This is a genomic window from Arcobacter caeni (genome assembly GCF_003063245.1).
In the GTDB taxonomy this organism is placed as follows: Bacteria; Campylobacterota; Campylobacteria; order Campylobacterales; family Arcobacteraceae; genus Aliarcobacter; species Aliarcobacter caeni.
This window is the reverse complement of record NZ_MUXE01000005.1, coordinates 57,672-115,342: the sequence shown is the minus strand read 5'-3', so window position 1 is coordinate 115,342 and position 57,671 is coordinate 57,672. Positions and strand designations below refer to the sequence as shown.

Here is a 57,671-nt window from a genome sequence, read left to right as displayed (position 1 = left end):
AAAATACTCTTTTTTCAGCAAGTGGATTTTTATCAATTTATAGAATTTTAGGTTATGGAATCTTAATATTTGGTTTTTTTGCTTTAAATAATAATAAGATTTTTTTACCAATTGCATTTATTATAGGATTAGGAATAGTTCCAATTGGAATTTTATTTTCAAAGCTTCTTGAGAAAAAGCTTTGAAAATTTAAAGAATTAAAGGTAAATCAATAGTTACTTTAGAATCATCATAAGTTAGAATAAAAGAATTAGTCTCTCTTATATTTAATGATGAAAAATCACTTTTTTCATTTGCTACAATTTCAACACTTATTAAAGAATATTTTATGTTATCAATTTTAATGTACTCTCCAATTTTTAATAAAATTGAGCAAGTTACATTATTTTTATTTTTAAAAACTTCAAAAACACTATTTAATGTCTTTATGAATGAACTTGCATCCAATTTAAACTCAGGAATAGACGGATCATAATTTTTTATGAAATTAATTTCATTTTTTATTTTGCTTGTAGAAATCGCTAAATCAACTAAAGTAAAGATATTTGTTGTATTGATGTTTTTAATATTAAGTTTAGATTCTTTTTTTACCATAGCACTTTTATAAAGTTTCATATGAATTTCATCTTCATTCTCATAGCTAACTGTTATTGCGTAAAATATATAGTTTTTAATTGTTAAATCAATATAAGAGGTTAATGCTCCAAAAGTTTTTGGAGCATATGTTAACGCTAAATCAAAAAGCTCTTTTTGTTTAATTCTATTTAACAAAAATTGAGCTTCTGAATTTGAATAAATTATTTTTGAGCTAGATGAAAAAGATAAAATAGGATTTAAATCTAATTCGACCCACTCTTCAAAAAAACTCATTTAATTAACTTTCTACATAATTTTTAAGATTTTTACCTACTTTTGGATGCTTAAGTTTTTTAATAGCACTTGATTCGATTTGTCTAACTCTTTCTCTTGTTACAGAAAGTTCTTTTCCAATCTCTTCTAGTGTTCTATCACTTGCATCTTCCATAAGACCAAATCTCATTCTAATAACTGCTTGTTCTCTTTCGTTTAGTTGTCCTAGTATTTGATCAATTTGATTTTGTAAATCTTCTTTCATAATATTATCAACAGGTGTTGGAGCTTTTTCATCAGGAACAAAATCTCCAAATTTACCATCATCGTCGCTTCCAATAGGAGCTTCAAGAGATACAGGTTCTTTTGTAATTTTAATTACTTGTTTAACTTTATCAACAGGTAATCCAACTTCTTTTGCGATTTCATCAACATCAGGCTCTTTACCATTTTCTTGAATACCTTTTCTAATGATTTTATTGATTCTATTAATAGTTTCAATCATATGAATAGGAATTCTAATAGTTCTTGCTTGATCGGCAATTGCTCTAGAAATTGCTTGTCTAATCCACCATGTTGCATAAGTAGAGAATTTATAACCTTTTTTATACTCAAATTTATCAACAGCCTTCATAAGACCAATATTTCCTTCTTGAATTAAGTCAAGGAATGGTAAACCTCTATTTGTGTATCTTTTTGCAATAGATACAACAAGTCTAAGATTTGATTTTGCCATTCTTGTTTTAGAAGTATCAGTTATTTGTTTACCTCTTTTAATTTGTTCAAGAACATCTTTTAATTCCTCAGGTGCTAAGTCAAATCCACCTTTAGAAGCTTCTTTTGTTTGGAAAAGTTTTTTAATTTCCATATAAGAAGAAACCATAGTTGCTTCTGGAACCATAGATGTAATTTGTGCTTTTGTTAAATTCACAATATTATCTAAAATCTTTTTATGATTTTTTAATAAAGTTTCATTAAATAAAGGTAATTTGTACTCTAATCTTTTTAATTCACCATCAAAACCTGTATCAGATTTTAAAGCTGTTTCCATTGCTTTTACAATTTCTGTAATTAATTTAGAAGTAGGTCCTAGATCTAAAAGAGCCTCTTTTAAAATTCTTTTTTTGAATGCAACTGCTAAATTAAAAGTCATTTGATCTGTTTCATCATCTGATTTTGCAGTTTCTTTTGCAGCAAATTTAAGCCAATCTTTTTTTGCTTTTTCTAATATTTTAAATGCTTCAATAATAGTTTGCGCTCTTTTATCAAGTTTTTTTAACTTTTTAGCACTAGTTTTTTCACTATCTTCATCATCATTTGAAGATTCAGAATCTTCTTCTTCAATAATTTCGTCTTCGATTTCTTCTTCTTCATTTTCATTTTCAGAATCATCATCAAAATTTCTAAATAGTTCTTTTACTTTTCTTTCTCTATTTACTAATGGTTCTTTATATTCTAAAATGAAATCTATTAAGTAAGGTACATAACAAATAGCATCAAGAATAATATCTTCACCCATTTCAATTCTTTTAGAGATTTCTATCTCTTCTTCTTTAGTAAGTAATGGAATTTGTCCCATTTCTCTTAAATACATTCTAACAGGAGAATCTGATCTTGACCATTCAAGTAACTCTTTATTCTTCAATAAATCGTATACATCGTCTTCATTTTCTATTAATTTTTCTCTTAATTCTTTTCTTTTTTTAGCTTCTTCAGCATTCATTCTTTTTGCTTGTTCTTGAGAACTAATTACAGTTACATTATATAACTGAATCAATGCTAAAAGTTTTTTAATGTTTGGACCAGAAGGTGCTTTAGGAAAGATTTTAATGATTTTTTCGTAAGTAAGTACTGATTCTTTGTACTCTTTTACTAATTGCTCAATAGTTTTATTTATATCTTTTACACTCATGATTTTAGGGAATCCTCTCTCTAAGATGGTTGGATATTATACCCAAAGTAGTTAAATAATTGATTAAAAAAGAAATATTTAAACAAAAATTACTAAAAAATTAGCTAAAATGCATTTTTTTTGAAAATATTTATTTAATGAATTTTAAAATTTATTAAATTCAAGGACATATAATATGAATAAAATTACTGGAAAAGTATGGAATTTTGGCGCTAACATAGATACAGATGTTATTATTGCAGCGAGATATTTAAATAGTTCAGATCCTGAACATTTAGCAAAATATGTTATGGAAGATGCAGATCCTGACTTTCCTAAAAAGTTACAAAGAGGCGATATTATAGTTGCGGGTGAAAATTTTGGATGTGGTTCAAGTAGAGAACACGCTCCTATTGCTCTAAAAGCTGCTGGAGTGGCTGCCGTTGTTGCTCCATCATTTGCTAGAATTTTTTATAGAAATGCTTTTAATATGGGTTTACCAATTTTTGAATTACCAGAATCTTTGGAAATAAAAGAAGGTGAAGAAATTTCTATTGATTTAGATAATGGAAAAATTACTAATAATACTACAAATAAAACTTATGATTTTATTGCAATTCCTCCATTTATGCAAGAATTAATTGCTGCTGGTGGATTAATAAATTATGCAAAAGCTGAAATGGGAAGAGGAGATAAATAATGAACAACTACAAAATATCAGTAATCAAAGGTGATGGAATAGGTCCAGAAATCGTAGATGAAGCAATAAAAGTATTAAATGCAGTTTCTAAAAAATGTGATTTTACTTTAAGTTATAAAGAATATTTAATGGGTGGAATTGCTATTGATACAACAGGTGTTCCTCTTCCACAAGAAACAATAACAGGTGTTTTAGATTCTGATGCTTGTTTATTTGGTTCAATTGGTGGAGAAAAATGGGATACACTTCCAAGAGAATTAAGACCTGAAACTGGACTTTTAAAGTTTAGAGAAGAGATGGGTGTTTATGCAAATCTTAGACCTGCTATTGTTTATGATGAATTAGTTAATGCATCAACACTAAAACCTGAGGTAATCAAAGGTTGTGATATTATGGTTGTAAGAGAATTAATTGGTGGAATTTACTTTGGACAACCTCGTGCAAATGATGGATTTAAAGCTTATAATACAATGGTTTATACAAAACCAGAAATTGTAAGAATTGGTAAACAAGCATTTGAATTAGCAAGAAAAAGAGATAAAAGAGTTTGTTCAGTTGATAAAGCAAATGTATTAGAAGTTTCTCAACTTTGGAGAGATACTATGAATGAATTATCAAAAGATTATCCAGATGTAACTCTTTCACATATGTATGTTGATAATGCAGCTATGCAACTTGTAAGAAACCCAAAACAATTTGATGTTATTGTAACTGGAAATATCTTTGGAGATATTCTTTCTGATACAGCTTCAATGGTAGTAGGTTCAATTGGATTATTGCCATCAGCTTCAACAGGAGATAAAACAGCGATTTATGAACCAATTCATGGATCAGCACCTGATATAGCAGGAATGGGAATAGCAAATCCAATAGCAACAATTTTAAGTGCTGCTATGATGCTAAGATATTCTTTAAATGAAATTAAAGCAGCAGATTTAATTGAAGATTCAATAAAAGCTGTTTTAAAAGATGGATATAGAACAAAAGATTTAGCTTCTTTTGATGCTAAAGAAGTTTTAAATACTACTGCTATGGGTGATTTAATCACTAAATATATAAATAAATAATAAAGGAAGCATCGCTTCCTTTATCTCTTTTTAACAAAATAATAATTATTAAAATACAATTAACTTTTTCTATGCTAATATAAATCCAAAAAATTGGATGATAATATGAATAAAAAATATAGATTAATCACAAGAAGTGATATGGATGGTTTAGTATGCGGAACTTTACTTACATATTTAGACATTATTGATGAGATTATATTTGTTCATCCAAAAGATATGCAAGATGGAAAAATAGCTGTTACTCCAAATGATATTACTACAAATCTTCCTTATGTTAATGGTGTTTATTTAGCTTTTGATCACCATTATTCTGAAACATTAAGAAATGAAAAAAAAGACAATCACATAATAAATTCAGATGCACCAAGTGCTGCACAAGTTGTTTATGATTATTATGATGGTGATAGTGTATTTCCCGGATATTTTACAAGTATGATGAATGGAGCAAATAAAGCAGATAGTGCTGATTTTATTGAAGATGATATTTTAAATCCAAGAGCTTGGGCATTGTTGAGTTTCTTAATGGATTCAAGAACAGGACTTGGACGATTTAAAGAGTTTAGAATCTCAAATTATCAGCTTATGATGGATTTAATTAAATATTGTGCAAAACATAATATTGACCAAATACTTGAACTTCCTGATATAAAAGAAAGAGTTGAATTATATTTTAAATATGAAAATGAATTTAAAGAACAATTAAATAAAGTAACAACAATAAAAGATAATATATTAATAATAGATTATAGATATGAAGAAATAATTTATCCTGGAAATAGATTTATGATTTATGCCATGAATCCAAAACAAAATATTTCAATACATATAATGTGGGCAAAAGATAAAGAAAAAGTGGCTTTTAGTGTTGGAAAATCAATAATAAATAAAACTTCAAAAACAAATGTTGGTGAACTAATGCTTAAATATGGCGGTGGTGGTCACGAAGCAGCAGGTGGATGTCAAATAGATGTAAAAGAGTCTTTAAGTGTTTTAGAAGAGTTAATAAAACAAATAAATAAAGATGGTTAAAAGAAGCTTTTTATAGCTTCTTTTTTAAACTTTCATAAAACTCATCAAAAGAGGGTAATTTTAAATCAGCTTCTCTTTGTTTTTTACCCCACATAGGTTCTGGAAAATATGAATCTTCTTCAAATCTCGCCATTATATGAAAATGTACATGGGGAACATAATTCCCAAAAGATGCAATATTTATCTTTTTAGGATTAAAATAATTCAACATTTCTTTTTCTATAATATCTAGGTATTTAAATATTTCTTGTTTAGTTTCATTATTACATTGTGAAAATTCTTTTATATTTTCTATCGTAAATATTTTAAGCCAAGGTATTTCTGAACTTTCAATTTCAATTTTTATTAAATCATTTTTGTAAATAAGAGACAAAGTTAATCCTTTTAATAAATGCAATTTCTAGAATATTACAATAATTAGGATTAAATTAGATGCTTATACTATATTCAACTAGCTTTAAGTAAAAATTAATTATAATCCAACTCCATTTTTTCAACCACAGAAGAAGTTTTTATAAAATATTCTTATTTTATAAAGAGTTGGTTAAAGCTTAAGTAAAATATTTTTATTTACTAATGCTTTTTCCTGTTGATTAATTGGCAATAACACAAATGAAAGAGGAGACAGGCTTATGAAAGTAAGAGCTTCAGTAAAGAAAATGTGTGACAAATGCAAAATTGTCAAAAGAAGCGGAATCGTTAGAGTAATCTGCGAAACTAAAAAACACAAACAAAGACAAGGATAAGACACATGGCAAGAATCGCAGGTGTTGATTTACCAAATAAAAAGAGAATGGAATATGCGTTAACGTATATTTTCGGAATCGGATTACATAATTCTAGATTAATTTTAAATGCTGTTGGAATTGATTTCAATAAAAGAGCTTTTGAATTAACAGAAGATGAAGCGGCAATTATCAGAAAAGAAATCCAAGACAACTATATGGTTGAGGGTGATTTAAGAAAAAAAGTTGCTATGGATATTAAAGCTTTAATGGATTTAGGTTCATATAGAGGGTTAAGACATAGAAAAGGTTTACCTTGTAGAGGGCAAAAGACTAAAACTAATGCTAGAACAAGAAAAGGTAAAAAGAAAACTGTTGGTGCAGCAACTAAATAAGGGATTGTAGATGGCAAAAAGAAAAGTTACTAGAAAAAAAATTGTAAGAAAAAATATTGCTGACGGTATCGTACATATTGCTGCAAGTTTTAATAATACAATGGTTACAGTTACAGATAATGCAGGAAACGCAATCGCATGGTCAAGTGCTGGAAACTTAGGATTTAAAGGTTCTAAAAAATCAACTCCATTTGCAGCGCAAGCAGCTGTTGAAGATGCAATGGCAAAAGCAATGGAACACGGAATCAAAAATGTTGGGATTAAAATCCAAGGACCAGGTTCAGGTAGAGATACAGCTGTTAAAGCAGTTGGCGCTATGGACGGAGTTAGAGTTACTTGGTTAAAAGATGTTACACCATTACCACATAATGGTTGTAGACCTCCTAAAAGAAGAAGAGTGTAAGGAGTAAATAATGGCAAGATATAGAGGACCAGTAGAAAAAATCGAAAGAAGACTTGATGCGGATCTTGGACTTAAAGGTGAGAGAAGATTATCAGGTAAAAGTGCTTTAGAAAAAAGACCATTTGCTCCAGGACAACATGGACAAAGAAGAGCTAAAATTTCTGAGTATGGTTTACAATTAAGAGAAAAGCAAAAAGCTAAATTTATGTATGGTGTTTCTGAAAAACAATTTAGAAAATACTTTACTGAAGCAGCAAGAAGAGAAGGTAATACAGGGGCTAACCTTATTACTTTAATTGAACAAAGATTAGATAATGTTGTATTTAGAATGGGATTTGCTACAACTAGAGCAAATGCTAGACAATTTACAACACATGGACATGTTTTAGTTGATGGAAAAAAAGTTGATATTCCTTCATTTTTAGTAAAAGCTGGACAAAAAATCGAAATCAAAGAAAAATCAAAAACTAATCCTCAAGTTGTAAGAGCATTAGAATTAACAAATCAAACTGGAATGGTTGATTGGGTTAATGTTGATAAAGAAAAAGTATTTGGAATTTTCACAAGAATCCCAGCTAGAGAAGAAGTTGTTATCCCTGTTGAAGAGAGATTAATCGTAGAGTTATATTCTAAATAATAAAAAAGGTAGTTAATGAAAAAATTTGCAGAAACACCGTTTTTACCAACTGAAGTTGAAATAGAGGCTATCAGTGATAATGAAGCTAAAATATCAGCATATCCATTTGAAGATGGTTTTGCAATTACTTTAGCACACCCTTTAAGAAGACTTTTATTAAGTTCTTCAGTTGGTTACGCACCAATTGCAGTTAAAATAGAAGGTGCTTCACATGAGTTTGACTCATTAAGAGGTATGTTAGAAGATATAGCTATTTTTGTTATAAATTTAAAGAATATTAAGTTTAAAATAAATGGTGATAAAGAACAAGTTGTAGTTGAGTATTCTTTCAATGGACCAAGAGAAATTAAAGGTGAAGACCTTATTAACTCAGATGTTGAAATTGTATCTAAAGATGCTCACTTAGCAACAATTAATAGTGATTGTAATTTAACTTTCTCTGTAATTATTCAAAGAGGTATAGGTTATATGCCATCTGAAGATATTAGAGATATGATTGGTTCTGATTATATTCCTATTGATGCATTTTTTACACCAGTTAAAAAAGTGGTTTATGATATTGAAAAAATGTTAGTTGAAGATAATCCTAACTTTGAAAAAGCCGTATTTACTATACAAACAAATGGACAAATTTCTCCAATCACAGCTTTTAAAGAAGCGGTATCAGTTATGTATGCGCAAATGTCAGTTTTTAATAAAGTTTTTGATTTATCAGAAGTAACAGTAAGTGAAAGTGGTGAAGAGCCATTAGAACTTAAAGAATTAGTTCAAAAAATTGATGATTTAAATTTAAGTGCTAGAAGTTTTAACTCTTTAGATAGAGCTGGACTGAAATTCTTAGGTGAATTAGTACTTATGAGTGAAGTTGAAGTTAAAAATATTAAAAATCTTGGGAAAAAATCTTATGATGAAATCGCAGAGAAATTAGAATCTCTAGGTTACCCAGTTGAAAATACACTTCCAGAAAATGTTGCTTCTACATTAAGAAGAAAATTAGAGCAACTAAAAGCATAATTAAGGGTTTAATATGAGACATAAGCATGGATATAGAAAGTTAAGTAGAACTTCTTCTCATAGAAAAGCATTGTTAAAAAATATGGCAATTGCGATTATCGAAAGAGAAAAAATCGAAACAACTGTACCTAAAGCAAAAGAATTAAAAAGATATATTGAGAAATTAGTAACTGTTGCTAGAGACGCTGATTTAAATACACATAGATATGTATTTGCAGCTTTACAAAGTAAAGAAGCTACTAAAAAATTAATTAACGAAATTGCACCAAAATACCTAGGTAGAAATGGTGGATATACTTCAATAATTAAAACAAGAATCAGAAGAGGTGATGCTACTCCAATGGCATTCATTTCTTTTGTATAATAAGAAATAAGTAATTATTTCAGGGGATAGAAGATTTTCTTCTATCCCTTTTTTTATTTAAATTTTTTATTTTAAAATAAAAAAACAACTCTTAAAAATCTTCGTTTATAACCTAATTTTAATCATAATTTAGATAAAATCCAGCGTAATACTACAATTGTAAAATCATAGGAGAACCGATTGATAACTCTAAAAGAAGCACTAACTTTAGCTAGTGATGATATAAAAAAACTAAGAAATAATTTAAATCAAAAAATAAAAGAAAATAATATAGGTGCTTATATTGAACAATTAACTTCAACAGATATCTCAACATCTGGAATAGGTATCCCAATAGCAATAAAAGATAATATAAATGTTAAAAATTGGGAAGTTACTTGTTCTAGTAATATTTTAAAAGGTTATATTTCACCATATAATGCAACTGTAATTAATAATTTAGAAAAAGCTGGTTTATCTGCATTTGGTAGAACAAATATGGATGAATTTGCAATGGGAAGTTCAACAGAATCTTCTTGTTATGGAAAAACTTTAAATCCAATAGATAATGAAAAAGTTCCAGGTGGAAGTAGTGGAGGAAGTGCAGCTGCTGTTGCTGCTGGAATTGCTATTGCTGCACTTGGAACAGATACTGGGGGAAGTATAAGACAACCTGCTGCTTATTGTGGTGTTGTTGGAATGAAACCAACTTATGGAAGAGTTTCTAGATATGGAATTACAGCATATTCGTCTTCATTAGATCAATGTGGACCAATAACTCAAAATGTAGAAGATGCAGCAATTTTATATGACATTATTTCAGGATATGATCCTATGGATTCTACATCTGCCAATATTGATTATGAAGCTGTGACTCCAAAACTTAACCCGAATAAAAAATTAACAATTGCTGTTATTGATAACTTTGTATCACAAGCTAGTCCTGCAATTCAAAAAGGTTTTGAAAAAGCAGTAATTGCTTTAGAAGAAGCAGGGCATAAAATTATCCATAAAAATATGTTAGATACTGATAAAATTGTATCAACTTATTATATCGTAGCAACTGCTGAAGCATCTGCGAATCTTGCAAGATTTGATGGTGTTAGATTCGGAAATAGAAAAGGTGAATCTGGACTTAAAGATATGTATCTTCAAACAAAATCACAAGGTTTTGGAGCTGAAGTACAAAAAAGAATTATGTTAGGTTCTTTTGTATTAAGTTCTGGATATTATGATGCATATTATATAAAAGCTCAAAAAGTTAGACATTTAATAAAAAATGAATATTCTGCTATCTTTGCTGAAGCTGATTTGATTTTATCTCCAGTTGCACCAACAACTGCTCCAAAATTTGGTTCGTTTAAAACTTCATTGGAAATGTATTTAAGTGATATTTATACAATTTCAATAAATTTAGCTGGACTTCCTGCTATTTCATTACCAGTTGATAAAGACGAAGATGGAATGCCAGTTGGTCTTCAATTTATTGCGAATGCATACAATGAACAAACATTATTTGACGGTGCTTTATCTTTAGAAAAAGCTATTAACTATATTAAATAAATATTAACTAGGATTAAAAAATGAAAATAAGAAAAAGAGCATTGACTTTTGAGGATGTATTATTAGTACCCGCAAAATCAGAAATTTTACCAAGAGAAGTTTGTACTAAAACTAAACTTACTAAAAAAATTGATTTAAATATTCCTTTTGTAAGTGCAGCTATGGATACAGTTACAGAATACGAAGCAGCTATTGCAATGGCAAGACTTGGTGGAATTGGAATAATTCATAAAAATATGGATATTGAAGCTCAAGTTTTACAATGCAAAAAAGTAAAAAAATCAGAATCTGGAATGATTATTGACCCAATTACAATTAAACCAGAACAAACACTTCAAGATGCTGAAGATATTATGGCTTCTTATAAAATTTCTGGTGTTCCAGTTGTTGATGATAATAATATTTTAGTTGGAATTTTAACAAATAGAGATATGAGATTTACAAAAGATTTTACTCAAAGAGCTATTGATAAAATGACAGTTATGCCTTTAGTTACTGCAAAAGAGGGAACAACTTTAGAAGAAGCTGCTGATATTATGCATGCAAATAAAATTGAAAAATTACCAATTGTAAATAGTGATAATAAACTTATTGGATTAATTACAATCAAAGATATAAATAAAAAAAGAGAATATCCAAATGCAAATAAAGATGAATTTGGAAGATTAAGAGTTGGAGCTGCTATTGGTGTTGGTCAACTTGATAGAGCAAGAGCTTTAGTTGCAGTTGGTGTTGATGTTTTAGTTTTAGATTCAGCTCATGGTCACTCAAAAGGTATTTTAGATACTGTTAAAAATATTAAAGCTGAAATGGATGTTCAAATAATTGCTGGAAATGTAGCAACGGCAGAAGCTACTGCTGATTTAATTGCTTGTGGAGCTGATGCTGTTAAAGTTGGAATTGGACCTGGAAGTATTTGTACAACAAGAATTGTTGCAGGTGTTGGTGTTCCTCAAATAAGTGCAATTGATGAATGTGCAGCTGAGGGTGCTAAAACTGGAACACCAATTATTGCAGATGGTGGAATTAAATATTCAGGTGATGTTGCAAAAGCTTTAGCTGTTGGTGCTAGTTGTGTTATGATGGGAAGTGCGTTAGCTGGAACAGAAGAATCTCCAGGTGAAGTTGTATTATCACATGGAAGAAAATTTAAAACATATAGAGGTATGGGTTCTATTGGAGCTATGACTAAAGGAAGTACTGATAGATATTTCCAAGAAGGAACAGCTGCTGATAAACTTGTACCTGAGGGAATTGAGGGAATGGTTCCATATAGAGGAACAATCTCAGATATTATTCATCAAATGGTTGGAGGATTAAGATCATCTATGGGATATTTAGGTTCAAAAGATATTCCAACTTTCCAAGAAAGAGCAGAATTTGTGGAAATTACAAGTGCAGGATTAAGAGAATCTCATGTTCACGATGTAACTATTACAAACGAAGCACCAAATTATCATATCTAAAAGAATAAAGATGGTGTTTTAAACATCATCTTTTCTAAAATAAAAGGTAAGTTTAGATGTTATTATCAGATATATTTTTTTATTTAATATTACTATTATTTCATCTATTACCATTTCTAATTATTCTTAAATCTAATAAAATAAGAGAAAAACAAATTCTATTTATAATCTCTTCAATTGTAACATTAGCTCCATTTTGTGGGTTTTTATATATGATTTTTTATTTTATGACTTGTGGAACAGGGTGTTTTAGTGGGATTTTCTTTCTCTTTACTTTAATTCCTGCATTTGTATTAACTATTATTTGTTTTGTATTAAAGTTAATAATAGAGAGAAGAAGTTAATTCTCTTCTCTTTTATTAAATAATTATTTCACCTTTTGCTGTATTTCTAACTTCATCTATTTTAAAACAATCATTAGCAATATTTCTTGAACTTATATCTTGATATTGACTTACTATTTTATAGATAGTTTTTAGTTCATCTTTAGAAAATATTGATTCATCATATTCTTCTTCCATTTTTATAAAATTTAATTCTATAAATTTTTCTTTTTCAATAACTTCAATATCTAAATAATCTAATAATTCTTGCATTAAAAAGATTCTTTCGTCATCTTCTTCTAAATCCTCTTCATTTGCAACTATATCAAAAAGTTCGCTGATTATTACAGGCTCGGGATGGCGTGAGCCTTTTATATATGTTTCATTAAATATTTTTTGACCACAAAATTTTTGATGATTAAAATCCATTAAAAAAAGCATAATTGCTACTTTTTTATCATTTAAGTGTTTTACTTGTTTATGTAACATATATAAAATTACATTTGCTACTTTTGTCATATCTATGTTCAAGGTTTTCCTTTGTTTTATTGTTTGAAGTATACTGTATCTATTTTAAACTCAGCTAACAGTTTTCATTAAAATATCTCTATAATGATTTAACTCTTTCATTTTTGTATCTTCACCATTGTTTATATCTGGATGATATTTATGGGCTAGTTCTTTATATCTTTTTTTTATCTCTTCTTTTGTTGGTGTATGAGTAAATCCAAAAAAGTCTTTTGCTTTTGCAACTTCATCAACCCTTGGAGCATTTGCAAAACCTTTAAAATCTGATTGATTAAAATTTCTAAACTCATTAAAATTGAAATTTTGTCCATTTTGAAATTGAGAACTATCAAATTTAAAACTAAAACTATTTGCTCTCATTTTTTTCTTAAAGTTATAAATTAAAAAACCAATAACTACAAAGAAAATTCCTACAATCATTAAAAAAGTCCCAAAATTAGTAAATATTAAATAAAAAATAAAAAATAAAAAAGCTAATCTAACTAATCTATTAAAAATATAAATAATCGTATTGTTGTACATAAAATATTATCCTTTTAAATAAAGGGTTCATTATATAATTGTTTAGTCAATAAGTAAATTAAGGAGGTATATAAACATAAATGTAATTTTACACATAAAACTATTATTAAAAAAATAAAAAGTATAAATAATTTATTTAATTTTAATAATATATCTCTATAAATTTGAATATAATGCAAAAAAATTAAAACTTTAATTATTAAAGGAAATTATATTGAATTTCACAAAAATATTATTTTATCTTATTGCTTTTATTAATATGCAACTTTTTGCTCAATATAATTCTTTAGAAGAAATTATTAAAGAGAAAGAATTAAGAGTTTGTGTCTGGCCACAGTATTATGGAATTTCATATTTTGATATGCGAACGCAACAATTTATGGGAATAGATAGTGATTTAGCAAAAGAATTTGCTAAAGATTTAGGAGTTAATCTTAAATTTATAAATAGCTCTTTTACGACTTTAATAGATGATATAACAAATTCAAAATGTCATATAGCGATGTTTGCTATTGGAAATACTCCTCAAAGAAGAGAAAAAATTAGATTCACAACTGCACATTTATCAAGTGATGTTTATGCAATAACAACAAAAAATAATAGAAGAGTACATAATTGGGATGATATTGATAAAAAAGGAAATGTAGTTGTTGTTGAAAAAGGAACTTATCATGAGCCAATTATGCAAGAAAGATTAAAAAATGCACAACTTTTAGTGGTTGATAAAATCCACCAAAGAGAACAAGAAGTTCAATCTGGAAGAGCAGATGTTTTTATGACTGATTATCCTTTTGGGAAAAAGATGCTTGCGGATACTTCTTGGGCTGTATTAATTGAACCAAAAGAGACTTTTTATAAAACTCCTTATTCTTGGGCAATGAAATATGATGATGAAGCCTTTTACAATAGAGTTGAGGAATTTTTGAGTGATATAAAAAAAGATGGAAGGCTTTTACAATTTGCTAAAAAAAATGGTTTAGAACCAATTGTAAATTTAAAGTAATTGTGTATTTATGAGTTTTCAATTATTTTCTAAATTATTATTGACTAGTATTTTTATTGTTTTTTTTGTTATTTCAGGTGTCTTTTTTTCTATTTCTATCCTTAAAGATGAAGCTATAAAAACCCATTTAAAGCTAGTGCAGTTATATTCAAGTATTTTTGTTGATAACTTTTCAAGAACAATAAGTGGAATGGATTTTCTTGTAAATAATATAAATTCGTATTTAACTTATGAAAATAGTGACTTTTCTATTTTAGATAATAAATTACAAGAATTACTTAAAAATAATCCAGAAGTTAGGTCTATAAATATTGTGGATGAAAATAATCAGATTATTAGTAGTTCAAATTTTTTAAATAAAAATTTAAATGTAAATTTAGATTCATTTTATCCAAAACTTAAATTTAAAACTGATATGTTTTTGGTTGGTGATGTATTAGAAGGTAGAGATTTTAATGAAGCACATGAGATTAAATATGATACCAATCAACTTGATATAAATTTTTTTCCAATTCTCAAAGAGATAGATTTTCAAGATAAAAATTACAAAGTTTTAATAGCTGTAAATGGTGACTTTTTAATGCATAGATATAATGAATTTTTGAATATTGAATTTTGTTATATTGATTTAATAAGATTAGATGGAAAAGTTTTAGTTTCAAATGATTTTACACAAAAAAATAAGATGATAATTAATGATGAAGAGTTTTTTAAAACAATAAAAGATAAAAATGCTTTTTCTGCTATTACAGATTTTAATAATGAAAAAAATATTATTTCTTTTGATAAAACGCCAAATTCTCCTTTTGGAGTAATTGTTAGATTAAATTATGACAAAAGTTTACAATCATGGGAAGAAAAAAGCTATATCTTTTTAATGATTATTTTTACTCTTTTGATTTTATCAATATTCTTGGTTTTATCAATATTGTATATTTATAATAAAAAAAGAAATAAAGAGTTATTACTTCATAAAAAATTTAAAATATTGTTTGAACAAAGTAATTCTTTTGCTTTAGTTGTTGATTCAAATGGAAAAATAATAGAGATGAATCAATCTTTTTCTTCTTTATTATCAAAAGAAGATACTCAATCTAATGAAAAAAGGATTTGGGAATATAGTTGTTGGATGCAAGAAGAGAAAAAATGGTTAAAAAATATTATTGAAAATCTGAATAAACAAGATCATATTCAAAAAGAGTTGTCTATTGTCGATTCTTTAGGCAATAAAAGGGTTTTAGAGTTTATGTTATCATCTTTTGAAGCAGAAGATAATAATATAGAATATGTTGCTATTGCTTTAGATATAACCTTAAAAAAGAAAAAAGAACTGGAGTTAAAACAGGCTTATAAAGTTTTTGAAAATGCGCATGATGGAATTATTATTACAGATGCACATGTAAATATTGTAAATGTTAATAAAGCTTTTGAAAAAAATACTGGTTATCTTTTGTCTGAGGTTATTGGAAAAAATCCAAAATTATTAAAATCAGATATTCAAAATGAAGATTTTTACAAAAATATGTGGGAAGAAATCAAATTAAGTAATTATTGGGAAGGTGAAATTATAAACAAAAGAAAAAATGGAAAACTTTATATCGAAAGATTAAAAATTAGTACAGTTTATAATGAAGAAAAAAAACTTATAAATTATATTGCTTTATTTTCTGATATTACTTTACAAAAAGAGCAACAAAAATTAATAAATGAAAAAGAAAAGCTTTTATATCAACAATCAAAAATGGCAGCAATGGGTGAAATGATTGGAAATATCGCCCATCAATGGCGACAACCTTTGGGTGTAATTAGTATGTCTGCAAGTGGTATTAAATTGTGGCAAGAAGATGGTTTATATTCACAAGAAGAAGTAAAAACATTTGTTGAATCAATATTAAGTTCAACACAATATTTGTCAGATACGATAGATGATTTTAGAAGTTTTTATCAAGAAGATTTAGAAAAAAGTGATTTTGAAGTAAAAAAAACAATAGATAAATCAATAAATCTTTTAAAAACTGAGTTTATAAAAGAAGAAATCAATGTTATTTTTTTAAGAAATACAAAACTTTTTATAAATGGAATTGAAAATCAATTTCTACAAGTATCAATGAATATTTTAAATAATGCAAAAGATGCCTTATTGGAAAAAAATATTGAAAATAAATATATTTTTATAGATATTTATAAAGAAGATGAAAATATTTGTATTGAAATCCAAGATAATGCAGGTGGAGTTAATGAAAATATAATTGAACATATTTTTGAACCATATTTTACTACTAAACACAAATCTTTAGGAACAGGAATTGGTTTGTATATGAGTGAAGAGATTGTTACAAAACAGTTAAAGGGAGAACTTACTGTTTCCAATAAAATAATAAATTATCAAGATGCAAATTATTTTGGAGCTTCTTTTAAAATAAAAATATAATTTTATATTACAAATAGTTACAAAAAATATCATTAAGTATAATTTATCAAGACTTTAATTAGTAAGCTTTTTTATCATAAGAATATCATACATCCTAACTATTCTTTCTATAATTTTTTATAGGAGGGAATTATATGAGTTTAGGTCTTCAAGCATTTTTTGCAGTGTTACCTATAGTTTTTGCTGGTATTTTACTAGTAGGACTTAGAGTTTCTGCAAAAAAAGCAATGCCTTTGGTTTATATATTAGCAGTTGCTATCGCATTTTTAGTTTGGGAAGTTTCATTTAATAGAGTATTAGCTTCTACAATTGAAGGTGTATTAATTACAATATCTGTTTTATGGATTATTTTTGGAGCTATATTACTTTTAAATACTTTAAAACATTCAGGTGCAATTATTGTAATTAGACAAGGATTTAATAATATCAGTCCAGATAGAAGAATTCAAGCAATTATCGTAGCTTGGTTATTTGGATGTTTTATTGAGGGTGCTTCAGGATTTGGAACACCTGCTGCTATTGCGGCACCATTACTTGTTGCTATTGGTTTTCCAGCAATGGCCGCTGTAATGCTTGGAATGATGGTTCAAAGTACACCTGTTTCTTTTGGTGCTGTTGGAACTCCTATTTTAATTGGTGTAACTAAAGGTTTAGATTCAGCAGGAATTAGTGCAACTTTACAAAGTACGGGTTCTTCTTGGGATACTTATTTACAAATAATTACTTCAGAAGTTGCAATTACTCATGCAATTACAGGAACACTAATTCCCTTATTTATGTGTATTATGCTTACTAGATTTTTTGGACAAAATAAATCTTGGACTGAAGGTTTAGCAATTTTACCTTTTGCTATTTTTGCAGGAATCGCTTTTACTATTCCTTATGCCTTAACAGGAATTTTTTTAGGACCTGAATTTCCATCTTTAGTTGGAGCTTTAGTTGGTCTTCCAATAGTTATTCTTGCTGCAAAAAGTGGTTTTTTAGTACCTAAAAAAACTTGGGATTTTGCTCCTAGAGAAAAATGGCCTGTTTCTTGGGTTTCTAAATTTGAAATGAAATTTGATGCAATGACTTCAAAAATTCCTATGTCTTTAACAAAAGCTTGGATTCCTTATGTTTTAGTTGCTGTTATTTTGGTAATTACAAGAGTAAGTCCAGATGTGAAAAAAATTATTTCTTCATTTGCATTTTCATATAAAAATATTTTAGGTGAGGGATTAACCTTCTCTATGGCTCCTTTATATTTACCAGGTGGGATTTTAGTATTTGTGGTTTTACTTACTTATTTCTTACATAAAATGGAATTTAAAGAGTTAAAAGAAGCTGTTGGTGAATCTTCAAAAGTTATGATTGGTGCTGGATTTGTCCTTATATTTACAGTTCCACTTGTTCGAATTTTGATTAATTCAGGTGTAAATGGTTCTGGATTTGATTCTATGCCAATTGCAATGGCAAATTTTGTTGCACATTCTGTTGGAGATATTTATCCATTTTTTGCACCAATGGTTGGAGCTTTAGGAGCATTTATTGCAGGAAGTAATACTGTTTCTAATATGATGTTATCTCAATTTCAATTTGGTGTTGCAGATGCCTTAGGAATTTCAACTGCATTTATGGTAGCACTTCAAGCTGTTGGTGCTGCTGCTGGAAATATGATTGCTATTCATAATGTTGTTGCAGCATCTGCAACTGTTGGATTACTTGATCAAGAGGGAGAGACTCTTCGAAAAACAGTTATTCCAACTATTTATTATTGTGTAATTGTGGGAATCATTGGTCTTATTGGAATGTATTTCTTAGGACTTGCAGATCCACTTATGAAATAAAAAAAGAGAAGTTTTAAACTTCTCTTTTTAAAAATAGGTATTTTCAGTCATATTTGTTATTTGAGTTAACATAGCTTCATAATCATTATATTTTATGTTTATAGGATATAACTCTTTTTTATATTTCAAAATCAAAGATGGAAAACTTCTCACATTTAGTGAACGCCTAAAGTTTAATTCAGCTTGTAAATCATCTTCAATTTTTTGAGATTTTAAATCCTCTTCAAACTTTTTTTCATCCATTCCTATTTGTTTTGCTAAGTTTATAAGTGTTGATGAATCACTTGGATTTAAGGCTTTTAAATAATAAGCTTCTTGAATAGCATTTATCATTTCATCTTCTTTATTTTCATATCTTGCAAGTATTGTTGCTTCACAAGCTAGATAGGTTGAACGCCTTGGTTGACAGTTTTTCCAAAAATTATGATTAAATTTTGCACCCGTATTCTCTTCTATTTCATACCAAATATTTTCTATTTTTTCTTGCATATCTTTTGGCATAATTTCATCACTATGTGCTGCTAAACCACCAACTACATTTATGATTTTTATGTTTGAATTTAGATGTTTTTTAAGATTATCCAATGTAGATTTAAAAGCGTAACACCAAGAACACATTGGGTCATGTACATAATATAAAGTATAAATCATTATTTTCCTTTTCTTTTATTTGTATTGTATTTAAATAATATTAATTTGCTTTAAAACTTTTTGAGTACAATATGAAACAGTTAAAAAGGATTTTTATGGAATATGAAGAGTTTGAAAAAGCTGTTGATATGTTTGGAATATTAACAAGGGTTTCAAAAAAAGATTTAAAAAAAAAGTATTTAAAACTCTCAAAAATATATCATCCAGATATGGAAACAGGAGATCCTGAGAAATTTTTAGAGTTGAAAAAAAATTATGATATGCTTTGTGCATATATGGATTCGTACTATTTTTCATTTGATAAAGATGAATTTAAACACCAATTTCCATCATTTACAAACTACAAAAATTGGAATAAATAGGAGATAAAATGTTTGAAGAAAAAATAAAAGATTTAGTAATAAGCTCGTTAGTTGTTGATTCATATTGTTTAGGAACACATTGGGTTTATGATGAAGAACAATTAATTAATAACTCAATAAATTGGAATGGCTTAAATGCACCAATTGCTTTATGGCATAAAGGAAAACTTGCAGGTGATTTTACTCATTATGGAGATCAAACCTTATGGTTATATGAGTTTTTGAAAGACAAAAATAGTTTTGATGCTAAAGCTTATGAAGATTTTTGGTTTGAAAAAATGCAAACTTATTCAGGTTATGTGGATGCTTCTTCAAGAAATACAATTGAAAATATTCAAAATAAAACAAAACCTTGTGGTTCAAGCTCTACAGATTTATCAATAGTTGGAAGAATCGCTGCACTTTTAAAAGTTTCAAAAACAAAAGAAGAGTTTTATAAAAATGTAGAAAACTTTGTAAGTATTACGCATAATAGTGAAAAAGCAAAACAATGTGCAGATTTTTTTGCAAAATTATTGATTTTAGTTTTAGAAAAAAATGATATAAAAAAATCAATTATAAAATTAAAAGATACTTGTGATAAATATTTTCAAAATATGATAGAAAATGCTCTAAATTCAAAAGAGGAAGATAGCTTTAAAGCTATTAGAGATTTTGGACCAGCTTGTGGTATTGATGATGGATTTAGTGGAGTTATTTATCTTTTAACAAAATATAATAACTTAAAACAGATGATAATAGCAAACTCAAAAGCTGGTGGAGATACAAGTGCTAGAGCGATGATTGCTACTTTAATATTTATGGCAAATAATGAAATTGGGCAATTACCAAAAGAGTGGATGAATATAAATGCAAAAATTTAAGGAGTATTTATGAGAAAAACTTTGCTAAATTTTTTTTCAGATAAGTTATATATAGAATTATCAATTACAGCTGTGTTATTTTTGATTGCATTAGCTCTTGATAAACTTATGGATTTTATTATTTATATGCTTTATTTTGTGATTTTTTTGGAAATTGTAAGAGCAGTTGTAAATTATGTAAGAGAACAAAGAGTATCAATGACTTTGCTTGTAGATGCTTTTATTATTTTGGCTTTAAGAGAGTTTATTGTGAATGTTGTAAAGGTAAATAAAGAGGATTTAAATACTTTTGAGGCTTTGTTTTCTAGTCCTATAAATTTTAATCTTATGATTTTATCAGGTGTTATTTTATTTTTGATGTTGATTCGATATTTATCAGTAAAAACATCACAAAGATACCTTCTAAATGGAAAAATAGAAGATAAATTTTTAAATTAAGTGAGTTAATATGCAAAAAAGTTTTTTAGTTATAGTTATTTTATTGTTTACTATTTGTAATAGTTTATTAGCAAATGAAAGTTATACAAAAGAAGAAATTGAAAAAATGATTTCAAAAATGGTAATTCTAGGTTTTAATGGTGAAAATATAAATCAAAATGATGAAATATATAAAGATATAAAAGCAGGGCTCGGTGGAGTTATTTTATTTGATAAAGACCCAAATGATAAGAAAAAAGTAAAAAATGTTAGAAATAAAGAACAATTAAAAAAACTAACATCACAACTTCAAAGTATTTCAAAACAAAAACTTTTGATTTCTATTGACCAAGAAGGTGGAATTGTTCAAAGATTAAAAGTTGAAGATGGTTTTGTAAATACTTTAAAAGCTAGTGATGTGGCTTTAAAAGGTGAAGATTTTGCGAGACAAACATATAAATTATTAGCAAAAGATTTAAGAGAATCTGGAATAAATACAGATTTCGCACCAGTTGTTGATTTGGCAATTAATAAAGATAATAAAGTAATTGTAACGCGTGGGAGATCATTTGGACAAACATCAAATGAAGTTATAAAATACTCTTCAATATTTGTTGATGAACTAAAAAAACAAAATATAATTTCAGTTTTAAAACACTTTCCAGGACATGGTTCATCTTTAGGAGATTCGCATTTAGGATTTGTTGATATTACAAATACTTGGAATGAAAAAGAGTTAGAACCTTATAAATATTTTATTAAAAACAATAAAGTTGATATGATAATGACAGCTCATGTTTATAATAAAAATCTTGATGCAATAAATCCAGCAACTTTATCTTATAACATAAACACAAAATTATTAAGAAATAAGTTAGGATTTGAAGGAGTTTTAGTAAGTGATGATTTACAAATGTACGCTATTTCAAAACATTATGATTTAAAACAAACTTTAACTTTGTCTATTAATTCAGGTGTAAATATGCTTTTATTCGCAAATCAATTAGCAAAACCAATAACATTAAAAGAAATAGTTGATACAGTTTATTCTCAAATACTAAATAAACAAATTTCATTAGAGCAAATCATCAAATCAAATCAAAGAATTGATTTGATGATGGGTATTTAAATATTTTTATAAAGAGCTAATAATTGCTTATTTTAAGGTTTCAATTATAGAATTTTCAAATCTTTTGAAACCTTTTATTATCTCTTTTTTTGTGATATTTAAAGGTGGTAAAAATCTAATTATATTTTTCCCTGATTTTAAAATTAGTAAACCATTTTTTAAAGAAGAATTGATTAGTTCATTTAATTTTGTATCATCTTTTAAAACAAGTCCTTGCATAAATCCATGACCATTTTTTTGTTTAAATAAATTTGGATATTTATTCATAAAATAAAGAAGATAACTATCAAAAAATTTGATATTTTCTTGCAATATTCCACTATTTGAATATTCTTCTAAAATATTTAAAACTTTACAAGAAACAGTAGTACTTAGATGATTCCCTCCAAAAGTTGAACCATGATCTCCAAAAGTAAAAATATTTTTTTTACTAGTCATCATAACGCCAATTGGAATACCTGTTGCTAATCCTTTGGCTAAAGTTACAATATCTGGCTTAATTTCAAAATATTGAGAGATTAAAAAGTTTCCACTTCTGTAAACTCCAGTTTGAATTTCATCTACAATCAAAAGTAATTTCTTCTCTTTTAATGTTTTTTCTAGCTTTTTTATTTGAGAAATATCTTGCATAAAAATGCCACCTTCTCCTTGAATTAATTCAAGCATAACAGCAACAGTAGAATCGTCTATTAAAGAAATGGCTTGATTTATATCTTCTGCATAAACAAATCCATCAGGATAAGGTCCAAAAAATTTATGCTTATCTTCTTGAGCCGTTGCTTTTAAAGTAGCAATTGTTCTTCCATGAAAAGAATTTTTTATTGTTATGATTTTATATTTTGGTTTATCAAATGATATATTTCCATATTTTCTTGCAAGTTTTATTGCACTCTCATTTGCTTCAGAACCACTATTACAAAAAAAACATTGCATATCATAATTACTTAGTTCAACTATTTTTTTTGCACATTTTTCTTGTGGTTTTATATGATAGATATTTGAAGTATGTAAAACTCTTTTTGCTTGTTTTTTTATAGTTTTTACAATTTTTTTATTTGCGTAACCTAAACTATTAACTCCAACTCCTGAAGCAAAATCTATATAATCTTTGCCATTTTCATCGTAAAGAATAGATTTTTTACCTTTTACAAATGCTACATTTAATCTATTATATAAAGGTAATAAGTATTTATCTTCTTCCATTTTTACTCCTTATTTTCTTCCTAAGAGTATAAAAGAATAAAATTAATATTACAATCCATTAATTGCTATATTTAAATTTATCTTAGTATTTAATCTATTATCAAAAATATAGTCAATAATTCTTTATATATTTTTGTGTTATACTCAAACTTAATTTATTTTTTGAAAGGTCTTATTTTGAACAAAATTATATGGGTTTTTGTGGCTCTTATTGGAGCTGTTTGTTTTGGCTATCTAGCCTTACAAAATGGAGAAACAGTTTCAGCTATGTATTTAGTTGTTGCTGCTGTTTGTATTTATGCTATTGGATATAGATTTTATGGAAGGTTTATTGCTTATAAAGTTTTAGAATTAGATAAAAACAGAGCAACTCCTGCTATGGTTCATGATGATGGAAGAGATTTTGTTCCTACGAATAAATCTGTTTTATTTGGTCATCACTTCGCTGCAATTGCGGGAGCTGGTCCTTTAGTTGGTCCTATTTTAGCTGCACAAATGGGATATTTACCATCAATGTTATGGATTTTAGTTGGTGGAGTTTTTGCAGGTGCGGTTCATGACTTTGTTGTTTTATTTATATCTTCAAGAAGAGATGGAAGATCTCTTGGTGAAATAATAAAAGATGAATTAGGAACTTTTACAGGTTCAGTTGCTATGATTGCTATTTTTGGGATTATGCTTATTATTATTGCTATTTTATCAATGGTTGTTGTAAAAGCTCTTGCTCATTCTCCTTGGGGTTTATTTACTATTTCTATGACTATTCCTATTGCTATTTTTATGGGAATTTATATGAGATACATAAGACCTGGTAAAGTTGGCGAAGCTTCTATTATAGGTTTTGTACTTTTAATTTTAGCTATTCATTATGGAAGCGTAGTGGCACTTGATCCTATTTGGGCAGCTAGATTTACTTTTGAAGCTACAACTTTAGCAATTATTATGATGGCTTATGGATTTATTGCTGCTATTTTACCTGTTTGGTTTTTATTAGCACCTAGAGATTATTTATCGACATTCTTAAAAATTGGTGTTATTTTACTTATGGCAATTGCTATAATTGTTGTAGCTCCTGATCTTCAAATGCCAAAAATGAACAGTCAATATTTTGATGGTTCAGGTCCTGTTTTTGCTGGTGGATTATTTCCATTTTTATTTATTACAATTGCTTGTGGTGCTATTAGTGGATTCCATGCTTTAATTTCAAGTGGAACAACACCAAAAATGCTTGAAAATGAAACTCATGCTCTTCCTGTTGGATATGGTTCTATGTTAATGGAAAGTGCTGTTGCTATTATGGCTTTAATCACGGCTACTATTTTACATCCAGGACTTTATTTCGCAATTAACTCATCACCTGCAATTATAGGTACAGATGTAGTTACTGTTGCTCAAACTATTTCAACTTGGGGATTTACTATTTCTCCTGATGAAATTCTCAATCTTACTAAAAATATCGGTGAACAAACAATTTTATCAAGAACAGGAGGAGCTCCAACATTTGCTATTGGAGTTGCTTTAATTCTACATGAACTTTTTGGTGGAATTGAAATGATGGGATTTTGGTATCACTTTGCTATTTTATTTGAAGCTTTATTTATTTTAACTGCTGTTGATGCAGGAACAAGAGCTTGTCGATTTATGGTTCAAGATATTTTGGGAAATGTTTATAAACCTTTAGGAAATACCAACAATTATTTAGCAGGAATTATTGCAACAGCAATTAGTGTTATTGGTTGGGGATATTTCTTGTATCAAGGAACAATAGATCCACGAGGTGGAATTTATTCTCTTTGGCCACTATTTGGTGTAAGTAATCAAATGTTAGCTGGTATGGCACTATTATTAGGTACTGCTGTATTATTTAAAATGGGAAAACAAAAATACGCTTGGGTTACAGTTGTACCTGCTGTATTTGTTTTAACAGCAACACTTTATGGTGGAATTTTAAAAATCTTACCATTTAAAGAAGGTGATAGAGTTCACAATGCTGTAAGTCATGTGGCAATTGCACAAATTCAAGCTAAAAAAATAGTTGAACTTGAAGCAAAAATTCTAACACTTACACAAGAAGATGAAATCGCAAAAGCAAATAAAGATATAAGTCTTGCACAACAAATTAAATTCTCAAATATCTTGAATGCAATTTTATGTATATTCTTTATGATTAGTACAATTTTAGTAATTATTGCAACGATTGGAATTTGTATTGGAAGAATAAAAATTCCATTAAAAGAATCTCCTTATATTCATATTGATAGTCTAAAAAAGGCTTAATATGTTTAGTAAAATCAAAGCTTTTTATGAAAAATCCGAAAGGTTCTTTCATCCCCTTGTGGGACTATCTAGCTATGATAAATATCTTGAACATATGCAAAGAAATCATCCTGATAAACAAGTACAAAGTAGGGGTGATTTTTTTAAAGAGTGTATAGATAGAAAATATAATAGCGGTGGTTTAAATAAATGTTGTTAGGTCTATTAGAATAAAGGTTTTTATTACACATCTTGACTTATCTTAACTGAGGGTTTTACCTCAGTTTTAAATTAATTGTTTTTTCACAAACTCCAAATAGTGTCCCTCTTTTTCTTCTAATTCTTTATGATTTCCTCTTTGTACAACTTTGCCATCATCTATTACATAAATCATCTGAGCATTTTTTACAGTGCTTAATCTATGAGCTATAGTAATTACAGTTTTATCTTTTAAAAACTCTTCCAACTCACTAAATAATTTTACTTCTGTGTGAACATCTAAAGCAGATGTTGACTCATCAAATATTACAACAGCAGGATTTGCAATAATCATTCTAGCTATTGATAATCTTTGTCTTTGACCTCCACTTAATCTAATTCCTTGTTTTCCAACAATTGTATCAAGACCATTTGTCATATTTTCTACAGTTTCAAAAAGTTGTGCGATTTTTAGAGCTTTAAAAATCTCTTCATTACTTATATTTTCATTTCCCATTGTTATATTAAATCTCAAAGTATTATTAAATAAAATAGGCATTTGTAAAACTAAAAAGATATTTTCCCTAAGGCTTTGTTTATTTAAGTTTTCAATACTAATATTATTATAAAAAATATCTCCAGAACTTTTAGCATAAAAACCAGAAATAATATTTGCAATAGTAGTTTTTCCACTTCCACTTGCACCAATTATTGCTATTTTTTCGCCTGATTTTATATCAAAAGAGATGTTTTTTAAAACTTCTTTATCTTCATTATAATAAAAACTTAGATTTTGTAGAGAGATATCTACTTTTTTAGATTTTGAATCTAGTTTTAAAGTTCCATTTTTTTCTTTTTTTAACTCTAATATTTTATTTATTCGAGTCATTGCACCTTTTGCACTCGCATATGCGTATTGAATTGTTAATATATCTTGAACAGGAGTCATAATAAACCAAATATATCCAAACATAGCAAACATTAATCCTATTGATAAATCACTATAAGCCACAAGTAAAAGTCCTGCTGCTCTGAAAATTTCAAAAGCAATGAGAAAAATGGTAAAAGAAAATCTCTCATAAGCTACACTTTTATAGTTAAATTCATTTGAAGTTTTTTGGATATTTTTAGCTTTATTTATAGAATCTTTAAAAAAGAAATTTTCTTTATTACTAGCTTTTATTTGTCCAAATAAATCCAAAGTTTCATTTATATTATTTTGAAATTCTTCAATTGCTCTGTTCTCTTCTTTTTTTAGTAAACCAGTTTTATTGGCTATTTTTTTTGAAAGAATCATAATAATTGGCTGAATAAATAAAATCATAAGTCCTAAAATTGGGTCTATTGTGATAATGACAATTGCAACTGCAATTAAAGTCAAAATTGAAGTTATAAATTTACTAGCAACCGTAACTATAAAATTATCCAAAGTATTTACATCAGTTACTAAATTTGCACCAATTGAACCAGAACCTAAACTTTCATATTCATTCATATTTACAAGTTCAAGATGATTTAAAAGCTTTTCTCTTATTCTAAAAGTTACATATTTTGAGATTTTTGTAAATATTTTAGTAACAACTACACTAACAAAAAAATAAATTACACGAAGAAATAAAACAATAAAAGTAACAATTGCAATATAATAAAAAGCAGTTGTAGTTCCAAAAAGTTCATTAATATTATTTACAAAAAAATCAGGTTTTTTTAATAAAACTTCATCAACTAGAAGTGGTAAAAGTAGGGGGATTGGAACACTTATTATAATTGCAATTATTGTAATAATTTGCCCAATAATAAGAGATTTTTTATTATCAAGAAGTAGTTTAAATATATATTTTAAGGATATTTTATTATTCATTATTGAGCTTGAATATCTATTCTATATCCTGAACCTGATACATTTTTAATAAGTTCTTTATATACTTTTTTCCTTAATTCTTTAACTAATGATCTTAATGAATCTTGTGTCATTACTCCATTCCATACACTTTGATTTATCTCTTCATAACTTAAAAAACAATTATGATTTTTTATTAAGAAATCAAAAAATAAAATCTCTTTTTTAGTTAATGGAACAATTGAATTATTTTTAAATAAAGATTTATTATATTTGTCATAAATAAAACCATTTTCTAAATTTAAAACATTAGATTTATTTGTATCAAGAGTTTTTACACAATCTTTTAAAATATCAATTAATACATTTATACAATCTAAATTTTGAATAAATTTTACATATTGAAGCTCTAAACCTTCTAATAAATGAGTATGATTTACCTCGTCTAAAACAGCAATAATCTGTATTTGTTTATTCAAAACTCTAATCTTTTTTAAAAGTTCAAAATTATATTTTGTAATTACAAAATGAATTTCATTTGTATTTATTAGTTCAATTAATTCATCATGATGATCATATTCAAATAAACTATTTGTAAAAGAAGAGATATAATTATTGAATTCATCAGCAAGGTTTTTTTTGTAACAAATGTTTAAAGATTTTAATGTTTTCATACAAATTCCTAGAAGCAAAATTTATTATTTATGATTTTATAATAACATTATTTTAATAATTAAGCACTCTTTTTTTTATTAGATTTCAAAAAAAAATTATTTGCAGAAGCTTAGAACCACACTATCTACAATTATTATACATTTAATATGCTACAATCAAAATAAAAAATAGAGTTTAAAAAATGAAAAAAATCGCAATTATATTTCTTTTATTGTTCACTTTTCTTTTTGCAAAACATGAAGATTACTCAGAAATGAGTACTCAAGAGCTAATAGCAATTATTGGTTATGTAAAAGATGAAAATAAAGCTCAATTTATTAAAGAGTTGAATTTACGAATTCCAACTATGACACAAGATGAGAAAGTTCAATTTGAACAAAATATACAAGAGTTGAAACAAAATGAAAACTAAAATATTATTATTAGAAGATGACATAAATTTAAGTGACACAGTTTGTGATTATCTTGAAGAAAAAGGCTTTGAAGTAATTTGTGTTTATGATGGAGAAGAAGCTTTAAGTTCAATTTATGAAAATCGTTTTGATTTATTATTACTTGATGTAAATGTACCAATCAAAAATGGTTTTCAAGTCTTAAAAGAGATTAGAAAAGATGGAAATGATACTCCCGCTATTTATATAACTTCTTTAAATTCTGTGGATTCTCTTGAACAAGGATATTCAAGTGGTTGTGATGATTATGTTAGAAAACCATTTGAATTAAAAGAACTTTTAATTCGTATTCAAACAATATTAAAAAGAGAATTTTCGCAAAAAAGTGAGATTGTTAATATTACTGAAACTATAACTTTTAATTCAATTTCAAGTGAATTAAAAGATGCCAATGAAGAGATAAAACTTAATTTAAAAGAGTTGAAACTTCTAAAGTTCTTTTTACAGCATCCAAATGAACTTTTAGTTCATGATAGAATTTATGATTATGTTTGGGATTATGACGAAGAGTATAGTGATAACTCTTTAAGAACTTATATAAAAAATCTTAGAAAGATTTTAGGGAAAGATAAAATTGTTAGTCTCAAAAAACTCGGGTATAGATTTAACCAAAAGTGAAACTAGAACACTTTTAGGTTTTAGTTTTTTATACTCTTTTCTGGTCTTAGTAATCTTAAGTGTAGTCTCTTATTTATATTATCAATTTCAAAAAGATTTAATGCTTCAAGAAAAGAGGCAAGTATTACAAAACTATTCAAATGATTTGATATTTAGACTAAAAGATTTACATGTTAATATAGATAAAAATAATATTTATCCAAGGGATGAAAGATTTAATTCTGCCATTTTTGATAGTGATAAAAAAAAGATTTTTTCTACATTAGAATCAAATGATGTAAGTTTAGATGATATTATTTACTTAAATCATAAACAAATACATTTTATAAAAGAACCTGAATCTTACTATTTAGGAAGTAAATATATAATAGTTGAAGTTCCTGATGATGGAATTTGGTTTGAAGTAATTAGATATAAAATAGGAATATCTTTTTTACTAGCATTTACTTTTATGATGATTTTGGGATATTTTATACTTAGACAGGTTTTAAAACCAATGAGAGATGCTCTTCATTTACTTGATAGATTTATAAAAGATACAACACATGAATTAAATACTCCTGTAACTGCAATTATTACAAATATTGAAATGATTGATAAAAGTAGTTTAGATGCTAGATTATTGAAAAAAATAAATAGAATAGAAATAGGTGCAAAAACTATTTCAAATATTTATGAAGATTTAACATTTGTAACTTTAAATAATCAAATTATTTCAAAAAATGAAGATATAAATCTTTCAAATTTGCTAAAGCAAAGAGTAGATTATTTTAACAGTTTAGCTACTATAAAAAAAGTAACTTTTCATTTAAATATAAAAGATGATGTTTTTATTGTTTGTGATATAAAAAAGATAACTAAATTAATTGATAATATTTTATCAAATGCCATAAAATATAATAAAATCGCTGGTTTTATAAAAGTGAAGTTAAACCATAATATTTTAAGTATTGAAGATAGTGGGAAAGGCATATCAAAAGAGAATCTTAAAAATCTTTTTGAAAGATATTCAAGATTTGATAAAAGTGTGGGTGGATTTGGAATTGGTTTAAATATAGTCTCTTTAATTGCAAAAGAGTATAATTTAAAAGTTGATATTAAATCTCAAATTAATATAGGAACAACAGTGGAAGTAACATGGTGAAAATTGTATTAATATTTTTTTTAACAACATTTATATCTTTAAATGCAGCAAAAATTGATGATACTATTTATGATACAAATTGTGTACGATGTCATTCTAAATTACCAGTTGCAATTGATAAATATTTTTATAGATATTTATTAAAATATAGTAGTGAAAGAGCTGTAAAAGAAGCAATGTTTGAGTATATGAAAAATCCATCAGTAGAAAAAACCATTATGTCAGAATCCTTTATTACAAGATTTGGTATAAAAAAGAAAACAAATTTAAGTGATGATAAATTAATGGAAGCATTGGATATTTATTGGGATGAATATAAGGTTTTTGATAAACTAAAATAAGCTAAATATTTTCACAATACATTCACAATCAGGATTTATACTTTCATCATAAATATAACAGGAGTTATAAAATGAAAAAAATATTATCAATGTTTCTCATTACAAGTTCTTTAGTTTTTGCAGATAATAATTCAATAGGACTTGATACTCTTGTTGGAGCTACAATTGGTGTTGCAATTGGTAATCAAATTGGAAGAGGTAATGGACGAGATGTAGCAAAAGTTGCTGGTGGATTATTAGGTGCTAGTATTGCAAATAATTCAAGAACTCCATCTTATTCTTCAAATCCTAATTATGATAATTCTTACAGAGACGATTATAGGGATAATAACTATGAAAGAACAACAACTTATGTAAGAACTGATAGATATTATGATGATGACTATTATAGAAGACCACCAGCACAAGTTACAGTTGTGTACCGAAATTATGATAGATTTCCACCACCACCGAGATATTATTATGAAAGACCTTACTATGATAGACCTTATTATGGTCATCGTGGATATAGAAGATAAAAAAAAGGCTCAAATGTTTTATTTGAGCCTTTTTTCATTTTTAGCTAAGAAGTCTTAATACATTTTGTTGATTAACATTTGAAGATTGAGCTTGTCCATAAGCTCCTATTTGAGCTAAAATATTTTGCTTAGAAAAATTAGAAGATTCTTTTGCATAATCTGTATCAAATAATGAAGCTGCATTTAAAGTACTTGTTTGTTGTGTAAGAAGATTTCTATTTGCACTTTCTAGTTGCTTTTGAGTAGCACCAATATCAGTTCTTATATCATTTAATCCATTCATTGCTTTATCAACATTTGCTAAAAAACTTCTTGCATCTGTTGCTGTAAAAGTTGCTGAATCTTGATTTACAAGATTAGTTAATCCAAGCCCTGAAGTATTAGATTGAACACCTGAGGATTCAATTATATTATTTCCTTTTAATCCTGATTGATATTGTTGTGAATCTGAAGCTGAATTATTTGTTGCACTTTTTTGAAGTAAAGTTTGACCATTATAGTTTGTACCACTTGCAATTTTATCAAATTGATCAAGTTGTGATTTTATCTCTTTTAAAATAGCATCTCTTCCTTCTTTACTTGTAGTGTCAGTTGAAGCTTGAAGAAGTTTTTCTTTTACATTATCTAAAATTTTTGATTGTTCGTTTGTTGCACCTGAGGCTATTTGACTTGATGCAATTGCTGAATTTGTATTTTCAATAGCTTTTGAATAACCATTTGATTGAGTTAATAAACTATTTGCTATTGATAAGCTAGAAGCATTATCACTAGATTGGTTTAATTCAATTCCTGTAGCAATTCTCGCTAGTGATTGATTGGCACTTGCATAAACATTCGGGTTTATCGTAGAGTTTGAACTTATTTGCATAATATACTCCTTTTATCATTTAATAAATTTTATTCCTTTTAAGATTAATTTATTATTAAGTTTTGATATAATAAGAACAAAGTTAGAAAAATTATTTTTATAAAAACAATCAAAAAAGAGAAAATAGTGATAATAATAGATTTTGAAACAAATAGCAGTAACATTGGTGATGTAATAGAAGTAGCGGCTGTACGGATTGACAAAGATTTTAAGATTTTAGATAAATTTCATAGATATTATTTATCAAGGTATCCAGTTAATTATTTTTCATTTGCAGTTCATAGATTAACACCTGAGTTGATACTAAATTACAGAAAAGATAAGTCATATTGTTCATATTTCACAGAAGATGAAGATTTTTTAGAGTTTTGCTCAAATTCTGATACTTTGGTTGCCCACAACATCACTTTTGAATTGCGACACATAGATAGAAAAGTTAATTTTAAAAAGCATATTTGCACCATGAAAGAAAATAAAGAGATTGTAAAAGCCTATGGAAAAAGTGGAAGATTAAAAAACCCAAAACTAGACGAAACTTGTTTATATTATGGAATTGAATTTGATGGGGACAAATACCATAGCGCAACTTATGATGTGACTAAAACCTATGAAATTTTAAAAAGAATGAATATAAAACTATAAACAGTAGATATTTACCTACAAGAAGACCTTTTTTTAGTATAAAATAAAAGAAAAAAGGATTTCTTATGAAATTAGGAGTTTCAGCTTGTTTAATTGGTACACAATGCCGTTATGATGGTGTTGGTGCAAGTGATAAGTTTATCGTTGATGTTTTGGCTAAATATTTTGAAACATCTGCATATTGTCCTGAAACTATAATTTGGGGAAGTCCTAGAGTTGCAATTAGACAAACATTAAATGAAGATGGAAACTTGCGAATTGTAACTTCTACAAAAACTCCAAAAGATGTGACATCTGAGCTTTTAAATGTATCAATAGATTGTGCAAATAGAATTGAAAATGATGATTTATGTGGTTTTATTTTAAAATCTTCATCACCAACTTGTGGAATGGAGCGAGTAAAAGTCTATAAACCTTTTAATGCACCAAGTATTAAAAATGGTGTTGGAATTTTTGCACAACAAATCAAAGAAAAATATCCATATTTACCTCTTGAAGAAGAGGGTAGATTAATCGACCCATGGCTTAGGGAAAATTTTTTGATGCAAATTTTTGCATATGCTGATTTACATGAGTTTTTAAAATCAAATCCAAGTTTTAATGACCTTGTGATTTTTCACACATCTTACAAATATCTTATTTATTCAAAAGCTCAAAAATCATATATAACACTTGGTAGAATCGTTGCAAACAAAGAAAAAAAACAATTAGATGAAATTTTACTTGAATACAAAAATGAGTTTTTAAAAGCAATAAGTCTTAAAGGAAATGTAAATAAAACTTACAATGTTTTACTTCACATGTTTGGATATTTTAAAAAACTAATAACAAAAGAAGAAAAAGAAGAGATTTTACAAGCACTAAATGAATACAAAGAAAAAATTATTCCTTTAATTGCTGTAATGAAAATAATAAATTTATATGTAAAAAGATTTGATGTACAGTATTTAAAAGTGCAAAAATTTTTAAATCCATATCCAAAAGAGTTATCTTTAAGAAGTGATATTAAGGCTTATAAATAATGAAACAAATATTGTGGTTTAGAAGAGATTTAAGGATTACAGATAGTGCAATTCTTAGTTTTGCAAAAGATGAAGTATTGCCTATTTTTATATTTGATAAAAATATTTTAAATCTACTTTCAAATGATGATAAAAGAGTAACATTTATATATAAAAGTGTTTTAAACTTAAAAAAACAGTTGAAAGAAATAGGGCTAGATTTAGCCATATTTTATTCAACTCCTAAAGAGGTATTTTCAAAGTTTAAAGATGATGGTTTTGAAAATATTTTGTGTTCAGTTGATTTTGATGAGTATGCAAAAAAAAGAGATGAAGAAATAGCTAAAATCATTCCAATACAAACCTTTACTGATTCATTTATAACCCATCCAAATGATTGTCTAAAAGCCGATAAAACACCTTATAAAGTTTTTACTCCATATTATAATAACTTAGAATTTATTTGGAATTCTTATAGACTTGAAGAGTTTAAAACAAATCAAAATTTAAAATTAATTCCTTTTGATTATGAGACTATTCCAATACTTGAATCTATGGGTTTTATAAAACAAAATTTGCCAGATTTTTTAGAAAAAAGTGCAGATAAATTACTAGAAGATTTTGGACAAAAAATAGATAATTATAAAATTGATAGGGATTTTTTTGATAAAAATGCAACTTCAAATTTAGCTGTTCATTTACGATTTGGACTAATTTCTCCGCGACAAGTTTTTAATAAAATCAAAGAATTAAAAGCCCGAACTGAAAATAAAGATTTTTTTATTAGAGAGCTTTTTTGGAGAGAATTTTACAACTATATTTTGTTTCATTTTCCAAAAAGCGAAGTTGAAAATTTAAATAAAATAAAAGTAAACTGGAATGAAAATGAAACAGATTTTCAAAAATGGTGTGAGGGAAACACAGGTCTTCCAATAATCGATGCTGCTATGCGATATTTTAATCTAACAGGAACTATGCACAATCGTTTAAGAATGATAGTTTCTTCATATTTAACAAAAAATTTGCTTATAGATTGGAAAAAAGGAGAAAGATATTTTGCTAGTAAATTGCTTGATTATGAAGCAAGTTCAAATATAGGTTCTTGGCAATGGGCTTCTAGTACAGGTGCTGATTCAGTTCCATATTTTAGGATATTTAATCCATATTTACAATCTGCGAAATTTGATAAAGAGGCTATTTTTATAAAATCAGTAATTCCTGAACTAAAAGATGTAAATGTAAAACTTATTCATAAAGAAAATGGTGTTCAATCAAATCTGTTTTTAGATTATCTAAAACAAATAGTTTCAATAGAGTTTTCAAGAAAAAGAGCTATCGAAGAGTTCAAAAGAGCAAATAATGAAAAATCTTGATATTGCAGTTATTGGAAGTGGAATTGGTGGAAGTCTGATTTCAGCTTTAAATAAAAACAAAGATTTAATCCTTTTTGAAAAAGATAAAAATCTTGGAGGTTGTGCTTCTACTTTTAAAAGAAACGCAGCTTATTTTAACGCAGGAGCTACCACTTTTGTAGGTTATGAAAACAATCATCCAATAAAAAATATCTTTGATAAAGTTGGAATAATCCCAAATATTCTTGAGAGTAAAATAGCTATAAGAACAATACAAAATAAAAAAATTGTAGATAGAGTTCAAGATTTTGAAGAGTTTTTAACAAATCTAAATAGTGTTTATTATCACAAAAATAATAGAATTTTTTGGCAAACAATCAAAGATATTGATGAGAAATTTTGGAAATTAAAAAATATCTATTATGCTAAATATAGTTTAAATGCTTATGTTAAAACGGTTTTTTTTATAAGAGAACTTATAAAAGAGTTTGGATTTTTACTTTTTAAAACAGCTGATGGATATATAAATGAGATTTTACCAAATATCACAAAAGAGTATAAATCTTTTATAAATGCGCAACTTTTAATAACTCTTCAAACAAACTCAAAAGATTTATCACTTTTGGCTATGAGTTTGGGTTTGGCATATCCATTTCATAAGGTTTTTTATTCACTTGGTGGAATGGGGAAAATAATTGAAGATTTATTAAAAGATGTAAATGTTCAAAATAAAGAAGAAATAATTTCAATAAAAAAAGAAGCAAATAATTATAGATTAATTTCCACAAAAGATGAATATTTGGCTTCAAAAGTTATTTTGAATTCAGCAATTTTTGAAAGTTCAAAACTATTTTTGGATGAGAATATAAAAAAATATTACGATAAATTTTCATTTAGTGATCAAAGTGCTTTTGTTGTTTATTTAAAATTAGACACAAGAGAAAAACTTTTGCATCATTATCAAATAATATTAGAAGATAATATTCCAAATTGTATTTCAAACTCTTTTTTTATTTCTATTTCTGATATAAATGATGAAAAATTATCAAAAGATGGATATTCAATCACCATTTCAAGCCACTCAAAAGCCATATTTTGGGAAGGTTTAACAAAAGATGAGTATGAAGCCAAAAAAGAGTTAACGCAGAATTTTATAATAAAAGAATTTTTAAATAATTTTGAAAATATAAAACAAGAAAACATAAAAACACTATTTAGCGCCACTTCAAAAACTTTTTACAGATACATAAACAGAAGCAATTGCGGAGGAAAACCAATAACCACAAAAACAATATTCCAACTTCCAAGTTGTAATACACCATTTGAGGGTTTGTATAATGTTGGAGATACAATTTTCGCAGGTCAAGGATGGCCAGGTGTTGCTATTGGGGTTGATGTTTTAAATAAGGAATTAAATAAAATATAGTACACTTATAAGTACACTTATATTTAAGGAGTTTATAATGGCACAAATAACAATATATATAGATAATAAATTAGAAGAAAAAATAAAAGAAATAGCAAAAAATACAGGGCAATCCATAAGTAAATATATCTCGAGTGCAGTAGAATTAAAACTAAATAACGCTTGGGATGAAGATATAAAAAACTTAAGTGGTTCATGGAGTGATTTTCCAACCCTTAAAGATATAAGAAGTGATGTAAAAGATATAAAAAGAGAAGAATTTTAGATGTATTTATTAGATACAAATACAATAATTTATTTTTTTAAAGGGCAAGGGAATATCTCAAAAAATTTATTTAATGTCTCTCCCAAAGATATTTTTATTCCATCACTTGTTGTGTATGAACTTGAAGTTGGAATTGCAAAATCAAATGATAGTAAAAAAAGACAAGAACAATTAAAAAGAGTATTATCTCAAGTAAATATTATTGATTTTAGTGAAAAAGAAGCTATTGCCTCTGCAAAAATAAGAGCAGATTTAGAAAAAAAAGGAACACCAATTGGACCTATTGATATTTTAATTGCAGGTTGTGCAAAAGCTAATAATCTTATTTTAGTTACAAGAAATACAAAAGAGTTTCAACGAGTTGAGAATTTACAAGTGCTTGATTGGTATTAAAATGGTAGGAAAGCATAAGGATATTTTAATTACTGAAAAATCTACATACAGTGAAGATTTTAAAAAAATAGGATTTCTAAATGATTTTTATGATGAATTGATTGCGTATATTATTAATTCTATTGGTGAAAATAGAATTATAGAATTATTTGAAGATTACTGGAGTACTGAATATAATGATGAAAATCATGAGTATTATAGTATTCAATCAAATTCAATTGTTTTATTACTAAAACCATACTTTAATAACGAAGAACATGTAAATAATTTATTTGATTTTTTATTTGAAGATAGAGTTATTGTTTTTAATCATATATTTTTCCCTGAACATAATGGGCGAGATGCTTTTGATTACATGAAAATATTATCAAAATTAAAAAGAATATGGTTTAATTATTGTAAATTTAGTACAACTTATTTAGAATTAAACAATATCGAAGTGTTTTTTCAAGATTGTGATTTTTTTGATATATATTCGATTTCAAATAGTAAATTATTAACAAATACATCAAATGTAATATATCAAATGTGTATTTTTCATCAAGATATTCATATATCAAAAATGGACAATAAAGAAAATATTATTGAAAATACACTTTTTAGTGATTGTTATTTTAAAAAAGAGATAGATGCTGAAAATATAAATTTTGAAAAAGGACTATTTAACAATACAAAACATAACGAATATATTGAGATTAGTATAATTAAATTGATTAATTGTATTATTAATAATGACTTTATATTACAAGGTTATAAAATTCAGAATCTTGATTTGTCAGAAACTACATTTCTTAGAAAAACTAAAATTCAATATGGTGAGATTAAAATAGATGCAAATTTTTACAATACAAAATTTGAAGATTTAGCAGATTTTTATAGAACAAAGTTTTACAAAGTAAATTTTGAAAGAACAGATTTTAAAAACATAGCTGTATTTAGTGAAGCAGAATTTTCTTGCGATGTAGATTTTAAATATACAAAATTTTTAAGTACATCAATTTTTAGAGATACAATAATTGAAGAAGAATTGAATTTAAGAGATACAATTTTTAAAGAAGATGCTAATTTTTTAGATATTACTTCAAAATCAAGAAAAATTTATGATGAAGATAAAAATGATTATATTCATATTGGAGAATTAGAAGACATAAAAGTTTCAAATAGAGAAACAGCAAGAATTATCAAAAACTTTTTTGATAACTCAAACAATATTCTTGAAGCAAATAGATTTTATAAACTAGAAATGAAAAAGAGAGAAGAAGAGTTAGAAAAAAGTTTTAGTAAAGGTAGGAATATTTTTGAATACCTAATATTTAAATTTCATGGTTTAAGCTCTAATCATTCTCAAAATCCATTATTGGCATTTTTTTGGATATATCTATTTTCTATGTTTTATTCTTTTTTTGAATTTAATAGTAAAATGCAAGAATACAGTGATAAATTTCAATTTTCATATTTTGAAACAATATTTAAGAAAATTTCTTTAAATCAAGAGTTAGTTGTTCTGTTAATTATAATTGGAACAATATTTGTAATGGGACTAATATTTGCTTTAATTACTAAATTTAAAGAAATAGGACTTTATTCAATTTTTCTGTTATTTATTACAATTTTATATATTATTTATACAAAAGATTATTCTTTATCAATTGTTTCAAATAGTTTTAACCCTTTTTCAATTATGACAGGAAAAGATTCTTTGAATGTCATTACATTGATTTATAAAATAGTAATTGCATATTTAATTTATCAGTTCATTATTTCAATTAGACAAAATACAAGAAGGAATTAAATGCAAACAGTTGAACTAAAAATAACACCAAAAGATTGGATATATATCACTATTATTGGTGCATTTTTTGGATTTTTCATATCTTTATGTTTTTATTTTATAAGTTATGATTTACAAAATATTTCTACTATTATTTTTAGTACTGCAACTGCTATTTTTATCTCTTTATTTGCATTTTTTTTGATAACTATTTCGAATAAATTTATTCTTCCAAAAGTAAATAAAAAGTTTTGGTATTTGATTAGTTTTGTTTTCTCTTTTTTATCAGGATTTTTGGCTTTTAGTTTTTCTTTTATTCTTTTTTCTTTTGGTGATTTTAAAATTTTAAATATTATTTCCCCATTTTGGATTTATATTTCTATCACTATTGGATTTTTGACTTTTTTAGTTGGATTGATTTTGCATCAGTTTATTTCTATGAAATACAAAAATGAAGAGATAAAAACTCAAGTTTTAGAGACAAAACTGCGAGCTTTGGAAAATGAGCTAAATCCTCACTTTTTGTTTAATGCCTTAAATTCAATTTCAGAGTTGATTTATCAAGACCAAAAAAAAGCTGAAAAAGCAGTTATTGAAATATCAAAATTTTTACGAAATGCTATAAATAAAGAGAGTTTAATAAGCCTTGAAACAGAACTTTCGATGGTGAAAACTTATGTAAATATTGAAAATGTAAGATTTGATGAAAAAATCATTTTAAATATTGAAGATTTTAGTGAATTCAAAAATATTAAAATACCAAAGTTTTCAATTCAACTTTTGGTTGAAAATGCTATAAAACATGGATTTTTAGGAAAAACTCTAAATATAAATATAAAAATTTTAAAAGACAAAATATTAGTACAAAATGATGGAAAAATAGCTACCATTGTAAAGTTTGGAACTGGTTTATCAAATCTTCAAAAAAGATTAGAACTTCAAAAAGTTGGAAATCTAACATTTGAGATTTTAGACGAAAAAATGTTATTTATAATTGAATTAAAATAAAAGGATAAGATTTGAAAGTAATGATTGTTGATGATGAAAGTTTGGCTTTAAGCAGATTAAAAAGGTTATTAAATGAAAATGGAATTGAAGATATTACAGCATTTAATAATCCAATTGATGCTTTAAAAGAAATAACGAAAACAAAATTTGATGCTGTTTTTTTGGATATTTCTATGCCAAATATCACAGGACTTGAGTTGGCTGATTCTATTATTCAACTTGAGCCAAAAACTTTTATTATTTTTCAAACAGCTTATAGTGAATTTGCCCTTGAAGCTTTTAAAAGTGGTGGAATGGGATACTTGATGAAACCAATTGAGTCAAGTGATATAAAAAATATTTTAGAAAAAGTTAGAAGTTTTAGCGCTTCAACAAAAGAGGAATCAAAAAAAATCTTAGGAAAAAGAGGTGATAAACTCTATTTAATAGACATAAATGATATTTATTACATCAAAGCAGATTTAGATGAAGTAATCGTTCGAATCAAAGATGCAGACGCTTATGTAAGACGAAAAATAGGGGATTTAGAAACACTTTTAAATGGAAAAACCTTTTTTAGAGTTCACAGATCTTACATCGTAAATGTGGATAAAATCAAATCAATGAGAAGTGTTGAACAATCAAAATTAGAAATTTCTTTTGAAGGAATTAGTGAAATAGTCACAAGTTCAAAAGAGGGTGCAAAAGAATTTCGTGAGTATATCGAAAGAAGAAGTTTATAAATTAATCTATAAACCTACAAAATTTACCTACTAAACCTATCTTTATTTTTGTAAATTATCCTTGTATAAAATATTTGTACAAGGAGACAAAAATGCAAACATTTATAAAAAGTTCATATATCAATTGTGATATTAAATCTCTTTTTGATTTTCACTTAGATACAAATAATATATCAAATATTACACCAAAAGACACAAAAGTGGAACTCTTAACAAAAGATTTTAAACCACAAGTTGGACAAATTCTCAAAATAAAAAGTACAAAATATTTTATACCAATGATTTGGGAAGTTAAAATAGAAAAATTAGATGAGCCAAATTTACTGGTTGATTTAGCTTTAAAATCGCCTTTTGCTTTTTGGGAACATAAACATATATTTATCAAACATGGAAATATTTGTGAACTAAAAGATGTAATCACTTTTAAAATGCCATTTGGTTTTTTTGGAAGATTACTTGAGGGATTTGTAAAAAAAGATTTACAAAAAATGTTTGATTTTAGGCATAAAATCACAAAAGAAATCTTAGAAAAAAAAGAGGAAAAGTTTTGAAAAGAGCGATAGTTTTAATGAATATGGGCGGACCAAATAATCTTGGAGAAGTGAAAGTTTTTTTAAGAAATATGTTTAATGATAAATACATTATAGGAGCGCCTCAACCAATAAGAGCTTTAATTGGGCAAATAATAATTTCTAAAAGATTAAAAGAATCACAAGAAAATTACCGAAAATTAGGTGGAATGTCACCAATTGTTGGACATACAAAAAGATTGGTTCGAAGATTAAATAAAGAGCTTGGAGCTGATGTTTTTTATGAGATGAGATATACTCCACCATTTGCCTCTGATATAATGCCAAAACTTATTGGATATGATGAGATTTACGCAATTCCAATGTATCCACACTATTCAAGTACAACTACAAAATCATCTATTGAAGAGTTTATAAAAGTTGCAAAAAAATATAATCTTGATAAAAAAATCAAAACAATAGATAGTTATTATGACAATAAATTTTATAATAAAGCAATAGTTGAGCGAATAAAAGAGGCTTTAAAAGGGGAAAATTCAGAAGATTTTGAACTGATTTTTTCAGCTCATGGATTAACTCAAAAAATTATAGATAAAGGTGATTTATACCAAAAACATATTTTAGCAAATGTTGAATGTGCAAAAAAAGAGCTTGAAGAGCAAAATATCTCTTTCAAAAAAATCCATGTTGCATATCAATCAAGACTAGGACCAATGGAATGGTTGCGACCTTATATGGAAGATAAACTAAAAGAGATAAAATCAAAGGTAATAATCTATCCAATTTCGTTCACAGTTGATAATTCAGAGACGCAATATGAGCTTGATATGGAATATAAAGAAGTTGCACATAAACTTGGAATAAAAGATTATAGAGTGGCTCGTACGCCAAATAGTCATAGGTATTTTATCGAAGCAATTAGTGAAATTTATGAGGGAATGAAATAAATAAGAGAAGTTTAACTTCTCTTATTTTTTAGCAAAACTTCTATTATCATCTCTTTTAGTAGTTTTTTTCTTTTTAGCAGGTTTTTTTTCAGGAGCATTTGTTTTTGCATAACCAGTTTTTTTAGAAACTTTTCTAGCTTCAGCCATTTTTACGCTTAGTTGTTTTGGTCTTGCTTTAAATAGTCTTGGTTTTTTTTCAGTTGCTTCAAAACCTTCAACTTCTGTTCTTGGAATATTTATGATTAACTCTTTTTCAATGTCAATCATCATTTTGTAATCTTTTACACTTAGAAGGGTTAGTGCGATTCCAGCATTTCCAGCTCGTCCTGTTCTTCCAATTCTATGTGTATAATCAGTTACAGTCTCAGGTAAAGCATAATTTACAACTATTGGTAAAAGTTCAATATCAATTCCACGCGCAGCAATATCAGTTGCAACTAAAACTCTAATCTCACCTGATTTGAATTTTCTCATAACTTTTGCTCTTGCTGTTTGTCTAACATCTCCATGAATACAACCAGCAGTAAGACCGTCTAATTCTAAATGTTCAACTAAAGTATCAGCTTCTATTTTCATATTTACAAATACTAAAACTTGTGAATAATTTTTTGAACCAATGATATATGATAATGCAGCTGCTTTATTTGCTTCATCAACTAAAACTATTTGTTGGTCGATGATTTTTACAGCTGATCTTTGTTTTGCAACTTCAATTACAACTGGATCTGTTAAAAACTCTTTTGCAAGTTTTTTAACATTTTGATTCATAGTTGCAGAGAACATCATTATTTGTCTTTTTGGTCCAACATGAGGAAGAATTTTTTCAATATCTTCTAGGAATCCCATGTCAAGTAAAGTATCAACTTCATCGATTACAACAGTTGTTACACTTGATAAATCAACTGTTTTTTCTTTTAGGTGTTCCATCAATCTTCCTGATGTTGCCACTAAAATATCGATACCTTTTATGATTTTTTTTTCTTGTTCTTTTTTAGATACTCCACCAACCATAGCAATTGATGAGATATTATCCATATATTTTGAGAAGTCTTCAACCGCTTTTGATATTTGAGTTGCTAGTTCTCTTGTTGGAACTAAAATCAAAGCTCTAAGTATTGATTTGTTTGCTTGTTTTGTTTCTAGTAATTCCGTTAAAATAGGTAATAAAAATGCGGCTGTTTTACCTGTACCACTTTGTGCAGCTGCTAGAATGTCTCTTTTCTTTAAAGCAACTGGTATAGCTTTTTTTTGTATTTCCGTAGCTTCTTTATAATCTAAATCTTTTAAAGCACTTATGATTTTTTCATCTAAGTTCATTGATGTAAAAGTTTTAATATTGTTTCCTTTTAATCTTAATTTTAATCATTATAACTAAAAATAGATTAGTTTAAGTTATGGCTTTTTTTAAGCGCCTTTTAGCTTTTTTTGGCTAATATAAAATCCTTATTAAATAAATATTTGGATAAATAAAAATGACTGTTAAAATTACTTTACCATACGATAACTCTTATGAAATTTTTATAGATGAATTAAACGAACTATATTTTGATAGAAAAGTTGTGATTGTTACAAATCCAACTGTTAGTGGATTTCATTTAGAATATTTGAAATCAAAAATAAAAGCCAAAGAGCTTAGCGTTTGTACAATTCCAGATGGTGAAGAGTATAAACATATGCAAACAATCGAAGATATTTTATCTCATTGTTTTACTCAAAGACTTGATAGAAAGTCGCTACTTGTGGCTTTTGGTGGTGGTGTTATTGGAGATATGACAGGATTTGCAGCTTCTATTTATCAACGAGGTATTGATTTTGTTCAAATTCCAACAACTCTTTTAGCTCAAGTTGATGCAAGTGTTGGTGGAAAAACGGGAATAAATAATAAATTTGGAAAGAATTTAGTTGGTGCTTTTCATCAACCAATTGCTGTTTATATAAACCCAAGTTTCTTAAAAACTTTACCAAAAAGAGAATTTGGAGCAGGAGTTGCTGAAATTGTAAAAATGGCTGTTACTTTTAACAAAGATTTTTTTGAATGGTTAGAACAAAACGATTTAACAAAAGATGAAAATATCAGAACTGCTATTTTAAAATCCGTTCAAACAAAAGCAAATGTAGTTTCGCAAGACGAAAAAGAGTTAGGAATACGAGCTGCTTTAAACTATGGTCATACTTTTGGGCATGTGATTGAAAATGAAACAAATTACGATACATATTTACATGGTGAAGCTGTAGGAATTGGTATGTGTATGGCTAATGCATTAGCTGTAAAATTGGGATTTATGAGCGAAAATGAAGCATTAAGAGTAAAAAAATTACTTGAAAGTTATGATATTCCAACAACTTATAAAATTAAAGATATTGAAGACTTTTATGAACATTTTTTCTTAGATAAAAAATCTTTAAATAATAAAATAAAATTTATTTTACCTGTTGGTTTGGGTGATTGTAAAATCACAAACGAAGTTACAAAAGATGATGTTATAACTATATTAAAAGGTTTTTAAATTGATTAAAAAATTAGCATTATTACTATTTATTAGTTGCTTTTTATGGGCTGCTGAGAATAATGATACAACAACAATTAATAAAAATGATAAGGCAGAAGTTAAACAAATTGAGCAGAAAATCATAAATGATAAATATGAAGAGGCTCAAAAAGAGTTAGAAGTTAAAAAAAATCAAGAACTTGAAGATTTGAAAAGTAAAGAGCAAAATATGCAAAACATAGCTCAAATAAATATTTTACTTGAATCTATTTCAAAAATTGACTTTGAATTAAAAGATAATATTTTATTAAAAAGATATTCTAATTATCTTTCATATAGTAAGATTTCAACAGAACTTGCAGTTTTAAGAGATAATTTAAAAAGAAAAACAAATATTACAGATGAACAAACTTATCAGTTACACAATAAAATAAGAGTTAAAGAAAACGAATTAGAATTAATTGATGAATATAAAGGTTCGCCAATTGGTGGGCTTATTAATCCACCTGAAATTGATAAATATGAAAATATTACAAATCCTTTTGGAATAATAAATTCTTTATCACATATAAAAAAATTAGAGAATAATAAAAAAATATTTAAAACTTTAGAAAAAGATATAGATTCTCTAACTACAAAACTTGATGAAGAGTTACTTTTATATTTGGAATTATTTAATTTAGATCAAAAACCAGAATATAAAGAAAAAATTACTTATTTAGATAAAGAAAAAAAAGATTTTATAATGGTTTTAGAGATTGTATCTACAACTGAAGAAGTATATACAAGAAAAATCGAACAAGTTATTTTAGAGATTAAAAGCCTAATATCTCAACAAGTTCAAAAAATAGTTGTTATTTTCATAATAATTATAATTTTATTAGTAATTGCATTTTTAGTAAAACTAGCTTTAAAAAGATACTTTTCTCAAAATGAAAACTATTATATGATAAATAAAATAATCAATTTTACTTTGGTATTTTTGATTTTGATGCTGATTTTATTTTCATATATAGATAATGTTTCATATCTTGTAACAATTTTAGGATTTGCCTCTGCTGGTATTGCAATTGCTTTAAAAGATTGGTTTATGTCTATTTTTGGTTGGATGGTTATTGTAACATCAGGTTCAATTCAAGTAGGAGATAGAATCAAAGTTAGTAAGGGAAATGTTGAAACAGTTGGAGATGTTTTGGATATTTCTTTATTCAAAATCACAATTAGAGAAGATATTACTTTAACTTCATATACAACAAATAGAAGAACGGGAAGAATATATTTTATTCCAAATAACTATATTTTCTCAGAGTTAATAGCTAACTATACACATTCAGGTTTAAGAACAGTTTGGGATGGAATTGATATTGCCATTACTTTTGATTCAAATCATAAAAAAGCTCAAAAAATAGCAAGAGATATTTTAAAGCATTATTCAAAAGGTTATACAGATATTACAAGAAAACAACTTTCTAAAATGAGAAATAAATACCAATTGAGAGCAACAGGAGTAGAACCTAGAGTATTTACTTTTGTTGAACCTCAAGGTATTGTAATATCTTCTTGGTATTTAACAAATTCTTATGCAGCATTGGTTTTAAGAAGTACAATAAGTACAGAAATTTTAGATGCATTTATGAGAGAAGATGATATTCATATTGCATATCCTACACAACAAATTAATATAAATAGAACAGATAATCCTTATGGACCAGCATCAAAAAGTAAAAAAGTTCCAAAAGATTTGGAAGATGAAATTATACAAAGATAAATTAGGAAATAAATATATATGAATTTTTCACAAAATAAACCAAAAGTATATTTTAAAACTTTTGGTTGTAGAACAAATGTATTTGACACTCAAGTAATGATGAGTAATTTAAAAGATTTTGAAGTAACTCAAAATGAAAAAGATGCTGATGTAGTTGTAATAAACTCATGTACAGTTACAAATAGTGCCGACAGCACAGCAAGAGGTTATATAAGTGGCTTAAAAAAACTTCCCAAAGACCCAAGAGTAGTATTTACAGGTTGTGGAGTTTGGACAAAAGGTGAAGCACTTTTTAAAGAAGATAAAGTTGATTCTTTGTTTGGTCATTCAGAAAAAGAAAATATTAATGAACTTTTATTAAAAGAAGAAAGATTTTTTCAAGCTGGAGATTTAACTCATATTGATGAAACTATTGTTGAAGAGTTTATTGGGAAAAGTAGGGCATTTATCAAAATCCAAGAGGGTTGTGATTTTAGATGTTCATATTGTATTATTCCTTATGTACGAGGAGATGCAAGATCTTACACAGAAGATAAAATCCTAGAGCAAGTTACAACATTAGCGGCAAATGGTTTTGGAGAGTTTATTTTAACAGGAACAAATGTAGGTTCTTATGGTAAAAAACAACACACTTCATTGGCAAAACTTCTTAAAAAAATGGCTTTGATAAAAGGTGTTCGACGAATACGAATGGGAAGTATTGAACCTATTCAAATCGATGATGAATTTAAAGAACTTATAAATGAGCCATTTATGGCAAAACATCTTCATATTGCATTACAACACACTTCAAAAGAGATGTTACAAATAATGAATAGAAGAAATAAAGTTTTAAGTGATTTAGAACTTTTTGAGTTTTTAAGTTCAAATGGATATGCTTTAGGAACAGATTTTATTGTAGGACATCCAGGTGAAACTGATGAATTATGGGCTGATGCGATGCAAAATCTGCATAGATTTCCCCTAACTCATGTACATGCTTTTACATACTCAAAAAGAGATGGAACACCAAGTGCTACAATGAAACCTCAGATAAAAGGTGATATTGCAAAAATTAGATACAATGAATTAGTAAGTATAATTGATGAAAAAAACTTTAATTTTAGAAAAAATAATACGCAAAAATTAGAAATTTTAGTTGAATCAGTTAAAAATGGAAAATATCTAGGTTTAGATCAATTTTTCAATCAAATAGAAATAGATTCACCAGTTGATTTAGTTGGAGATTGGGTTTTTATAGATGATTATGAAGTAAAGGCTGATAAAAATGTCGCAAGATTCAAATAATAAGAATTTAGATAAAAATTTTAAATTAATGGCACTATCAGCAGTTGTTTTGCTGGTATTATTTATTTATACTATTTATAAAAGTAGTTCACATATAGCTGGAAGTTCTTATTATATAGGAATTATTTTTTTATTTATTTTACTTTTTTTAGCTTTATATATGAAAGTAAAACAAGAAAAAGTAAGAGCTTTTTTTAATCTAAATAAAAAAGAAACAACAGCTTTTGATGATGAAATCGTAAAAAGTAGAGTAAAAGTATCAAATGAAGATTTAAACTCAAATATTCAAGCAGTTACTTCAAATGTAACATTTAAAGATGTAGCTGGAATAAATGAGATTAAAGAAGAACTTGAAGAAGTTGTTGATTTTTTAAATAATCCAAAAAAATATCTTGAAGCTGGAATAAAACTCCCAAAAGGTGTTTTATTAGTTGGACCTCCAGGTGTTGGAAAAACTTTGATTGCAAGAGCTGTTGCAGGTGAAGCTGATGTTCCATTTTTTTATCAAAGTGGAGCTAGTTTTGTTCAAATTTATGTGGGAATGGGTGCAAAAAAAGTACGAGAACTTTTTGCAAAAGCAAAACAAAGTGCTCCTGCAATTATTTTTATTGATGAAATTGATGCCGTTGGAAAAGCTAGAAGTGGAAAATCAAATGATGAGAGAGAATCAACATTAAATGAACTTTTAACTCAAATGGACGGATTTGATGGAGATAGTGGAGTTATTGTAATTGCTGCAACCAATAAAATTGAAGTTTTAGATGATGCATTATTACGAGCTGGAAGATTTGACAGACGAGTTCATGTAGGTTTGCCAAATATAAATGATAGAAGAAAAATTTTAGAATTATATTTAAATAATAAAAATCATGAAATAAATATTGTTAAATTGGTAAATGAAACAGCTGGATTTAGTTCAGCAGCTCTTGCAACTCTTATAAATGAAGCTTTGTTAAATATGATTAAAAATAACAAAAAAATATTAGATGATAATGATATTTTAATTGCTAAAAATAAACTAGAGTTTGGTAAAAAACAGATAAAAATACTTGATGATAGACAAAAAGAGATTTTAGCTATTTATCAAGCTAGTAAAGCTTTTATTTCAAAAACAAAAGTTGCTTTATTTGATGAAAGTGTTCAAAAACTCAATTCTACTTATCCATCTTTTCAGGAATTATGTGAAAATATAAGAAGAGATTTAGCTGGATTTATTGGGGTTGAAGTAATCGAAAAAGAGAAATATGCAATAAATTATGAAGATTTAGAAAAAGCATCTAAAACAGCAAATGAGATTGTAAATAAATATAAAATGGTAAATTCAGTTGATGAATTGCTTACAGATATAAAAAATGATTTAAGAAGTGAATTGTCACAAAATATTGAAGAGATAAATAGATTAAAAGAAATTATGCTTAAAAATGAAGTAATAACTTTTGAAGACCTTTAATAAATTTTTTTCTGGTTTTTGTTTTTTTGAAGAATCAGAATTATTTGAAGAGTATTTAATAAAAAATGATTTCACTATTTCTGGATTTTCTTATGGTGCAATTAAAGCTTTTGAAGAGGCTTTAAATTCAGAAAAAAGAGTTGATAAACTTCAACTTTTTTCTCCAGCATTTTTTCAAAATTATGATGATAAATTTAAAAGAACACAACTTATGTATTTTAAAAAAGATGCAAATGTTTATTGTCAATCATTTTTACAAAATGTAATTTTTCCAAAAAAAATGGATATTTCAAAATATTTTAAATTAGGCACAATAGAAGAGTTAGAAGAGCTTCTTTATTATGATTGGAGTGAAGAAAAACTTCAAAAGATTGTAGATAAAGGTACAAAAATAGAAGTTTATTTAGGTGGAGTTGATAAAATAATTGATGCTTCAAAAGCAAAAGAATTTTTTAAAAACTTTGCAACAGTATATTATATAAAAGAAAAGGGACATTTATTATGAGTGAAAAAATAGCAAAAATAGGAATCGTGACAGCTTCTGATAGAGCAAGTGCTGGAATATATGAGGATTTATCTGGAAAAGCTATTATTGATACGATAAATAGCTATTTAAGCTCTCCTTGGGAACCTATTTATAGATGTATTGAAGATAATCAAAAAACTATTGAAAATACACTAAAAGATTTAGTTGATAATGAAAAGTGTTGTTTAGTGGTAACAACAGGAGGAACAGGACCAGCACTTAGAGATGTAACTCCTGAAGCTACCGAAGCTGTATGTGATAGAATGATGCCAGGTTTTGGAGAATTAATGCGTTCAGTTTCATTGAAATTTGTGCCAACAGCAATTCTTTCAAGACAAACAGCAGGTCTAAGAGGAAGTTCATTAATTGTAAATCTTCCAGGTAAACCAAAATCAATAAAAGAGTGTTTAGATGCAGTTTTTCCTGCCATTCCTTATTGTATTGATTTAATGGAAGGACCATTTTTAGTTTGTAATGAAGAAGTTATAAAAGCTTTTAGACCTAAAAAATAAAAGGGAAAAAGAATTTGAAAAATATATTTATTTCAATAATTATAACTTTAAGGCTAAAATCTTTTTTAATAAAATATATTGCTAAACTTTGATTATAAAATAAGGGATAAAATGAGTAATCTGTTTTCAAGAGGTATAAGTGAATTAAGAGATAAGTTAATAGATACATCAAGAAGAAATAAACTTATAAATTATAAACGACCTAATAAATCTAAAAACCTTCAAATAATAGATGAATCTGCTGAATTTATTTATAACTACTTAGTAAAAGAAGAAGGTAAATTTAAATTCAAATTTATTCCAGAACCATTAATATCAAAAGAAGATTTAGCAAAACTCGATGAAGAAATTAAAGAGCATAAAGAAGAATTAAAAGAAGCTACTATAAATGAAGATGAAGATGCTAAAAAACAATTAATATTTCTTATTGAAGGGTTAGAAGAAGAAAAAAAAGAGCTTCAAAGAGAAGCATTACTTACAGCTGAAGAAAGAGCAAAAGAATTAGGATATGATATTTCGAAAGAGCTTCCAGAAATTGATATTAATGATTCTGATGTAGAAGAAAAACATACAGATGACTCCTTACAAACTTTACACTATCCAAATGAAATGGAAAAAATATTAACATCAATTGAAAGAGATGCAAGAAGTATTATTGAAGAAACAGGTTCAAATATGCTTTATCTTGTACTTGGATTATTAAAATGGAAAGAAGCTAAGAATTCTGAACAATTTAATAGTTCTCCATTAATCAGTATTCCTATTGTATTGAACAAAGAAAAGAGAAACAATAAATATGAATTTACATTAGAATATAGTGGAGCTGGAATTGATACAAATAGGTCTTTAGCTGAAAAACTAAATAATGATTTTGAAATTATTCTTCCAGAACTAACAGAAGAACAAACATATTATGAATATTTAAAAGAAGTAAAAGAAGTAATCCAATATCAAAAAGAGTGGTCATTAAAACACGAAATTGCAATAGATTTTTTAAAATTTGGAAAAATCTTAATGTATCAAGATTTAAAGGAAGAAAATTGGCAAGATGGAACTCCTTTATCTGACAAAAAAATATTTATAGATATTTTTGAAGGAAAAGAAATATCTGAAGCATCTATGTTTGCAGAAGAGTATGACATAGATTCAGATAAATTAGCTAATAATATTTCTCTTGTAATGAATGCTGACTCATCTCAACATAGTGCTATCGTTGATGTATTAAATGGGAAAAATGTTGTAATCGAAGGACCTCCTGGAACTGGAAAATCTCAAACTATTTCTAATTTGATTGCTGTATTATTATCAGAAGGAAAATCTGTTTTATTCGTTTCAGAAAAACTTGCTGCATTAGAAGTTGTATATAAAAGACTCGATTCAATAGGTCTTTCTGATTTCTGTTTAGAATTGCACAGCAATAAATCACAAAAAACAAAAATATTAGAAAGCATAAAAAAAAGGGTAGAAACAAAATATAGTACTGTTGAGTATATAGAAACAACAATAGAACAAATTGAAGCAAAGAAAAAAGAATTAAAAGAATATATAGATTTATTGCATGAATCATATGGAGGAATAGAAAAGAAAGCCTATACAATTTTTTGGTTAGTTGAAAAATACAATAATTCATCTAAATATTTAAAATTTGATGTACTAAATGCCAATGAATATACTGCTTATAAATATTCAAATACTATTGAAGAATTAAAGAAATATAAAACATTTTTAAAAGAGTATGATTTTAATACATTTTACTGGAAAGGATTAGATACATTTAATCTAAATTTTGTTGATATAGATTCTTTTATAGAAACACTTAAAGTATTAAAAAACAATTTTATTTTTATTCAAAAAGAGTATGATTCTTTAAATATAAATATTTCAAATGAATATCAAGAGACTAAGAAAATATATGAATTTATAAAAGAATTTGATGAAGCTGATTTTAAAGATTTTTCAAAAGATATTTTGTCAAAAATGTTATTTAATACAAATGTATATAATGAATATCTGCATAACTATTTAAACATAAAAAATAAAATATCAGATATAACAAAAAATGTAGAAGGTTTAGAAACATACATTGAATTATTTGAAAAGACTATTTTAAATATAGTTAAAATTGATAAAATTTTAAAACATATAAAGAATGAAGCTAATCTATCAAACAATAAAAATATTGAATATATTTCTCAATTAAGTATAGGTATTACATATTTAACTCATATTAATTTAGAATTATATTGTGCAATAAATCAGAATTATTTAGATGTCTCTTTTTCTAAAAACTTTGATAATATGAAAAAAGATTTACTTCAATATGAAACCCTAAAAGATTCATTATCAACAGTCTCTAAAATTAGTGAGATAGATAATCTAATAGATGATGAAATAAATTCTATTCAAAAAATAATCGAAGAGAAGAAAAATTCATTTTTCAATTTCTTTTCGGGAGAATATAAACAATCAAAAAATAAAATTGAAAGTATGTTGCTAAATTCTTTACCAAGTGATAAAACAAAATGGAGTGAAATACTAAATCAAATAAAAGAATATGTTTTATTTAAGAATCAATTTAAACACAACAATGATTATATTCAATATTTTGGAAAGCTTTTTGAAGGAACTAAAACTAAAATAGATGATATTGAGAAATTACATAACTGGGTTTTAGTTATTAAAAAAGACATTAATATTACAGAAATTTTAACTTTATTATTAAGTGGAGATGATACAAAATATAATCTACTTAGATCATACAAAGATTCATTAACTGAAAATTTAGAATCATATAACGAATCATTAATTGAACTTGAAAAAAATTGTAATAAAAAGTTTTTAAAGAAACTCTATTATGATAAAAATGATGTAGACATTTTAGAATTAAAAGATAAATTAGAAAATATCAATAATGATATAGATAATTATATTTCATCAATTTATAAAAATACAAATATAAATAAGAACAATAATTTTAATGATGAATTATTTAATTTGTTAAAAAATAACTCTAATTTAGAAGAAATTTTTGATTCAGTTAAAAGATATGATATTGGTATAAATGACTTATTATTTAATTTTGAAGATTTTATGGGCTTTGCTAAAAAATTATCAATTTTATTAGAAGATAAAAGTTTTGATTTATCTGAACAAACATATGAATTAATTCTTAACACTAAAAACTTAATTGATTTCATCACTCAGTCTTCATTGGATACGAATTTACAAAATTGTTTATGTGAAAACTTTGAAATAATTAACACGCTTAAAGATATATCTAATATAGAAGACAGCATAAAAAAAGTTTATTTAGAAATAGAAAAAAAAGGAACTATAAATGATAGTTTTTTTGGAGAAAATATAAAAATTTCTGACTGTATAAATAAACTTGATGATGTTGATGAAAATAAAAAAACTTTATCTATTTGGATAAATTACAGACAAATAACTCATGATTTAATAAATCTTGGTTTAAATTCAATTGTTGAAAAACTTGAAGAGCAAACTTTACCAATAGATGAAATTGTAAAGAACTTTAAATATAATTTTTATCACACTTTACTAAAAGAAATATTTAGAAATAAACCAATATTTAATAGATTCAGTAGACTATCTCATGAACAAACGATTCAATCTTTTAATACTTTGGATTTAAAATTAATCGAGTTAAACAAAAAAAAAGTTGCTTATTTGACAAGTCAAAGAGAAATTCCTTTAGGTTATAAAGGAAATAGAAAAAGTGATTTAACAGAATTTAGCTTAATTGAACATCAATTAACTTTAACGAGAAGACATATTCCAATAAGACAATTAGTTTCAAGAGCATCTGGTGCTTTAAAAGCATTAAAACCTTGTTTTATGATGAGTCCATTATCTGTTTCTCAATATCTTCCACCTAATCAAGTTGAATTTGATGTTTTAATTGTAGATGAAGCATCTCAATTAAGACCAGAAGAAGCATTAGGTTCAATTGCAAGAGTTAATCAAATTGTAATAGTTGGAGACCCTAAACAATTACCTCCAACATCATTTTTTGATTCAATCGGAATTATTCCAGATGGAAATACTGTTGCAGCAGAAAGTGAATCTATTCTTGATATTTGTTTGAATTTATATAAACCTATTAGACAATTAAGATGGCATTATCGTTCTCAACATGAGAGTTTAATTGATTTTTCTAATCAACAATTTTATGATGGAAACCTTATTATTTTCCCATCTCCATCAAGTAAGAATAATGAAGAATTAGGAGTTAAATATCACTATATAGAAAATTCTGCTTATCAAAGTAGTAGAAATAAGGTAGAATCAAAAATTATTGTTGAACATTTAGAAAAACAAATGAAAAACTATCCAGATAAGTCAATTGGAATTGGAACATTTAACTCAACACAAAGAGATTTAATTCAAGATATGGTAGATGAAAGAGAAAAAGAATCTCCAATAATATCAAATTATATTGCTAAATGGTCTAAAACAAGTGAACCATTCTTTATTAAAAATCTTGAAAATCTTCAAGGGGATGAAAGAGATGTAATTTTAATTTCTACAACTTTTGGAAAAGATAAAGATACAGGAAGGGTCTATCAAAGATTTGGACCTATTAACTCTGATACTGGATGGAGAAGATTAAATGTTTTATTTACTCGTTCAAAACAGAAAATGGAAATATTCACATCAATGAAAAGTAGTGATATTATTATTTCAGAAACCAGTTCAAGAGGTGTTAGAGCATTAAAAGCATTTTTAAATTATTTAGAAAAAGGTGTTGTTTCTGAACTTCCAGAAATTACAAATAGAGATTTCGATTCTGAATTTGAAATATCTGTTTATAATATTTTAAAAGATTGTGGATTTGAATGTGTACCACAAGTTGGGGTTGCTGGATATTTTATTGATTTAGCTGTGTCAGCAATTAAAAACCCTACTGATTTTGTATTAGCCATTGAATGTGATGGAGCAACTTATCACTCATCTAAATCAGCAAGAGACAGAGATAGATTAAAACAAGATGTTTTAGAAATACTTGGTTGGAATGTGTACAGAATTTGGTCTGTTGACTGGTATAAAAATAGAGAAAATGAAATTTCTAAATTAATTAAAATAGTGAAAGAAGCACAAGCAAAATATAATGGTAAGAACCAATCTCTTTGTGTTCAAGAAATAGAAGTAAAAGAGATTAAATCATCAGAAAAAAATATTATTGAAGAAATCAAAAAAGAAAAAGAAGTTCCTTATCATAAAGAAGAAACTATTTCAAAACCTAATTATTTACAAGAATTTTTTCCTGATGAAAAGATAAAAGAAATGTTAATTAAATTAAGAGATGATGTTATATCACAAGATTTTGAAATAGATAGAAGATGTATATTATCTGATATGATGATAGAATTATTTGTTAAACATAAACCAATAAATATTGATGAATTTAGAGAAAAAATTCCAAAAAGATATAGAGATGAAAGAATTATTCATATAGAGCAATTAAAATATTTAAATGACATATTTGATGTATTGGAACTTGGTGATGAATAGGATTTTTTATTTTTATTTATAATTAATGTATAAAACAAAGTAATTGTTGTAGTAATAATTGTTGCTTTAGTTTACTGGCAGTATTTTATTTAGAAAAAGTCTTAGCTTTTAAAGCTAGGATTTTTTAACTTATAAATTTTTCATATTAATGTTATACCCTTTTAGATATAATCGCCCAATGCAAAATATACTAAAAAAACTAGACTTAATTGATTACATTGATAGTTTTTCAAAGCTTATGGCTAGAGAAAAATCTATTATTTTAGAAGGTGATATAAACCTTCACTATAAACTTATAAATGAGTTATCAAAATTTGACATAAAAGCGCCAAATAAAATTGAGAATTTAGATAGTGCTTTGATGCATATTCAAAAACAAGGTATTTTAAAAATTGATGATATTTTTGAATTTATCAAAATAATAAATTATTTTAGATATTTAAAAAGATTTTCTTTTGACGGAAAACTTTTTGAATGGATTGATAAGATTAGCATTCCAAATGATATTTTAAAAATTTCAGATTATTTTGATGATAAAGCAAATCTAAAAGATGGAATAAATGAAGATTTTGACAATATAAAATATGCAATTTCAAAAAATAAAGAAACAATCAAACAAAGCCTTTACAAGATTATTAACTCTACAAAAGTAAGAAGTTATCTTGTAGATTCACAAGTTCATTATATAAATGGTGAAGAAGCTTTATTGGTTCGAGGTGGATTTAATCATGTTTTAAATGGTTCAGTAATTGATCGTTCTAATTCTGGATTTTTTTATGTTGTTCCTCATAGTATTAGTGAATTAAAACAAAAACAAAGTGATTTACGAAATAAACAAGAAGAGATTTTATATAAAATATGTAAAGAAATTTCATCTTTATTTGAAAAAAATCTACTGTTTTTGAAGTTTATAAATAAAGAGTTTGATAAATTTGACCATTATCAAGCAAGACTATTTTTTGCAAAAGCAGGGGATAAAAACTTTATTCTTCCATCAAAAAGTGGTACAAATAAACTTGTGGATTTTTGTCATCCAGCATTAAGTAATCCAAAACCTATAAGTATTGATTTTACAAAATCAGTTGTTATGATTACAGGAGTAAATGCAGGAGGAAAAACTATGATGTTAAAATCTATTTTATCAGCCGTTTTCCTTTCAAAATATTTGCTTCCATATAAAGCTCACCACGATACAGTTGTGAGTAACTTCAAATCAATAAATGCAGTTTTAGATGATCCTCAAAGTGTAAAAAATGATATTTCTACATTTGCAGGGCGAATGGTAGAGTTTTCAAAACTTTTTGCTTCAAGAAATGCAATAGTTGGAGTTGATGAAATAGAACTGGGAACGGATTCAGATGAAGCCGCTAGTTTATTTAAAGTAATAGTTGAAGATTTAATCCAAAGAGATATAAAAATAATTATCACAACTCACCACAAAAGATTGGCTGCTTTAATGGCTTCAAATGAAAATGTAGAATTAATCGCAGCTCTTTATGATGAAGAGAACCGAAAACCAACTTATGAGTTTTTACAAGGAACAATTGGACGGTCATATGCCTTTGAAACAGCCACAAGATATGGGATTCCTATTAGTGTTGTAAATAGAGTAAGAGAAGTTTATGGAGATGATAAAGATAAGTTAAATGAACTAATTGAAAGAAGTAGTTCTTTAGAGCGAGAATATAAACAAAAAATTGCAAAACTTGATGATGAAATTGCCAATATGCAAAGAATTTCAGGAAATCTAAAAGACCAAAAAGAAAAACTAGATGAACATATTTATTCTGAAAA

56 protein-coding genes (2 of these 56 cut by a window edge) are annotated in these 57,671 nt (G+C 26.4%); 45 read left to right on the top strand and 11 right to left on the bottom strand.

The genetic code is table 11. From position 1 onward, the window contains the following. Window positions 1-185: the 3' portion of a hypothetical protein gene (locus tag B0174_RS05115; protein WP_228156414.1), read on the top strand. 367 nt of this gene lie to the left of the window's left edge; 185 of the gene's 552 nt are visible here — the last part of the coding sequence; its start codon lies off the left edge, out of view; its stop codon occupies window positions 183-185. 4 nt (window positions 186-189) lie between these two features. Here the strand turns inward: B0174_RS05115 and B0174_RS05110 are convergent, their stop codons facing one another. Both B0174_RS05110 and rpoD read right to left on the bottom strand, forming a co-directional pair. Next, window positions 190-870 carry a hypothetical protein gene (locus tag B0174_RS05110; protein ID WP_108558580.1) on the bottom strand — a complete coding sequence of 227 codons (681 nt, stop codon included), beginning with the start codon at window positions 868-870 and terminating at the stop codon, window positions 190-192. Window positions 871-874: 4 nt separating this feature from the next. Further along, window positions 875-2,761, bottom strand: coding sequence for an RNA polymerase sigma factor RpoD (gene rpoD, locus B0174_RS05105; RefSeq protein ID WP_108558579.1), 1,887 nt, complete (start codon window positions 2,759-2,761; stop codon window positions 875-877). Window positions 2,762-2,936: 175 nt separating this feature from the next. Between rpoD and B0174_RS05100 the strand changes: the two genes are divergently transcribed. From B0174_RS05100 to B0174_RS05090, 3 genes are all read left to right on the top strand, one after another. Beyond that, window positions 2,937-3,440, top strand: a complete 504-nt coding sequence (locus B0174_RS05100) for a 3-isopropylmalate dehydratase small subunit (protein WP_108558578.1) — start codon at window positions 2,937-2,939, stop codon at window positions 3,438-3,440. Continuing rightward, a complete protein-coding gene (gene leuB / locus B0174_RS05095; protein ID WP_108558577.1) occupies window positions 3,440-4,507 on the top strand; it encodes a 3-isopropylmalate dehydrogenase in 1,068 nt (355 codons plus the stop codon). Before B0174_RS05100 ends, leuB begins: the two co-directional genes overlap by 1 nt. 105 nt (window positions 4,508-4,612) lie before the next feature. Next, a complete protein-coding gene (locus B0174_RS05090) occupies window positions 4,613-5,539 on the top strand; it encodes an exopolyphosphatase (RefSeq protein WP_108558576.1) in 927 nt (308 codons plus the stop codon). A 10-nt stretch (window positions 5,540-5,549) separates the two neighbouring features. Here B0174_RS05090 and B0174_RS05085 read toward each other — a convergent pair whose 3' ends face one another. Continuing rightward, the gene (locus B0174_RS05085; RefSeq protein ID WP_108558575.1) at window positions 5,550-5,912 is read right to left on the bottom strand and encodes an HIT family protein; all 363 of its coding nucleotides are present in this window, start codon (window positions 5,910-5,912) and stop codon (window positions 5,550-5,552) included. Between the two features lie 259 nt (window positions 5,913-6,171). Here B0174_RS05085 and rpmJ point away from each other — a divergent pair, with 259 nt between their 5' ends. The 8 genes from rpmJ (at window position 6,172) to guaB (ending at window position 12,085) form a co-directional block, all read left to right on the top strand. Beyond that, window positions 6,172-6,285: a 50S ribosomal protein L36 gene (gene rpmJ, locus B0174_RS05080; protein WP_108558574.1), complete on the top strand. Its 114-nt coding sequence runs from the start codon at window positions 6,172-6,174 to the stop codon at window positions 6,283-6,285. A 5-nt stretch (window positions 6,286-6,290) separates the two neighbouring features. After that, window positions 6,291-6,659 (top strand): 30S ribosomal protein S13, encoded by a 369-nt coding sequence (gene rpsM, locus B0174_RS05075; protein ID WP_108558573.1) that lies wholly within the window; start codon window positions 6,291-6,293, stop codon window positions 6,657-6,659. A 10-nt stretch (window positions 6,660-6,669) separates the two neighbouring features. After that, the gene (rpsK, locus tag B0174_RS05070; protein WP_108558572.1) at window positions 6,670-7,062 is read left to right on the top strand and encodes a 30S ribosomal protein S11; all 393 of its coding nucleotides are present in this window, start codon (window positions 6,670-6,672) and stop codon (window positions 7,060-7,062) included. 10 nt (window positions 7,063-7,072) lie between these two features. After that, entirely contained in the window at window positions 7,073-7,699 is a 627-nt protein-coding gene (gene rpsD / locus B0174_RS05065; RefSeq protein WP_108558571.1) for a 30S ribosomal protein S4, read from the top strand. Window positions 7,700-7,714: 15 nt separating this feature from the next. Continuing rightward, window positions 7,715-8,713: a DNA-directed RNA polymerase subunit alpha gene (locus B0174_RS05060; RefSeq protein ID WP_108558570.1), complete on the top strand. Its 999-nt coding sequence runs from the start codon at window positions 7,715-7,717 to the stop codon at window positions 8,711-8,713. 13 nt (window positions 8,714-8,726) lie between these two features. Then, a complete protein-coding gene (gene rplQ, locus B0174_RS05055) occupies window positions 8,727-9,077 on the top strand; it encodes a 50S ribosomal protein L17 (RefSeq protein WP_108558569.1) in 351 nt (116 codons plus the stop codon). Window positions 9,078-9,257: 180 nt separating this feature from the next. Beyond that, window positions 9,258-10,619 (top strand): Asp-tRNA(Asn)/Glu-tRNA(Gln) amidotransferase subunit GatA, encoded by a 1,362-nt coding sequence (gatA, locus tag B0174_RS05050; protein ID WP_165790396.1) that lies wholly within the window; start codon window positions 9,258-9,260, stop codon window positions 10,617-10,619. A gap of 20 nt (window positions 10,620-10,639) precedes the next feature. After that, entirely contained in the window at window positions 10,640-12,085 is a 1,446-nt protein-coding gene (gene guaB, locus B0174_RS05045) for an IMP dehydrogenase (protein ID WP_108558568.1), read from the top strand. A gap of 359 nt (window positions 12,086-12,444) precedes the next feature. Here guaB and B0174_RS05035 read toward each other — a convergent pair whose 3' ends face one another. Further along, window positions 12,445-12,939, bottom strand: a complete 495-nt coding sequence (locus B0174_RS05035) for a type II toxin-antitoxin system antitoxin SocA domain-containing protein (RefSeq protein WP_108558566.1) — start codon at window positions 12,937-12,939, stop codon at window positions 12,445-12,447. A gap of 48 nt (window positions 12,940-12,987) precedes the next feature. Next, window positions 12,988-13,458, bottom strand: a complete 471-nt coding sequence (locus B0174_RS05030; RefSeq protein ID WP_108558565.1) for a J domain-containing protein — start codon at window positions 13,456-13,458, stop codon at window positions 12,988-12,990. 214 nt (window positions 13,459-13,672) lie between these two features. Here B0174_RS05030 and B0174_RS05025 point away from each other — a divergent pair, with 214 nt between their 5' ends. From B0174_RS05025 to B0174_RS05015, 3 genes are all read left to right on the top strand, one after another. After that, complete coding sequence (locus B0174_RS05025; protein ID WP_228156413.1) at window positions 13,673-14,461, top strand: substrate-binding periplasmic protein; 789 nt, start codon at window positions 13,673-13,675, stop codon at window positions 14,459-14,461. A gap of 10 nt (window positions 14,462-14,471) precedes the next feature. Beyond that, on the top strand, window positions 14,472-16,892 hold the full coding sequence (locus B0174_RS05020; protein ID WP_108558564.1) for a PAS domain S-box protein: 2,421 nt from the start codon (window positions 14,472-14,474) through the stop codon (window positions 16,890-16,892). Window positions 16,893-17,026: 134 nt separating this feature from the next. Beyond that, window positions 17,027-18,718: an L-lactate permease gene (locus tag B0174_RS05015; RefSeq protein WP_108558563.1), complete on the top strand. Its 1,692-nt coding sequence runs from the start codon at window positions 17,027-17,029 to the stop codon at window positions 18,716-18,718. 27 nt (window positions 18,719-18,745) lie between these two features. On the opposite strand, the gene B0174_RS05010 is transcribed toward B0174_RS05015, so the two are convergent. Further along, on the bottom strand, window positions 18,746-19,369 hold the full coding sequence (locus tag B0174_RS05010) for a DsbA family protein (RefSeq protein ID WP_108558562.1): 624 nt from the start codon (window positions 19,367-19,369) through the stop codon (window positions 18,746-18,748). Between the two features lie 95 nt (window positions 19,370-19,464). Between B0174_RS05010 and B0174_RS05005 the strand changes: the two genes are divergently transcribed. The 4 genes from B0174_RS05005 to B0174_RS04990 are packed head-to-tail and all read left to right on the top strand — an operon-like array spanning window position 19,465 to window position 22,140. Then, entirely contained in the window at window positions 19,465-19,731 is a 267-nt protein-coding gene (locus B0174_RS05005; protein ID WP_108558561.1) for a DnaJ domain-containing protein, read from the top strand. Between the two features lie 8 nt (window positions 19,732-19,739). Next, a complete protein-coding gene (locus B0174_RS05000; RefSeq protein WP_108558560.1) occupies window positions 19,740-20,594 on the top strand; it encodes an ADP-ribosylglycohydrolase family protein in 855 nt (284 codons plus the stop codon). Between the two features lie 9 nt (window positions 20,595-20,603). Then, window positions 20,604-21,032 carry a phosphate-starvation-inducible PsiE family protein gene (locus tag B0174_RS04995; protein WP_108558559.1) on the top strand — a complete coding sequence of 143 codons (429 nt, stop codon included), beginning with the start codon at window positions 20,604-20,606 and terminating at the stop codon, window positions 21,030-21,032. Window positions 21,033-21,042: 10 nt separating this feature from the next. Further along, complete coding sequence (locus B0174_RS04990; RefSeq protein WP_108558558.1) at window positions 21,043-22,140, top strand: glycoside hydrolase family 3 N-terminal domain-containing protein; 1,098 nt, start codon at window positions 21,043-21,045, stop codon at window positions 22,138-22,140. A 27-nt stretch (window positions 22,141-22,167) separates the two neighbouring features. On the opposite strand, the gene B0174_RS04985 is transcribed toward B0174_RS04990, so the two are convergent. Continuing rightward, on the bottom strand, window positions 22,168-23,343 hold the full coding sequence (locus B0174_RS04985; protein WP_108558557.1) for an acetylornithine transaminase: 1,176 nt from the start codon (window positions 23,341-23,343) through the stop codon (window positions 22,168-22,170). A gap of 174 nt (window positions 23,344-23,517) precedes the next feature. On the opposite strand from B0174_RS04985, the gene B0174_RS04980 reads away from it, so the two are divergent. Continuing rightward, window positions 23,518-25,620 (top strand): carbon starvation CstA family protein, encoded by a 2,103-nt coding sequence (locus B0174_RS04980; protein WP_407641247.1) that lies wholly within the window; start codon window positions 23,518-23,520, stop codon window positions 25,618-25,620. A 1-nt stretch (window position 25,621) separates the two neighbouring features. Continuing rightward, complete coding sequence (kcuS, locus tag B0174_RS04975) at window positions 25,622-25,819, top strand: KCU-star family selenoprotein (RefSeq protein ID WP_108558555.1); 198 nt, start codon at window positions 25,622-25,624, stop codon at window positions 25,817-25,819. Between the two features lie 66 nt (window positions 25,820-25,885). Here kcuS and B0174_RS04970 read toward each other — a convergent pair whose 3' ends face one another. Both B0174_RS04970 and B0174_RS04965 read right to left on the bottom strand, forming a co-directional pair. Beyond that, window positions 25,886-27,658 (bottom strand): ABC transporter ATP-binding protein, encoded by a 1,773-nt coding sequence (locus B0174_RS04970; protein ID WP_108558554.1) that lies wholly within the window; start codon window positions 27,656-27,658, stop codon window positions 25,886-25,888. Continuing rightward, window positions 27,658-28,311, bottom strand: coding sequence for a winged helix-turn-helix domain-containing protein (locus B0174_RS04965; RefSeq protein ID WP_108558553.1), 654 nt, complete (start codon window positions 28,309-28,311; stop codon window positions 27,658-27,660). Before B0174_RS04965 ends, B0174_RS04970 begins: the two co-directional genes overlap by 1 nt. Before the next feature lie 182 nt (window positions 28,312-28,493). Between B0174_RS04965 and B0174_RS04960 the strand changes: the two genes are divergently transcribed. The 5 genes from B0174_RS04960 to B0174_RS04940 all read left to right on the top strand — a co-directional run bounded on the left by B0174_RS04960 (window position 28,494) and on the right by B0174_RS04940 (window position 31,385). Continuing rightward, window positions 28,494-28,724, top strand: coding sequence for a DUF1104 domain-containing protein (locus B0174_RS04960; RefSeq protein WP_108558552.1), 231 nt, complete (start codon window positions 28,494-28,496; stop codon window positions 28,722-28,724). Next, window positions 28,714-29,382, top strand: coding sequence for a response regulator transcription factor (locus B0174_RS04955; RefSeq protein WP_108558551.1), 669 nt, complete (start codon window positions 28,714-28,716; stop codon window positions 29,380-29,382). Before B0174_RS04960 ends, B0174_RS04955 begins: the two co-directional genes overlap by 11 nt. Further along, window positions 29,339-30,526: a sensor histidine kinase gene (locus tag B0174_RS04950; RefSeq protein ID WP_108558550.1), complete on the top strand. Its 1,188-nt coding sequence runs from the start codon at window positions 29,339-29,341 to the stop codon at window positions 30,524-30,526. Before B0174_RS04955 ends, B0174_RS04950 begins: the two co-directional genes overlap by 44 nt. Further along, window positions 30,520-30,867, top strand: a complete 348-nt coding sequence (locus tag B0174_RS04945) for a hypothetical protein (RefSeq protein ID WP_228156412.1) — start codon at window positions 30,520-30,522, stop codon at window positions 30,865-30,867. The genes B0174_RS04950 and B0174_RS04945 overlap by 7 nt, the downstream gene beginning before the upstream one ends. 71 nt (window positions 30,868-30,938) lie before the next feature. Continuing rightward, entirely contained in the window at window positions 30,939-31,385 is a 447-nt protein-coding gene (locus tag B0174_RS04940; protein ID WP_108558549.1) for a glycine zipper 2TM domain-containing protein, read from the top strand. Window positions 31,386-31,425: 40 nt separating this feature from the next. Here the strand turns inward: B0174_RS04940 and B0174_RS04935 are convergent, their stop codons facing one another. Then, on the bottom strand, window positions 31,426-32,253 hold the full coding sequence (locus B0174_RS04935) for a flagellin (RefSeq protein WP_108558548.1): 828 nt from the start codon (window positions 32,251-32,253) through the stop codon (window positions 31,426-31,428). A gap of 126 nt (window positions 32,254-32,379) precedes the next feature. Between B0174_RS04935 and B0174_RS04930 the strand changes: the two genes are divergently transcribed. The 11 genes from B0174_RS04930 (at window position 32,380) to hemH (ending at window position 42,310) form a co-directional block, all read left to right on the top strand. Continuing rightward, window positions 32,380-32,895, top strand: a complete 516-nt coding sequence (locus B0174_RS04930; protein WP_108558547.1) for a 3'-5' exonuclease — start codon at window positions 32,380-32,382, stop codon at window positions 32,893-32,895. Window positions 32,896-32,960: 65 nt separating this feature from the next. Then, complete coding sequence (locus B0174_RS04925) at window positions 32,961-33,917, top strand: YbgA family protein (RefSeq protein WP_108558546.1); 957 nt, start codon at window positions 32,961-32,963, stop codon at window positions 33,915-33,917. Then, a complete protein-coding gene (locus B0174_RS04920; protein WP_108558545.1) occupies window positions 33,917-35,269 on the top strand; it encodes a cryptochrome/photolyase family protein in 1,353 nt (450 codons plus the stop codon). Before B0174_RS04925 ends, B0174_RS04920 begins: the two co-directional genes overlap by 1 nt. Beyond that, the gene (locus B0174_RS04915) at window positions 35,256-36,674 is read left to right on the top strand and encodes a phytoene desaturase family protein (protein ID WP_108558544.1); all 1,419 of its coding nucleotides are present in this window, start codon (window positions 35,256-35,258) and stop codon (window positions 36,672-36,674) included. The genes B0174_RS04920 and B0174_RS04915 overlap by 14 nt, the downstream gene beginning before the upstream one ends. Window positions 36,675-36,711: 37 nt before the next feature. Then, window positions 36,712-36,939 carry a CopG family transcriptional regulator gene (locus B0174_RS04910; protein ID WP_108558543.1) on the top strand — a complete coding sequence of 76 codons (228 nt, stop codon included), beginning with the start codon at window positions 36,712-36,714 and terminating at the stop codon, window positions 36,937-36,939. Then, entirely contained in the window at window positions 36,940-37,332 is a 393-nt protein-coding gene (locus B0174_RS04905; protein ID WP_108558542.1) for a type II toxin-antitoxin system VapC family toxin, read from the top strand. 1 nt (window position 37,333) lies between these two features. Continuing rightward, the gene (locus B0174_RS04900) at window positions 37,334-39,124 is read left to right on the top strand and encodes a pentapeptide repeat-containing protein (protein WP_133174791.1); all 1,791 of its coding nucleotides are present in this window, start codon (window positions 37,334-37,336) and stop codon (window positions 39,122-39,124) included. Continuing rightward, window positions 39,125-40,111, top strand: a complete 987-nt coding sequence (locus tag B0174_RS04895; RefSeq protein ID WP_108558540.1) for a sensor histidine kinase — start codon at window positions 39,125-39,127, stop codon at window positions 40,109-40,111. Window positions 40,112-40,131: 20 nt separating this feature from the next. After that, window positions 40,132-40,833, top strand: a complete 702-nt coding sequence (locus B0174_RS04890) for a LytR/AlgR family response regulator transcription factor (RefSeq protein ID WP_228156418.1) — start codon at window positions 40,132-40,134, stop codon at window positions 40,831-40,833. Between the two features lie 92 nt (window positions 40,834-40,925). Then, entirely contained in the window at window positions 40,926-41,384 is a 459-nt protein-coding gene (locus tag B0174_RS04885) for an SRPBCC family protein (RefSeq protein ID WP_108558538.1), read from the top strand. Next, window positions 41,381-42,310, top strand: coding sequence for a ferrochelatase (hemH, locus tag B0174_RS04880; RefSeq protein WP_108558537.1), 930 nt, complete (start codon window positions 41,381-41,383; stop codon window positions 42,308-42,310). The genes B0174_RS04885 and hemH overlap by 4 nt, the downstream gene beginning before the upstream one ends. A 21-nt stretch (window positions 42,311-42,331) precedes the next feature. On the opposite strand, the gene B0174_RS04875 is transcribed toward hemH, so the two are convergent. Further along, on the bottom strand, window positions 42,332-43,627 hold the full coding sequence (locus B0174_RS04875) for a DEAD/DEAH box helicase (RefSeq protein WP_108558536.1): 1,296 nt from the start codon (window positions 43,625-43,627) through the stop codon (window positions 42,332-42,334). 155 nt (window positions 43,628-43,782) lie between these two features. On the opposite strand from B0174_RS04875, the gene aroB reads away from it, so the two are divergent. The 8 genes from aroB to B0174_RS04835 form a co-directional block, all read left to right on the top strand. Beyond that, window positions 43,783-44,817: a 3-dehydroquinate synthase gene (gene aroB / locus B0174_RS04870; protein ID WP_108558535.1), complete on the top strand. Its 1,035-nt coding sequence runs from the start codon at window positions 43,783-43,785 to the stop codon at window positions 44,815-44,817. A gap of 1 nt (window position 44,818) precedes the next feature. Next, window positions 44,819-46,567 (top strand): mechanosensitive ion channel domain-containing protein, encoded by a 1,749-nt coding sequence (locus B0174_RS04865; protein WP_108558534.1) that lies wholly within the window; start codon window positions 44,819-44,821, stop codon window positions 46,565-46,567. Window positions 46,568-46,585: 18 nt separating this feature from the next. Beyond that, window positions 46,586-47,854, top strand: coding sequence for a tRNA (N(6)-L-threonylcarbamoyladenosine(37)-C(2))-methylthiotransferase MtaB (mtaB, locus tag B0174_RS04860; protein WP_108558533.1), 1,269 nt, complete (start codon window positions 46,586-46,588; stop codon window positions 47,852-47,854). Beyond that, complete coding sequence (locus B0174_RS04855) at window positions 47,835-49,304, top strand: AAA family ATPase (RefSeq protein ID WP_108558532.1); 1,470 nt, start codon at window positions 47,835-47,837, stop codon at window positions 49,302-49,304. The genes mtaB and B0174_RS04855 overlap by 20 nt, the downstream gene beginning before the upstream one ends. Beyond that, on the top strand, window positions 49,291-49,809 hold the full coding sequence (gene bioV, locus B0174_RS04850) for a pimelyl-ACP methyl ester esterase BioV (protein ID WP_108558531.1): 519 nt from the start codon (window positions 49,291-49,293) through the stop codon (window positions 49,807-49,809). Before B0174_RS04855 ends, bioV begins: the two co-directional genes overlap by 14 nt. After that, on the top strand, window positions 49,806-50,342 hold the full coding sequence (gene mog / locus B0174_RS04845; protein WP_108558530.1) for a molybdopterin adenylyltransferase: 537 nt from the start codon (window positions 49,806-49,808) through the stop codon (window positions 50,340-50,342). The genes bioV and mog overlap by 4 nt, the downstream gene beginning before the upstream one ends. A 111-nt stretch (window positions 50,343-50,453) precedes the next feature. Beyond that, window positions 50,454-55,877 (top strand): DUF4011 domain-containing protein, encoded by a 5,424-nt coding sequence (locus B0174_RS04840; protein ID WP_108558529.1) that lies wholly within the window; start codon window positions 50,454-50,456, stop codon window positions 55,875-55,877. A 178-nt stretch (window positions 55,878-56,055) separates the two neighbouring features. Beyond that, on the top strand, window positions 56,056-57,671 hold the 5' portion of the coding sequence (locus tag B0174_RS04835; RefSeq protein ID WP_108558620.1) for an endonuclease MutS2. The gene runs 586 nt beyond the window's last position; the window shows 1,616 of its 2,202 coding nt (coding positions 1-1,616); its start codon is at window positions 56,056-56,058; the stop codon falls past the right edge of the window.

Bases quoted from the DNA above. Each gene is read 5' to 3' on its own strand.
- B0174_RS05110 (WP_108558580.1), bottom strand. From the start codon at position 870: ATGAGTTTTTTTGAAGAGTGGGTCGAATTAGATTTAAATCCTATTTTA.
- rpoD (WP_108558579.1), bottom strand. From the start codon at position 2,761: ATGAGTGTAAAAGATATAAATAAAACTATTGAGCAATTAGTAAAAGAG.
- B0174_RS05100 (WP_108558578.1), top strand. From the start codon at position 2,937: ATGAATAAAATTACTGGAAAAGTATGGAATTTTGGCGCTAACATAGAT.
- leuB (WP_108558577.1), top strand. From the start codon at position 3,440: ATGAACAACTACAAAATATCAGTAATCAAAGGTGATGGAATAGGTCCA.
- B0174_RS05090 (WP_108558576.1), top strand. From the start codon at position 4,613: ATGAATAAAAAATATAGATTAATCACAAGAAGTGATATGGATGGTTTA.
- rpmJ (WP_108558574.1), top strand. From the start codon at position 6,172: ATGAAAGTAAGAGCTTCAGTAAAGAAAATGTGTGACAAATGCAAAATT.
- rpsM (WP_108558573.1), top strand. From the start codon at position 6,291: ATGGCAAGAATCGCAGGTGTTGATTTACCAAATAAAAAGAGAATGGAA.
- rpsK (WP_108558572.1), top strand. From the start codon at position 6,670: ATGGCAAAAAGAAAAGTTACTAGAAAAAAAATTGTAAGAAAAAATATT.
- rpsD (WP_108558571.1), top strand. From the start codon at position 7,073: ATGGCAAGATATAGAGGACCAGTAGAAAAAATCGAAAGAAGACTTGAT.
- B0174_RS05060 (WP_108558570.1), top strand. From the start codon at position 7,715: ATGAAAAAATTTGCAGAAACACCGTTTTTACCAACTGAAGTTGAAATA.
- rplQ (WP_108558569.1), top strand. From the start codon at position 8,727: ATGAGACATAAGCATGGATATAGAAAGTTAAGTAGAACTTCTTCTCAT.
- guaB (WP_108558568.1), top strand. From the start codon at position 10,640: ATGAAAATAAGAAAAAGAGCATTGACTTTTGAGGATGTATTATTAGTA.
- B0174_RS05030 (WP_108558565.1), bottom strand. From the start codon at position 13,458: ATGTACAACAATACGATTATTTATATTTTTAATAGATTAGTTAGATTA.
- B0174_RS05020 (WP_108558564.1), top strand. From the start codon at position 14,472: ATGAGTTTTCAATTATTTTCTAAATTATTATTGACTAGTATTTTTATT.
- B0174_RS05015 (WP_108558563.1), top strand. From the start codon at position 17,027: ATGAGTTTAGGTCTTCAAGCATTTTTTGCAGTGTTACCTATAGTTTTT.
- B0174_RS05010 (WP_108558562.1), bottom strand. From the start codon at position 19,369: ATGATTTATACTTTATATTATGTACATGACCCAATGTGTTCTTGGTGT.
- B0174_RS05005 (WP_108558561.1), top strand. From the start codon at position 19,465: ATGGAATATGAAGAGTTTGAAAAAGCTGTTGATATGTTTGGAATATTA.
- B0174_RS05000 (WP_108558560.1), top strand. From the start codon at position 19,740: ATGTTTGAAGAAAAAATAAAAGATTTAGTAATAAGCTCGTTAGTTGTT.
- B0174_RS04995 (WP_108558559.1), top strand. From the start codon at position 20,604: ATGAGAAAAACTTTGCTAAATTTTTTTTCAGATAAGTTATATATAGAA.
- B0174_RS04990 (WP_108558558.1), top strand. From the start codon at position 21,043: ATGCAAAAAAGTTTTTTAGTTATAGTTATTTTATTGTTTACTATTTGT.
- B0174_RS04985 (WP_108558557.1), bottom strand. From the start codon at position 23,343: ATGGAAGAAGATAAATACTTATTACCTTTATATAATAGATTAAATGTA.
- kcuS (WP_108558555.1), top strand. From the start codon at position 25,622: ATGTTTAGTAAAATCAAAGCTTTTTATGAAAAATCCGAAAGGTTCTTT.
- B0174_RS04970 (WP_108558554.1), bottom strand. From the start codon at position 27,658: ATGAATAATAAAATATCCTTAAAATATATATTTAAACTACTTCTTGAT.
- B0174_RS04965 (WP_108558553.1), bottom strand. From the start codon at position 28,311: ATGAAAACATTAAAATCTTTAAACATTTGTTACAAAAAAAACCTTGCT.
- B0174_RS04960 (WP_108558552.1), top strand. From the start codon at position 28,494: ATGAAAAAAATCGCAATTATATTTCTTTTATTGTTCACTTTTCTTTTT.
- B0174_RS04955 (WP_108558551.1), top strand. From the start codon at position 28,714: ATGAAAACTAAAATATTATTATTAGAAGATGACATAAATTTAAGTGAC.
- B0174_RS04945 (WP_228156412.1), top strand. From the start codon at position 30,520: ATGGTGAAAATTGTATTAATATTTTTTTTAACAACATTTATATCTTTA.
- B0174_RS04940 (WP_108558549.1), top strand. From the start codon at position 30,939: ATGAAAAAAATATTATCAATGTTTCTCATTACAAGTTCTTTAGTTTTT.
- B0174_RS04935 (WP_108558548.1), bottom strand. From the start codon at position 32,253: ATGCAAATAAGTTCAAACTCTACGATAAACCCGAATGTTTATGCAAGT.
- B0174_RS04925 (WP_108558546.1), top strand. From the start codon at position 32,961: ATGAAATTAGGAGTTTCAGCTTGTTTAATTGGTACACAATGCCGTTAT.
- B0174_RS04920 (WP_108558545.1), top strand. From the start codon at position 33,917: ATGAAACAAATATTGTGGTTTAGAAGAGATTTAAGGATTACAGATAGT.
- B0174_RS04915 (WP_108558544.1), top strand. From the start codon at position 35,256: ATGAAAAATCTTGATATTGCAGTTATTGGAAGTGGAATTGGTGGAAGT.
- B0174_RS04910 (WP_108558543.1), top strand. From the start codon at position 36,712: ATGGCACAAATAACAATATATATAGATAATAAATTAGAAGAAAAAATA.
- B0174_RS04905 (WP_108558542.1), top strand. From the start codon at position 36,940: ATGTATTTATTAGATACAAATACAATAATTTATTTTTTTAAAGGGCAA.
- B0174_RS04900 (WP_133174791.1), top strand. From the start codon at position 37,334: ATGGTAGGAAAGCATAAGGATATTTTAATTACTGAAAAATCTACATAC.
- B0174_RS04895 (WP_108558540.1), top strand. From the start codon at position 39,125: ATGCAAACAGTTGAACTAAAAATAACACCAAAAGATTGGATATATATC.
- B0174_RS04890 (WP_228156418.1), top strand. From the start codon at position 40,132: ATGATTGTTGATGATGAAAGTTTGGCTTTAAGCAGATTAAAAAGGTTA.
- B0174_RS04885 (WP_108558538.1), top strand. From the start codon at position 40,926: ATGCAAACATTTATAAAAAGTTCATATATCAATTGTGATATTAAATCT.
- B0174_RS04875 (WP_108558536.1), bottom strand. From the start codon at position 43,627: ATGAACTTAGATGAAAAAATCATAAGTGCTTTAAAAGATTTAGATTAT.
- aroB (WP_108558535.1), top strand. From the start codon at position 43,783: ATGACTGTTAAAATTACTTTACCATACGATAACTCTTATGAAATTTTT.
- mtaB (WP_108558533.1), top strand. From the start codon at position 46,586: ATGAATTTTTCACAAAATAAACCAAAAGTATATTTTAAAACTTTTGGT.
- B0174_RS04855 (WP_108558532.1), top strand. From the start codon at position 47,835: ATGTCGCAAGATTCAAATAATAAGAATTTAGATAAAAATTTTAAATTA.
- mog (WP_108558530.1), top strand. From the start codon at position 49,806: ATGAGTGAAAAAATAGCAAAAATAGGAATCGTGACAGCTTCTGATAGA.
- B0174_RS04840 (WP_108558529.1), top strand. From the start codon at position 50,454: ATGAGTAATCTGTTTTCAAGAGGTATAAGTGAATTAAGAGATAAGTTA.